The following is a 53,739-nucleotide window of genomic DNA, read 5'->3' as shown; positions in this document are numbered from 1 at the left end:
GTCTTGTCCGCCGGGTCGTCGTGGGTCTGGACCTGGGCGAGCAGAAAGGGCTCGGTCTGCACCAGCTCCGCCAGCCCGAACCGGGTCAGTCCGTGGACAATGATACTCAGCGTACCGTCGGGAAGACTGAGCACCTTGAGAATCGCGCAGGCCGTCCCAACACGGTAAAGATCGTCAATCCCCGGATCCTCGGTCTCCTTGCGGCGCTGGGCAATGACCCCGATCATCTTGTCGCCCGCACTCGCCTGCTCAATCAGGCGTTTGGATTTGTCGCGGCCGATACTCAGCGGCATGATCGTGCCGGGGTAAGCGACCGAATCGCGGATGGGGAGAATGGGCAGAACGCCCGGAATCCGCTCTTTCTGATCAGCGGTGGCGGCGGCGTCCGAGGGCTTGTCCTCCTCATGTCGCGCCGCCGGGGCAGTCTTCGGCGTCGCGGAGGGCGATGCCGGTGCGTTGCCTCTCGCCTCGGCAGGTGGGGCGGACAAGACCGGCTTCCGACGCTTCAGCTTCTGGTTGTCGTTCTCGCCCATGTCTTGGCCCGAGCGGGTTCAACGTATCTACTTCGGCTCGAGACCCTACTCTATCATTCCGCCGCAAGAGGGTCAAAACACTCCCCCTCGCAAGCCGGCTTCACGGCGGAACCTCACCCTGCGGACTTCAGCCTACCAACGGTCTTCTGGTATTCGCCGAGCAGTCGATCGAAATCCGGCGGTGCCGACAGGGCGATGGGGACATGGCGAGGGACATGCAGCCGGTCGTATTCCCGGTTAAGGGTGGCGACATCCTCGTCCACCTGGGGCAGCGACCAGCGAGAACGAGCGTAGATGTGTCGAACCGGTTGCCCTTCTCGATTCAGGGTGCAGACGAGCTCAAAGCCGCTCAGCCGACCGGCGGCCCCCAGATGCCGAGGCTCCAGGATGAGCACATCGACTCGCGGGCCCAGCGCCGCAATCAGTGGCTCGAACATGCTCGATCGCAGATCATAGCTCGCCAGTACCCCCCGGCCCAGGTAGTACTCCGCCACCGGGGCTTCCATGCCGCCGTTGTCGTGCAGGCTCATGATGACGCAGTTCCAGGGAACGTGTCTGCGAACATACGCGCCGGCAGCCTTGATTCCCGTGTCCGGCCGCACGTTTCCCCAGCCCGTCTTGACGCCCGTCAGGTGAGTGAGGTTCCCACCCAACAGACATTCGTCGGCGGTACCCACCCCGAGCCAGGCCACCACCAGACCTGCCACCAGCGGAGCCGCCACGCGAGGGGCGAGGCCGATACCCAGATGCCTGAGCACACGCCAGAGAAGCACACCTCCCAACATGCCCGCGCAGTAGATGACCTCGATGAAGTAGGACCCCAGGTAACTCGCGAGATAGCCCAAGGCACGCCAGTCCGTCAGGATGACCAGCGGGAAGGCAGCCGCGAGAGCCCAGATCGACAAGAGCCCCATTCTCCTCGAACCGGAACGTCCCAGTTGAACACATCCCCACACCAGCCCGGCGGCCGCGATCACCCCGAACACATAACCGAATTGCGCACGCCACAGGATGGGCAGATCCAACACCTGGCGGAGCTGTCCGAACAACGCGCCGTGGTTCTGCTTGTGGAGCAGACGCCCCAGTTGCCCGCCGCCGGTCCAATGCCAGCTCAGGAAAATCACCGCCAGGGCAGCCAGGCACGGCAATGCGAAGCCCGGCACGAAGGCCCCAAGGCATCTGCCGTTCCACGGTCGTCCCGACACAGACTCGTTGTTCCGCCGGTCCCAGGTCGTGCGATCGACGATTGCGGCGACCCAGATGACCAGCAACACGAGAGGTAATCCCACCGCAAAGACGTTGCTCAGACAGTGCAGAAAAAGCCCGATTCCGGCCACCGCGAGCTGAACGGGCTGATGGTCATCCAGCCAGGCGATGGTCGCCCACAGCGCAACCGTACCGGTGAACAGCCAGGTAGTCAGATAACCCCATGCGTAGTGGCCGTCCGAGACCAGCGTGGGCAACAAGGCCACACACAACATCGTGAAAGAAGCCTCCCCGCACCCGGCCCCCAGCCGCCTGAGCAGCGGATAGCTGATCAGAACCTGGGCCAGGCTCAACAGGGCCACCGGGAATCGGCATGCCGCCTCACTCGAAGGAATACCCAAGCAGTTGAACGCCGTGGAGAACACACGCTCCACAACAGGCAGCGCGGGACCGTAGTCGTGGGCAAAAACCCATCGCAGCCCGAAACAATGATGGATCATTCGCGCCATGGCACACTGGTCCGAACTCTCGAAAGCGGCCCCCAGGTTCCAGAATCGCATCATACCGGCGACCATGCCGATCGCGGCGCCGATGAGCAGATGCCCCCCCCGGATTCCGGCCGCTGGAAGAACCGGCACAGGCACGCGCCCCTCGCCGCTGAGAACGTCCAGAGAAGTGCAGGTGGTGGCGGTCATAGCCTTGTTTCTCAAGAAGAGTGCGGGCAGACATGACTCCCATCAAAGACCCGTGCAGCCGAGGCCGCGAGCCTGCCGCCCGCCTCCTTCATCCGCAGGCATACGTTGCCTCCGCCGGCGTTCCGATTTCGCCATGGCTGGGCTTCCGAAGACAAAGACAGGTCGACAGCGGAACACGACGCAGGCCCAGTTGTTCGATCGAGATCCTTCTGCCCTTCTCCAAGCTGGCATCCCCCACGACAAGAAGCCATCGCACCTGCGACCGCAAGGGTGTTTCCACTGAGGTTATCGGCTGTCGAACCTCTCATCTTCATCAACGGCCGGTCGGCCGCGAGCCCCTTTCCAGCCCGGTGCGGCGGCGATCAGATTGACCCCGTTCCCAGGAGCGACCAGGCCGGCCGGGGTGGCACGGTCCGAGCGGGGACGAGAACGGTCCGGACCCAAGGACGAGCAGACCCGGCCAGACGTCCTGGGATGAAGGCCGGGGCTAGCCGGAGATCGGGAAGATACCTACACTCTGCCTGACCTGTTTGGGGCCTGCCGAAGTCTCAGGTGGCTGAAAGGCTGCCGCCGGCCAGTGAACCCGGCTCAAGGAGCGCGTCAGGTGACGGAGAGTCGCCCGGCCTCAAGGACGCATGTTCCATGGATACGCCCGCAGAACCGATGGCTGGCTCACCCTTGGAGTCGGCTCGCCCGCCGATCCACACCAACCGGCTCATTCGGGCCACGAGTCCCTATCTGCTGCAGCACGCCCACAATCCGGTGGACTGGTATCCGTGGGGATCGGAGGCCTTCGAGAAGGCGATCCGCGAAGACAAGCCGGTCTTCCTGAGCATCGGTTATGCCGCCTGCCACTGGTGCCATGTCATGGAGCGGGAGAGCTTCGAGGACGAGAAGACCGCCGAGATCCTGAACCGGCACTTCGTGGCCGTCAAGGTCGATCGAGAGGAGCGGCCGGATCTCGATGACATCTACATGAACGCCACCGTGCTCTACAACCGCGGGCAGGGCGGCTGGCCGATGAGCGTGTTCCTCACGCCGGACAAGAGACCTTTCTTCGCCGGCACGTACTTTCCTCCGGACAACCGGTATGGACGGCCGGGTTTCGTTCAGGTTCTCCAAGCCATAGCGAGATTCTGGAAAGAAGACCGGCCGAGAGTATGGTCCTCCGCCGATGCCCTGACCGATGCGGTGGCACGGTTCAGCGCTCCATCCGCCGGAGGAGGCGAGTTGCCTTCGGATATCCTGACCAAGACCACCGATCAGCTTGCCCGGGTGTTCGATCCGGTCACGGGGGGTATCGCCAGCGAAGCCAACAAGTTCCCACCATCGATGGCCATGGGGATCATGCTCCGCGAGTACCACCGGACCCTCGAATCCGGCCGGCCTCGCCGCGAATTGCTCGACCTCGTTGAGCTGACGCTGCACCACATGGGCCACGGCGGCATTTACGACCACCTCGGCGGCGGGATCGCCCGCTACAGCACCGATCCCTACTGGTTGGTGCCCCATTTCGAGAAGATGCTGTACGACCAGGCCCTGGTCAGCGGCATCTACCTCGAGGCATTTCAGGTGACGAGGAAGGCGTGGTACGCCCAGTTGGCCGCGGACCTCCTGGACTACGTGCTGACCGATCTGCGATCACCGGAAGGCGGCTTCTACTCCAGCCGCGATGCGGACAGCGAGGGTGGCGAGGGTCGGTACTATGTCTGGACCAAGCCGGAGGTGATGGCCGTCCTCGGAAACCCGGTCGGCGAGCTGTTCTGCGCCTTCTATGATGTAACCGACCAGGGCAACTGGGAAGGACGCAGCATCCTCAACGTCCCCCGCAGCGAGGAGACGGTCGCCAGGGCGCACGGCCTCAAAGTGGAGACGCTCAAGGATATCCTCGCGGAGGCGCGGGCCCGACTGCTCGCCGCTCGCGGTCGCCGAGTGCCGCCCGCTCTCGACGACAAAATCCTGACCGGCTGGAACGGCCTCATGATCGCATCCCTGGCCCGGGGCGGCCGGATTCTCGGGGAGCGCCGTGACACCGTGGCGGCGGCTCAAGCAGCCGACTTCATCCTGACTTCGATGCGCGAGAACGGGCGGCTGATGAGGACCTATCGCAAGGGCACCGCTCACACCGGCGGGTATCTGGACGATTACGCGTTCTTCATCGAAGGGCTGATTGAACTGTACGAGAGCACCTTCGAAAAGCGCTGGCTGGACGAGTCCGTTCGCCTGGTCGACCTGATGATCGATCATTTCTGGGATGACGCCAACGGGGCCTTCTTCTACACCGCCGATGATGCCGAGAGGCTGATCGTGCGCTCCAAGGATAGCCGGGACCATGCGACCCCTTCGGGCAACTCGGTGGCCCTGATGGATCTCTTGAGGCTCGCGGCCCTGCTCGACCGCCGGGACTTGCGGGTCAAGGCGGATCGCACCATCCGGGCCTTCGCGGGCGCCGTGACCGAGTCCCCGCTGAGCTTCGCGCGCTTCCTGGCCGGCGTGGCCGCCGCCGGCTCTGCCCCCTCCGAGGTCGCTATTGTCGGAAGCCCGAATCAGACGGAAACCCGGTCGCTGATCCACGCGGTTCATGAGGTCTACGATCCCTGGCGGATCGTCGCGTTACTGGACCCTGAGGATCCGGACGCGGCCGCATGGCAAGACCGGATTCCCCTGTTGCAGGGCAAGACGCGGATCCAGGGGCGCGGGGCGGTCTACGTCTGCCGCAACCACACCTGCCGCCGGCCGGCCACGGACGTCGAAACGCTGAGGAGCGAGCTCAAGATCGGAGCCAGGTCGCCCGACGCTGCCGGGTGACCCCGGCCATGTCCTCACGGCGATCACGGCCGGACCAGATCACCCGTTCACCCTATCCCCAGTCACGGCCCCCGCGAACCAGACCCCACGCGATGACCGCGTCGCCATCGCAACAGGCCAGCCGGAGGGGTATCATATGAGCTTGTCAGGATGTACCTGCGTGGGGTGGTCATGATGCGGTCACTCGGTTCTGACAAGTCGGCCGGCTTTCGAATGCCTCAGGCAGTGAGAGCCTGGACCCAGGCGCTGCTGCAGGCCATCCCGGACATGCTGTTCCGGATCACTCGGGAGGGGGTCGCCCTGGACTTCAAACCGGCCATGGACTTCCCGCCGCTGGTTGCCGAGAAGGAGTTTCTGGGCAAGCCCCTCGGTAGTGTACTGCCGCCACCGCTTGCCGCCCTGCTGAAGGAAACGACCGAGAAGGCCTTCAGCACCAGGCAATTGCAGACCATCGAATACGAAATCGAACTCGAGGGGCGGACGCGGGCGTACGAGGCCCGGATGATGCCATCGTCGCCACTCGAGGCCCTGCTGCTCGTCCGCGACATCACCGAACGCAAACAGACCGAAGAGAGACTCCGGGCGACCGACGAACAGCAGCGTCGCCTGACAGAGCGTCTTATGACCCTCTACGAGGTCAACAACTCACTGAGCCGAGCCGAGACGCTGGAGGATCTCCTGCGACAGTCGGTCGTTCTGGGCCGGTCCCAGCTCGGCTTCGATCGAATGAGCGTCTGGCTGACCGGCCCCGATGGTTCGTATCTGGAAGGCACGTTCGGCACCGACGAGCAGGGTCGCCCGCGCGACGAACGCGGTTGCCGCATCCGCACCAACGCCCCCATCGCCGAAAGCCTCAAGCCTTCCGCACCCAGCTCCGCGATCCGGGAGGAATGTGCGAATCTCCACAACCACCACCTTGCAGTGGTCGGGCGGGGATCGAGCGCCTGGGTGCCAATCTGGGACGGACAGAACAACATCGGACTGCTCATGATCGACAATCTGATCCATGGGCAACCGATCACCGACGAGGACTGCAGACTCCTCTGTCTGTACGCCTCAATGCTCGGCCACCTGCATGCGCGCAAGAAAATGGAGCAGGAGCTTCGCAGGAGCGAGCAGCGGTATCGCCTCCTGGCGGATCACTGCTCCGATACCATCACGGTGCACACGGCGGACAACACCTTGAGTTACGTATCTCCCGCCGTCCGAGGCCTCCTCGGATACCAGCCGGAAGAAGTCTTAGGCAGCTGTGGCTTTGATTTTCTCCACCCGGACGACATCGAGAGGATCGCGACCGAGATCAGGGACTTGATCGACGGAAAGGTCGCGACCGTGTCCGTCGAGTACCGGCTTCGCCGTCGCGACGGCCGCTATGTCTGGGTGGAGAGCCAGGGCCGTCTGCTCAAAGAAACCCAGGTGCCCGGGCTGAACGGGATCCTCAATGTGACCCGGGACACGACCGCCCGCAAGTTGGCCGAGGCCCAGCGGTTGGGGCACCTGGAGCAGATCCGCCAACTGACCGCGGATACCGGCAAGACCCTGGAGCGCGAGCGCGCCCGAATCTCCCGGGAACTGCACGACGAACTCGGTGGACTGCTGACCGCCTTGAATATGAACCTGGCATGGCTGGGAGATAGGGAATTCTCTGATCAATCCGGGATCAGGAACCATCTGGCCGAGGCCCGAGAGTATGTGCGTCAGATCACCGCCAGCGTGCGGCATCTGTCCAAGAGTCTTCGGCCGCCGGTTCTAGATCACCAGGGTCTGGTGGCGGCGGTGCGATCCTATGCGGCGGATTTCCAGGAGCGGACCGGCGTGCATTGCGAGGTTTCGGCCAGCCCCGACGATCTCTCGGTGAACGATCCGGCGGCGACGGTGGTCTTTCGGGTGGTCCAGGAGGCTTTGACCAATGTGGCCCGGCATGCCGGGACACGGTGGTGTGAGGTGTCTCTAGAGGAGGCGAGCAGCGAACTGACCGTCCGCATCCAGGATTACGGGGTCGGTGCCGGCCCCGATGCGCTGGCAGGCAAGCTGTCTCTGGGTATAATAGGCATGAGAGAGCGCGTAGCTCTACTGAATGGTAGCTTGCACATCGAGAGCGAGCCTGGTTCCGGGTTCTGTGTGACCGCCCGGCTGCCCCTGCAGGATCATGTGGAAAGCGAGAGGACTTCATGATCAAGATTCTGGTTGTGGACGATCATCAGCTCGTTCGGGCAGGTTTGAAGCGCATGCTCGAGGAACAGAAGGACTTCCAGATTGTTGGCGAAGCCAGCAATGGGAAGGACGCGCTGGAGGCGATCGACCGCCTCCAGCCTGATGTCATTCTCCTGGATATCGCCATGCCCGAGATGGACGGCATGGAGACGATGAGCGCTCTCGTCAAGCAGCGGAGCAGGCCACCGAAAGTCGTCATGCTGACCATGCACGATGATGAGCACTATGCCGCCCGACTGCTTCGCATGGGCGCCGGAGGCTACGTCACCAAGGACACCGCCCCGGCCGAGCTGGTCAACGCGATCCGCACCGTCTACGCCGGGAACCGGTTCATCTCCTCCTCGCTCCGCGACTCGATGGCCATCCGCTTTGTCGAGGGCGGGGTCCGCGATCCCCTCGAAGCCTGCTCCAACCGCGAATTCCAGGTGCTCCGCCACCTGGCGTCGGGGCGGACCAATCGGGAGATCGCCGCGGAGCTCGGCGTCAGCGTCAAGACTATCGACGCCCACCGCCTCAACCTCCTGGCCAAACTGGGCATCCGAAACAACGCCGAGCTGACCCGTTTCGCCATCCAGCACAGTATCGTGAAAAGCTAGCCGGATCTTCACTCGGAGGCCGGCATTTTCTACAAGAACCAGCACCACCACGCCACTCGCACCGAGCCGTCTCCCCCAACGCCTGCATATCCGACTCGGCCCCCGTTGAGAACGTAAGAGGGCGCCACGGAATTCCAGGCTCTTGCACTTCTAGCCGGCGGTCTGCACAATACGGGCGCGACCCGATTCTCCAGCCCTCGTCGGCGCGCCGACCGCGAGAGAGCCGGGCGGTCAGGCGTGTTCGCTTCTCCATTCTGAGGTGCCCGCATGGCCACACAACACCACCATCCAACCGGCCTCGACGCCCATCAGCCAGCCATCCGCAAGCCATCGGGAAGATCGTCCCTGACCCGGCGCGAGATGCTGAAACGCACCCTGCTGACTGGCGGGGCGGTCGCGGCGCCCTGCATCGTTCCCGGCTCGGCCCTCGGCCTGAACGGCACCGTGCCACCCAGCGAGCGAATCCTCCTGGGGGGCATCGGCATCGGTGGCCGCGGCTCGTTTGTACTCCAGTGGATGCTGCCCGAGAAAGACGTTCAGTTCGTCGCAGTCTGCGACGCCCAAAGGAGCCGGCGCGAGGGCGTCAAGCAGATGGTGGACCAGCACTACGGGAACAAGGACTGCAAGGTCTACGGCGACATGCGCGAGTTCCTGGCCCGCCGCACGGATATCGACGCCGTCCTCATCGCCACCGGCGATCGCTGGCATGCGACGGCGGCGGTCATGGCCATGTGGGCCGGCAAGGACGTCTACAGCGAGAAGCCCTCGTGCATGACCATCGCCCAGGGCCAGGCGGTCGTGGATACGGCCAGGCGCTACGGTCGCGTCTACCAGACCGGGACCCAGCGCCTCAGCGAAGCCAACTTCGTGTGGTGCATCGAGGCGGCCAAGAGCGGCAAACTCGGAAAGGTCCACACCGCCCGGGCCCAGATCTCCGGCGGAGAGGCCGAACTGAGCCACGACTGGCTGCCGGCCGAACCAGAGCCGCCCAAGGACGAAGTCGACTGGGACCTCTGGCTGGGCCCGTGCCCGTGGCGGCCCTACAACTCAAACTATGTCAAGGGCGGCTGGCGCGGCCACTACGATTTCCACACCAGCTGCATCGGCGAATGGGGCGCCCACACCTTCGCCCAGGCCCAGGCCGGCCTGGACATGCTCGGTACCTCGCCCGTCGAATACGAATACGTGAATAACCGAACGGGCGACGGCATGGTCACCCGTTTCGCCAACGGCGTGAAGATGATCCTACACCAAGGAGGCTATTGGAAGGGCCCTTGTGGCATGCGGTTCGAGGGGCCGGAAGGATGGGTCTCCGCCGCCGACTGGGATCCCAAGCCGGTGGTCTCCAACCCCGCCCTGCTGGCCGACTTCGACAAGGTCGTCGCCGACTACATCGCCCGCACCGGCCGTCCCATGAACCACGTTCGCGACTTCTTCAACTGCGTGAAGTCCCGGCAGCCGACGGTCGCCAGCCCGGAGGTCATGCACCATTCGATGTCCACCGTCCATGCCGCGAACATCTGCATGTGGCTGAAGCGCAATATGAGATATGACCCCGCCAAGCAGGAATTCGCCGGCGATGCCGAGGCTAATCGACTTCGGACGCGGGCGATGCGGGCACCGTGGATGATCTGAGAGTCAGCTCCAGCAAGGAGAGAAGACGCCATGTCACGAATGCACATCTATGGACTGCTTCTGACCGCCACGGCAATGACGCCGGCCGTCCCGGCCTTCGGCCAGGCGGACCCGAATGCGGCCCAGGCCCGGGAAGTGAAGCTCATTGCGATACTGAAGTCGGATGCTCCGCACAAGGACAAGGCCGATGCCTGCCGCTCGCTCGCGGTCATCGGCACCAAGGCATGCGTGCCCGCTCTGGCCAGTCTGCTCGCCGATGAGCACCTGTCTCACATGGCCCGCTATGCGCTGGAGCCCATCACGGATCCCTCGGTGGACGAATGCCTTCGCGACGCCCTGGGCACGGTGAAAGGGCGGCAACTGGTTGGCGTGATCGGCAGCGTCGGCATACGCCGCGATGCGAAGGCGGTCGACGCCCTGGCCGAACTGTTGACCAAGGGCCGGCCAGGTCCGGTCCAGGCCGCCGCAAGGGCCCTGGGGTGCATCGGGAACGAGACCGCGGCCAAGGCCCTGCAGGGCGCCGTGGACAAGGCCCCCCCTGTTCGGCAACTGGCAATTTGCGAGGGCCTGCTGCGCTGCGCCGAGCGGCTGGCCGCCGACAACCAGGGCGACGCGGCGGTCGCCATCTACGACCAACTTCGCGGGATGAAGAGCGTCGCCCATCAGGTCCGCACCGCGGCGGTGCGCGGCGCCATTCTGACCCGCAAGCAAGCGGGCGTTGCCCTGCTTAAGGAGTATCTGGCCAACTCGGATTTCGCCCTCTTCTCCGCCACCTGCCGGGCCAGCCGGGAAATGCCCGGGGCCGAGACGACCTCCGCCTTAGCCTCCGCCCTGGCGAACCTCCCGGCCGACCACCAGATCCTGCTGATCCAGACGCTTGGTCTGCGGGCAGACCCGACCGCCGTTCCAGCCATCGCAAACGCCGCCAAGAGCGGTGACAAGGCCGTCAGGCTGGTAGCGATCAGGTCACTGGCCGAGGTCGGACACGCGTCGGCCGCCCCTGTGCTCCAGGCACTGGCCACGGACTCGGACGCCGATCTCTCCAAAGCTGCAAAGGACAGCCTTGCCAGCTTGCCCAAGCCCTAGCCCTGGTCTCAGGAGGTGTGGCGGTGGCATCTCGCCGGTGAGCAATCGGGCGCGGCACACGCGGAGAAGATCCATCGCCGAGAGGTACATGGCAGGTTGGCTCATCCTGCAAGGGGAATCTAGGGTTGCGTGTCTGCCGGAGAACCGGCCGCTCTCTGTCTGATCACGTGGTACAGTGCCACCATCGCCGCCGCGAGAAGGAACTGGATGCCCAGTCCGGGTATGGGGTTGAATACCCAGTCGCGGTAGTCCCCCGCTTCAGCGTAGCCGGCCAGCAGTATGCCGATCGGGCTGATGCGGGAGATGAACGTGGTCACCGCCGGCTCGACTTGAAGTATCCCCCGGCCGGTCTGGTAGTTGTACCGCAGGACCTGATAACGCGTCAGATCGACCAGCAGGGGCAGTAACCAGATCGTCGCGATCCATACCAGGGTGATGATCAGGGCGCTCTTGCCTTGGCGATAGCAGGCAGCCATCAGGTACCCGATGCCGATCAGCGAAGCCAGGGGTACCAGCATCACCGCGACACTGCCCACTGGGGCCGCGACGCTCCATACCCCGGAATAGACCGTCCCGCAAGGCAGGAGCAGGATCAACAGGCTCGCGACGGCCACCACGACCATGATCGCGACCGGCCGTCGAGGCAGGTCCGGATCGCCGAGAGCCCGACGGCGCTCCCATCGACTGTGCAGCCACGCAACGCTCGAGACCGGCACGATTGCCGCCAGGATGGCCACCAGAATGGACGCAATCAGCTGCATCAGCCCAGCCTCGCGCGTCCACCGCGGCAAGACGGCGAAGCCGATATTGCCCCAGTAGGAAATACCCATGATCGAAAGGACGACCCACAAGGCGACCAGTCCCAGGCCCCAGTACGGTCCGAACGCCGGAATGTCGTTCCGCCGGTACTTGCGGGCTGCACCCACCATAAAGAACATGACCAGCAGGGCCTGAGTGAAGAGCGAGACCATGTACTCGGTCCCCCAGCGGAAGCCCCCACTGCTGATCCCGAAAATCGTCTTGCCAATCATCGGACCCATCAGAACGCTGATTCCAGGCAGGAGTTGGAAGGCAACACCTTGACTGAATGTGGCCACGATCACCAGAACCAGGATCAATGCAAAAGCACTCTTGGATACCAGCGATAGGAACGCGATCACCACCCAGCTGGTGAATGCAAAGAACAGCAGGACCGCGTTGGCCATCACCCAATCGGCAATCGACAGACTCGCCGCGGCGGTCGCGATCATGCCCAGGGCGACATTGGCCAATGCGACAGTGATGCTCTGGGCCGAGCAGCCGATCACATAACCCGCCACGGCTTTGAACCCGGAAACGGGCATCAAGCGATGCGACTCGATCAACTGGCTGTCCACGTCCTTGCGGATGGCCGTCCGGACGCTCGAACCGGCCACCAGCATCAGGGTGCCGCACTGCAGGGCCATCAGACCGATGGTCCAGCCGTACATGATGTTCTTGATCTCCTTGGGCTCGATCTGCACGGTCAGGAACATGAGCATGCCGATGAGCGCAACGTAGCCGGCGCCGACGATAAGTACGTTCTTCCACCCCCCCCGCAGCCGGAATTGCACCCAGGCGATGGCGTTGTCGACTCCCAATCCAACCGGCTGTTCGGCCATGGCTTCAGTCTACCTGTTGAATCCCGGTCCGCAGATAGGCTTCCTCGAGGTCCGGCCGGTGAGGGGCAAACGCCGCCACCGGCAGAGTCCGCTTGACCAGCTGGGCGAGCAGCTCGGCGGCATCGTCCCGCTCGTTGCTGTATTCCAGCGTGATCCGGTCGCGATCGACGCTGAACTCCGTGATGCCGTCCAGGTCGCTGAGGATGGCGCGAAGCTCGGCCTCGGGAATCGGCCGGGTGAGCACAATGGTGTACCGGCAACGCCGCCCGTTGCCGCTGGCCGAGGCGATCTCGGCCACCGTGCCAAACTGCAGCAGCGTCCCGCGGGCCATGATGCCAATGTGGGTGCAGTACTCGTTGAGATCCGCGAGAATGTGGGACGACACGACGATCGCCTTACCCTGGTCGCGAAGGCTGCAGAGCAGGCGGCGAAACTGCACCCGGCCGGCGGGGTCGAGGCCGGCGGCCGGCTCGTCAAGTAAGACCACGTTGGGATTCGGCAGCAGCGTGCGGGCAATGCCGATCCGCTGACGCATGCCTCGAGAGAGGGCTTTGATTTTCTGGTCGGCTTTCTCGGTGAGCCAGACTTGTTCGAGCCAGAAGGCGATCCGGGTCTCGATGTCCTCCGGATCGAGGTTGTACCCTTGGCCAATGAACCGCAGGAAGTCGCGAACGGTCAGACCCTCGTAGACCGGAGGGTTGTCTGGTGTGAATCCGATTTCGCGGGCGGCCTCGATGGCCCAGGGGGTCAGCTTCTTGCCCATGATGTGGACCACTCCGGCGTCGAGCGGCTGAATGCCGCCGATGGCGCGCAGGAGGGTGGTCTTGCCGGCACCGTTCGGCCCGATCAGACCCATCAGCTGTCCGGGAAGCAGTTCAAACGACACATCGCGAACCGCGACCAGCGATCCGAACTGCACCCGTACCCGTTGGAGGGCAAGCAGGGCTTCGCCATCCTGAGAGTTCCCAGACAGTGGCAGTGCAGACTACCCGGCGACCGGCTGGACGGCAAGGTGACCAACCGGCGCTGCCGGGAAGTTGAGAGTCGAGAACGGAGGAAGGGATCGGGCGGGCGATGCTTGCCGAGGGCGAGGTTCGCCTGCCGGATCAAGCGCGGTCTCGCGACCCGTGGCTCTTCCTCATCACTTGCTGCCGGCCGACTTGGGAATGCGGCTTTTGTATCCGGCCAGCTTCGGCTCGAAGTCGGGGCCGCCTTCCTGCAGGTACTGAATCTCCTCCCGGCGTGCGATGCGCTCGAACTCGCCGACCACCTTCGCGTACCCATTTCCGACAAACTCAGGGCCGCGAACGCACTGTACATACAGGATCGGCAACTCCGCACGCTCGACGCGTCGCACCAGTTGCCCATTGCCCTTGGCCAGGGCTTTCGCGTTCGCCAGTATTTCGCTCGCCTTGGTCACGAATGCCCTGGTAATGAACGGCGCGTCCATCGAATAGCGAATCCCGCCCGCCGGCGACTCCATCTCCGTCGCGTGCTCCGCCATGGTCCGCCCCAGTAGAGCGTCATACTCCGCCATCGCCGCGGCGGCCGGGCCGTAGTGCCCCCAGATGAAGTCCTCCGCCAGGGCCCTCTCGTCCCGCGACGGGTCCCACAACAGCTTGCTCGCCACCCAGCACTTGAGCTCATCCTGCTCGGCCGGGCCCTGGTAGCCCCCCTGGAGCATGACCCCTTCGGCGTGATTCTTCACCCAGAAGCGGATGTTGGCCGCGATCACATCGAGATTCGGCATCGGAGCCAGATAATGGCTGAAGTTGACGTTGTAGTCCCAGATAGAAATGCGATCATGTGCCGCGCTCCACGCCCTCGCGAGCTTGGCCACATCGCAACCCTCGGCCGGCGTGAACGGATGTGCCCAAGAACCCACGGCGTCATTGCACAGCCGAATGACCACGTTCCTTCGCGGGCGGATCGTCTTGGGAACCCGGATCGTCTCCAGATAAGCCAGCGTGTCGATGACCACCCTGGGGTATTCCTTCTCGATCGCCTCGGCCACGCGATTCACCAGGAAAAGCTGGTTCGCCATGTCCGATCCCTCGGACTCGCGCAGCTTCACGCATCGTTCGCAGTGGCAGATCTCGGTACTGTCGTTTTTCGAGACGCTCAGGACCTCGGTGTGCGGTTTGTCCTTCAGCATTTGCCGCACGTACGCGATGGCGACGTCCACCGCGCCGGGCTCGGTGGCACAGAGTTGGTTCGTGGACCGGCCGCCGGCCGCCGTCTTCGCGAAATACTCCGGGTGATCCTTGAAGTACTTGTCCGGCGGGACCATCTGTGCGGCGGTATGGACGAACATGCCGCCGTAATCCACGTGACCGCCATGTTCCTCCAAAACCGCGGCGTTGGGAGCGTTTGTACGGTTGCGCAACGACCAGACCGGATTGAACGCACATGCGTAAAATGGATCCCGGATCACAAGTCGCGGAACGTAGCGGCGTGCGACTGGGGCAACCACCAGCGCGTCGCTCTTCAGCAGACGAATGGAATCGTTGGTGTAGAACCGACAGCCGAGGTCCTCCTCGAGCAGTGCGTAGACGGCGTTGATGACGCCGCGCGTCTTGCCGCCGGAGAGAACGATCCGCCCAGCATCGACCGTGATGGCGTAGCCTTCATCACCGAGCGACGAGTCCGTGCATATCACGATACCGTTGGACGTGGCGCCGCCGAAGGCGATCTCAAGCGCGGCGCCGGTCATTTCCTTGATCCACTGCTGGAGATCGGCGGCGGCTTTCCTCTCCGGGCCTGTTGGCTGCGCGGGGCACTGGATAACGCCAACCGACTTGCCCGCCTCGACCACCTTCACCTCGCCTGCCGGTTCGCCTTCCGGCTTGAGGGTGTTGCGCCATTCCGCCTGTGCCATGCCACAATACACCGCGGCCACCACCACGATACCATTCTGCGCGGATGTTCTCATGATGATAGCCTGTACCACGTCGAACAATGTGTCAATGTCCCGTGCTCTGTGCCTTGGCTTACCGAAAATCAGTTCACTCAACCGATGGACTCTGTACAATGGCCAAACTCAAGAATGAGATGCGACCGGAAAGGCGACAGGAATCCAGGCTTTCCACCCTCTTCTCAGCCAACGCCGGCCGCCGTCGACGGAGATGCATATGATATCGACACTCGCTCTGCAAACGACCGCAATCTGGACCGGGCCCGCTATTCTGCTGGCGGCCTCCGCGGCAACGGCCCAGACCATCCGCCTCAACCCGCCGTCGTTGGCACCTCTCGCGGTGCACGCCAACCTCGTGGCCAACTCAAGCTTCGAAACCATCGACGGCAAGGGCATGCCGAAGGACTGGATCTGGGACCGCCGCAACACCGACGCGACCTGCGGCATCGATACCTGGAGGGCCCACACCGGCAAACGCGCGCTCAGGTTGACCAACGGCACCACCTTCGGCGCCCATATCTACGGCCTGCTCCACTCCGAACAACCCATCGCCCTGCAGCCCGGCAAGGCCTACACGCTCAGCGCCTATGTCCGGTCCGACGATCCGGGCATCGCCTGGGTCGGCGGCGGCCGCGCCTGGCAATACCGCCTGCGCTTCCCGGCCACCAACGGTCGATGGCAGCGGGTCTGGATGACTTTCAAGCCGTCCGAGGCGGATCGCGACTTCACGCTCCTGATCTCTACTGAGAACCCCACCAAGGGCGTCTGGATCGATGACCTCAAGCTGGAAGAGGGCGAGTCGCCCACGCCGGATGCGACTCCGGACAAGCAAGCCCTGCTGGAGCCCCTGCAGGCCGAGGTCGAAGTCCCCGGCGACGGCCCTTTCGAGATACCCTTCCATCTCGTCCTGCCGACACGCTATGCCGATCTCACCGTACGAGCCAGACTCGACCGCCTGGCCGCGCAAGCAGAAGCGAAGCTGACCGTCGAAACCAGCGCGGCACGCGTGCACATCACCGGTGAAGCCGTCGCCATGCTGGTACGACTTCGTGCGCTTCAATCAGGAGTGGTTCGCCAGCTGGCATCGCATGATGGCCGACGCAATCCACGCGGTCGCACCCAACCTGCCCGTCCACGCCAAGGCGATGACTTGGACGATGATCGGCAATGCCGAGGTCCGCTACGGCGTCGATGCCGAGTTGTTTGCCGAGTTCAGCCAGATCAACGGCAACGACAGCATCAACTTCTACAACCACGAGACCGGCGAGTTTGCCCAGGAGTGGCGGCTCAATGCCATCGCCTACGACCTGCAGCGCTCGGTCAAAGACACCCCGGTCTACAACACGGAGAACCACGTCATTGTGGACCGCGAGACCCGCCCAATCCCGCCGGAACACGTCCGCACCGCCCTGTGGCAAGGTGCCATCCACGGCCAGAGCGCCACCACTATCTGGGTCTGGGAGCGGTCGTTCGATCCCAAGAGTGACACCGCCGGCAGCATCATGCACCGCCCGGCCTGCGCCGAGGCAGCTGGATACACGACCCTGGACCTCAACCGGCTGGCCGAGGAAGTCACCACCATCCAGCGCCTTAAACCGCAAGTCGCCATCCTGCACAGCGTCTCCGGACTGGTCTGGGACGGTGGCCGCCACGTCGATTGCGCCCAGAATCTCTACATCGCCCTTTCATTCACCGGCCTGAAAATCGGCTTCGTCACCGAGCGTCAGCTCGAACGCGGCGACGTGCCGGCCGCCCCGGTGCTGTTCGTACCCAACCTCATCCATCTCTCCGAGGACGCGGTGAAAACGCTACGCAACTACACCGGCCAACTGGTTCTGCTCGACGAAGGCTCGTCGCTGTCCCGCGACGAGTATGATCACGAACACAGGGCCGAACTGAAAGCCCAGCACCTGCCGTTCCACTACGGCAAGACCACCTGGAAGGACCTCACCCAGAGCCTGCGGCCAAAGCTGTCCGAATGGAAAGCTCAGCCACCGATCCAGGTCCTCGACCCACAAGGCCAACCCGTCACCGGCGTCGCCTGGCTTTGTGCCGACTCGCCCAAGGGCACGATCGTCAACCTCTGCAACTACGGCCGCAAGCAGGTCCATATCACCTTGCGCCGCAGCAGTCAATCCGTCATTGGCCAGGATCTGCTGAGCGGGGAGATGACCAGCGACGTCGTGACCATGGACTCGCTTCGGCCGCGCCTGGTGCGCATCAGGGCCAAATGAACCGAGGCCGTCGCATCATCATCTCAGAACGACAAAGCTGCGCTCCGCTCTCAGCGCGACGCTCAGCGTTCTTGCCTTCTGTTCTTCTGCGGCTGATCGCCGAACGCTTCTCCAGTTTCGACGCATTCCCCAACGTCCCCCTCCTCACCGTCCTCACCCCAAACGTTCCACCCGTCGTAGGGCCCGCCTCGGCCTGGAGTTGACCGCCCGATCCCAGTAGAACCCCCCGCGTGATCCGATTGCTCGTCGCCCCGGTGAACGGATGACGAGCGGCCATTCCGCTGATCTTGGCGAATCAGGTATTCGCATGTTCGCCAGTGAACATACCTTCGCAGTAAATGCTGAGACTGGTTCTCATCCTCAGTTGCATCATCCTCGTAGAAACCGTGCCGGCGCGCCGCTACGATGACCCGCGAGTCATTCGTCGTTTCCCGCGATGACCAGAACGCTCTCACCGAGAAGGAGTCGCCGCGTGGCCGCCGATTTCGATATCCGCAGTATCCGGGGACTCTCCAGCACCGAAGCCGAGCGACGCCTGAACCAGGAGGGCTTCAACGAACTGCCCACCGGCAAGCGGCGGAGCTCGCTGGCCATTCTTCTCGAGGTGGTCCGCGAGCCCATGTTCGTGCTCCTCGTCGCCTGCGGAGCGATCTACCTGCTCATGGGCGAACCGGCCGATGCCGCCATGCTCCTGGGTTTCGTCCTTGTCATCATCGGCATCACCGTCGTCCAGGAGCGACGAACCGAGCGGGCACTGGAGGCCCTGCGCGACCTGTCCAGCCCTCGGGCCCTGGTCGTTCGCGACGGCCGGCAAACCCGCATCGCCGGGCGCGAGGTCGCCCGCGGCGACGTCCTCATCCTGGCCGAGGGCGATCGGGTACCCGCCGATGCCGTGCTTCGCCACGGCCTCAATCTCTCGGCCGACGAGTCGCTGCTCACCGGCGAGTCCATTCCGGTTAGCAAGACGGCCTCGATCGACGCCGCCGAGATGGCCCCCCCGGGAGGTGACAATCTGCCCCACCTCTTCTCCGGCACCATGGTCACCCGCGGCCAGGGCGTGGCCGAGGTCCTGGCGACGGGCATGAACTCCGAGCTGGGCAGGATCGGCAAGGCCCTTCAGAAGGTCGAGGTGGAGGCGACCCTCCTGCAGAAGGAGACCGGTCGCATGGTCCGCCGACTGGCCATCGTGGGGCTGTCCCTCTGCGGGGTAGTCGTGGTCGTGTACGGCCTGACGCGAGGCAACACCTGGGCAATCTGGCAGGAGGGATTCCTGGCGGGCATCACGCTGGCTATGGCTACGCTGCCGGAGGAGTTCCCGGTGGTACTGACGATCTTCCTGGCCTTAGGCGCCTGGCGGATGTCACAGCACCGGGTACTCACTCGCCGAGTCCCAGCCGTTGAAACGCTCGGAGCCGCCACCGTGCTCTGCACCGACAAGACCGGAACTCTGACCCTCAATCGCATGAGCGTGAGCAAGCTCTGCGCCGACGGAGCGCTCTTCGATGCCCACGACACCTCGGTCAGGGAATTGCCCGAGGAATTCCATGAGCTGCTCGAGTTCGGCATCCTGGCCAGCAAGCGCGATCCGTTCGACCCGATGGAGAAGGCCCTCACCGAGTTGGGCGACAACTACCTGGCCAGAACGGAACACCTGCACCACGACTGGCGGTTGATCCAGGAGTACCCCCTCTCGACGGAGCTGCTGGCCCTGTCCCACGCCTGGCAGGACCCGTCCAGGAAGGAGTTTGTCATCGCCGCCAAGGGCGCCCCCGAGGCGGTCGGCGACCTGTGCCATCTGGACGCCGCACGGATGGCTGGACTGGCCGGGCAGGTCGCTCAAATGGCCAACGAAGGCCTGCGCGTCCTGGGCGTGGCCAAAGGACGGTTCCGCGAGTCGGATCTGCCCAACGGCCAGCACGACTTCGATTTCGAGTTCGTCGGCCTGGTCGGCATGGCGGACCCGGTCCGTCCCGCGGTACCCGACGCCATTCGGCAGTGCGACACGGCCGGCATTCGAGTCATCATCATCACCGGCGACTACCCCGGCACAGCCCGCAACATCGGCCGGCAGATCGGCCTCAGGAATCTCGACCAGTGCATCACCGGACCCGAACTGAACCAGATGAACGACGAGGAACTGGCCCGGCGGATCCGCACAACCAATCTGTTCGCACGAGTCGTTCCCGAGCAGAAGCTCCGGCTCGTCCAGGCCCTCAAATCCAACGGCGAGATCGTGGCCATGACCGGCGACGGGGTCAACGATGCCCCGGCCCTCAAGGCAGCCCACATCGGCATCGCCATGGGCGGCCGCGGCACGGACGTGGCCCGCGAATCGGCCGGCCTGGTCCTGCTCGACGACGATTTCTCTTCCATCGTTCAGGCCGTCCGCATGGGTCGCCGGATCTTCGACAACATCCAGAAAGCCGTGTCCTACATTTTCGCGGTGCACGTGCCCATCGCCGGCCTTTCCCTGATCCCGGTCTTCTTTCACGACTGGCGGCTGATCCTCCTGCCCGTGCATATCGTCTTCCTTGAGCTCATCATCGATCCAGCCTGCTCGATGATCTTCGAGGCCGAGGCCGCCGAACCGTACGTGATGCGCCGACCGCCGCGCAAACCCGACGAGCCGCTGTTCAGCAGCCGGTCGATCACGCTCAGCGTTCTTCAGGGCTTGGGCGTACTGGCCATGCTGCTGCTGGTGTACGGGGCCGCCCGATGGCGCGGGCTTACGGAGAACGAGACCCGGGCCCTCACGTTCACCACCCTGGTCATCGCCAATCTGGGACTCATCCTCACCAACCGTTCCTGGTCGCGAACGATCGTCACCATGCTTCACGAGCCCAATACGGCCTTGTGGATCGTCCTCTGCGGGGCCATCGGGTTCCTGACACTGGTGCTGAATCTCCCCTTCCTGCAGGACATGTTCCACTTCGAGAGGTTGGGGCTGCTGGATCTGCTGACCTGTGCGGCCGCCGGCACGGTGAGCATCCTGTGGTTCGAGGGCTTCAAGATGGTCAGTGCTCACCGCGCGGCCGCGGCCAAAGGACGAAACAGGCAGCCGCACGATTCACCCGGATAATGCCCCCCTTCCAGCTGGGGCGCTTTCGCTCGAGGGCATGGTCGCGCTCGGATGAACGCCCAGCTCAGCGGGCGTCTTCCGCGTGACTCCAAAGATAAACCGCTGTTCCCGGCGAAAACGCTCGCGCAGCTCGAAGTTCTCAAAGGCAATGCCGCCGGGGATCGGCCGCCAGGACATCCAGTAGGTGTACCGGGCATTGAGCGCTGCGTGCACATCCTCTCGCCACGTGCCCCTGGGCATTCTCCAGTATTGCGTGACCGGAGCACCGCCGTAGTACCACCGGTCGCTCCCCGGGAACGGACGGGTGTCGGCGGGACGCTGCTCGTCCGTGGTGACGGCCACCAGCAGATCACCACCCTCGCCACTTGCGAGACTGCGGAGCGGATAGATCGAGTGAGGAGCGAAGTGCAACCCCTTATAGTCCGGATAGAGGGTCTGGCTGCTGACGATCTCGTCCTTGAGCCACAGCAGCCGCGTCCTCGCCTTGTTGCCCATGGTGGCGGTCAGGATGCCGTACTCGATCGCGGCACTGTCCGGCTCGGGCTGAAGCATCAGGGCAATTTCATCCGGCCGATCGCTGCGCTGCTCGATGACGAGCCGCACCGAAGCCCCGTTGTCGAACCGCTCTACGCGAACAACCACCTTGAGACGCTCCACGCCTCCATCGATCGGCGTGATCTCGCCGGCCATCCCGTCCGGCTCAACCCAAAAACGCTTGCCCACCAGACGATCCAGCCGGCTGTGCTCCAACTCACTGAAGCCCCGCTGTCCCTTCACGATCGGCTCGACGGCAATAAAGTTGACAAGATCGTATTCCCCCCCTGGCAGGGTCGGCGACAGGACGCGCACCAGCCCGCGCGGACCCTTGGAGCCCGGGGGAATCGCGAACTGCAAACCACCACGGACGCCCCAGGAACCCTGGCGCCCGTCCAGTCCGCCACGCACCCACTCGGTCGCGGGGGCCGCGGCCGCAGCCAGGACGAAAACCACAGCCCATTGGGATAGAAGAACCATCATCGCGATTCTCCCCGGCCACGACCTGCGGGAGCGAAAACCGCCTCACCCCTGGATCACGGGCCCCGGCACCCCCCCGGTCGCCCCGGAGAGCATCTCCACCATCTCCTTAATCCGCTGGGCGTCCTCGCGGCGGCAAATCAGGGTTGCATCATCGGCGTGAATGACCATCAGGTCCCGCACGCCGATGGCCGCGATGAGATGGCCGCCCTCGCTGACGAAAATGCTGTCTCGAGCATCAAGGGTACGCACATTCGGGGCAGCAACCGTATTGCCGGTCGCATCCGGCTCGAACACCTCAGCCAAGGCGGTCCACGAGCCGACATCCAGCCAGCGGCAGTTCATCTCCACGGTCAGCACGACCTCGGCCTTCTCCAGGATCGCGTAATCCACGGAGATCCGGGGCAGGGCGCCAAACCGCTCGCGGATCGCGGCAGACATGCCCGGCTCGTGAAACTGGGCAACCACATCGCGCAAACCCTCGTGGGTCGCCGGCTGCCATCTGCGGATCTGCTCGATCACCGTCGCGATTCGCCAGGCGAACATGCCGCTGTTCCAGTAGTACTCGCCGCTCGCCAGGTAGGCCTCGGCCGTCGCCCGGTCGGGCTTCTCCTTGAACTGCAGAACCTCGTGAACCCCCGCGGCGATCCTGCGCCCCCGGCGCACGTAACCGTACCCGGTATGAGCCGAGCGCGGCACAACGCCGAACGTGACCAAGGCGTCGGGATGGTGATCGGCGGTTTCAAACCCGCGCCGAACGGTTTCGCGAAACAGGTCCACCGGCTCGATGATGTGATCCGCAGTGAAGATGCCCATCGTGCCGGCCGGGTCCTTGGCGGCCAACAGATGAGCGGCCAGACCGACCGCGTTGGCCGTGTCCCGGGCACACGGCTCGGCCATGAAGTTCTCCGCAGGCAGCTCCGGTAGCTCGGCTCGCATCACCGCAGCGTAGTCGCCGTTCGCGATGACGTGGATCCGCTCGGGTGGCAACAGGCCCGCCAGCCGATCGAACGAGCGGCGAAGCAGCGATTCTCCCTTGAACAACCGGAGCAACTGCTTGGGCCGCGCCGGGCGGCTCAGCGGCCACAACCGCGTGCCCGAACCTCCCGCCATGATCACCGCGTGCCACATGGGTCACTTCCCCGCCTCCACCAGCTCCAGGTAGATCTTCCCGCCGGTGATCTGGAGCGGCGTTTCCAGGTCCATGCCCCTCTGGGCACCAGCCCCCTGCAACTGGAGCTCTCCGCCCCACGTACCTAACTGCTCATGCCTCAGCTCACAGGGCACGCGATCGTTCAGGACAACTTGGTTGACCTGGGCCGCGAAGGATGACTTCTGATCCTGAGCCTTCTTCAAGGCCTCGAGCAGAATGGGGGCGGCGTCGATTCGAAGCGTCACCGGTCCGGTCGAAGAAGGCGCTGCTGACCGGCTGGGCCCGCCGGCGTCACCCTCGCCCCCGACAAGGGTCAGATCACGCCCGTCAAAGATGACCCGGAAGCCCTGGGCACCCTCCGGCTGCAGGGTCAACCGCAGATCGGGACAGGGCAGACTGGTACCCTCGGTCAGAGGCACAACCCCTTCGGCCAGGTCTGCCTCCATGCCGCCCGCATTGCCGTCTTGCGGGTTGGCCGTGGCCGCCGATTTCACATCCAGATAGACCACGCACTGGTAGGTGCCGGACGGCTTGGCCCCGCGCTGATCGTTGAAGGCCGCGTACTTCTGATCGCGGGTGCCCGGTTCGCTCGACTGAATCTGGTCGGACTCGGCCGCGCTCATCTTGCCAAGCTGGCGAATGAGACTCATGGCCGCCCGGGCGACCTTGGTATCCTTGGATTGCACCAACCGAAGAATCTCCTTGGCGTCCACGCCGGACTTGACCGCCAGATCCAGCCGCCAGCGCTGGTTGGCGTCGGCGTTCTTGTAGATCTCTGCGAGGGCATTGAGGGCCATCACCGATACTTTCTCCTCCGGATCGGCCAGACGACGGGCGAGGAACACCGGAAGCGCTTCCCGCTTGGCCAACTCCTTGCTCACGCCGACATTCTGGACCACCTGAACGCGCTGGTCCACGCTCGTCGCCTGCTTGAGCTGCTCTTCCAGCACCCCGAGGCGACCCGCTTCGATCAGAAGACCCGCCGCTTCGCGCGCCGCCTTCGGATCGCCCTTGGGCACCGTCGCGAGCGTGGCCAGGAGCAACTCGGGAGCCGAACTCTTGCCCGGAACACCACCACCGGCGGCCGGAAGACCCTGCCCCCGATGGATCGGAGCCTCATAGGTCACCTGGAATTGGCCTCGAGCCAGCTTGAGCAGCGCCGCTTGCAGGCCGGCATCCTTGGTCGCATCGCTGGCCAGCATCTTCAGCACGTCGGCGAAGGCGGTCTCGCCTGCCACTCTGCTCAGGTCGGACCGTCCCAGCAGCTCGACGAGCTTGATCTGGACCTGGGGCGGCTGGCCCCGCTTGAAGGCTCTCAGGATGGGATCATCCGCGCCGGTCAGAGCGGTCTTGGTCCCTTCGCAGGCTTCAAGTAGCTTGACCGTGGTGCTCTCGTCCGGCATGCTCAGCAGGATCCGCATCGCGGCCGTCTTTGTGGCGTTTTCGGTTACCTTGGTCAGCCGTTCGATCAGCGCGGCTCTCACGTCTGACGCCGTTCTCGGCATGTCCGCCACGGTGACTAGACTCTGCTGCGAAGGATAGGCAACGATCAGGTCCAGCGACCGCTGGTAGATTGCAGGTATCCCGCTGCCCAGGCAGGCGGCCAGAATCGAGAAGACGTTCTGGGGCGCCGGAGACGGGGGTAACTCCGCAACCATGGCCATCAGGCGCTGGGTGCGATCGTCACTCGCCGTGGCCACGGGCGCGACCGGCGTCCTGTCCTCCGTCGCCGGCACGGCCTGCAGAATGCTCTCAACCTGATCGAGCAGGTACATCGCCGGAGCAGTCTTCTTCTCACCCCAGAGTGTGGACAGCGTCGCCAGGGCCAGGGGTGCCGGCGAATACACGAAAGCGGAGAAAGTCTCACGACGAACCTGCGGGCTGGCGCTCTCCAGTCCGGTCAACATGGCCTTTTCCAGCTTCTGCGTGGTCGGGGAGCGACGGTCCCCTCCACTTCTGGCCAAACCCGAATCAGGGGCGGCCGCCGCCTTCTCGCGGATGGATGCCAGACCGGCGATGGCCGCCGAGGCCAGGCAAGGAGTCTGGGAGGAAGCATGAACGATCAGGGCATCGATCAGCTTGGTGCGCTCGGAAGGCTGCAGCTCCCCGTTCACCTTGCTGAGCTGCTCCAGAAACTCGAAGCCCAGCGTCGCGGGCGGGTCGTTCCGGCAGATGACCTGCACGGATTGGGCACTCTCGGGAACCTCGATCAGAAAGACCGCGTAGCCACTGCCTGGCACGGTCTGTTTCCCTTCCCCGGGAGCCGGACGAGGGGTCGGCTCCCGCGGCGTTCTGCCGGCCGGGGCACCCGGCTCCCGCTTGGGCCGGGGATGAACCCGGTTGTAGAGCGTCAGGTCCATCGAGCCGTCCTTGGCCCGCTGGGCCTCGATCTGTTCGAGAATCGGGTCATTGGGTTGCTGCAGCTGCAGGCCGGAGACCCGACTCGACGACCCGGACGCCATGGCCGGGATCGAGCCCGAAGCCAGCAGCAGCATGATGCCCACGACGCGACAGGGCTTGTCGCTATCCGACTTGGCCTTTAAGGCGCTGGGCATGATCTGCAGCTTCGCGTCGCCGGGATCATAGGCGACGGGCACAAGCATGAAACGCTGATCCCGCCGCGGCTCGAGTTCCTGACCCTCGTCGCTGATCGATTCCGGCAGCAGCGACTGGCTCAGCCCGAAGGCCAGATCGATGTGGAAACCCGATTCGGTGCTCAGGTTCCATTCCTCCAGGCGCTTGAGGGCTTCCGGATCATCTTTGCTGATCTTCAGAGCGCTCTTGAGTAGGTCGCGGGCGGCGCCGTCCTCGCCTACCTTGTGAAGCCATTCGGCGATCTTGACTCGGCCAGCGGCGTCCTTGGCATCGAGCTGTTTCTCCTGCTGCTTGGCCTTGTAGACATACCAGAAGCTGGCCCACTCCTTGGAGGCCTGCGCCCCAGGCGCTTTCTCCAAAGTCAGCAGGGCCGGCTTGGCCTTGACGGCCCGGTCCAGGCACAACCGGGCACCACTTTCCTTGTTTGCCGTGAGCAACTCCTGGGCCATGGCCACCAGCTTGTCGGGGTCCTGCTCCGCGACGATCTTCCTCTGCTCCTCGCTGGTCAGCGTAGTCTCGGATCCCTTCCTGGTCGTATCCCCCGGCCTGGCCGACGGTGAAGCCGTCCCCCGACCGCGGTCCAGGTTCCGCTGGACACCCCCGCGGATGCCGCCGTATTGGGCAACCACCGGCACGGTCGTGATGACCGCCAGGCTCACCATCAGAGCAAGACGACATCGCAGCCTCGGGCGAAACGGGTGATGGCGAGTGTGCATCGTGGACCTCCACAACCGTATGTCGCAGGTTACTTGGAGATGCGACCTCACGAACCGCGATCCTCCAAGCCCACCTATTCTAACCCAAGGAGCAGCGACTGGCACTAGGACTCCGCCGGGCGCTCCCCACCACGGCCGGGATGACCGGAGATGCGACGCGCTCCGTGCCGGTGCAGGGCACCAGCCGCTTGCCCGCCGGCAACCGGACCGACTGCCCGGCCGGCGAAGCGCTTGGCAGGACGCATGCGATGCCCATGTCCCAAGGGTTCACAGGCCTGGCGCGCTCATCGTGGCGGGGGCAACGGACGGCCGTTCATCCCGAGGGACTTCCCGGCTTCATAGCCCTCTCGCGACCGGGCCCACCATCTCCAACAACCAGTCGCCGACATCCTCGCGTCTCTTGTCTTGACGAGGAGTCGAGGGTACAAATGCGAGTCGGCACAGGCATCTTGCCCGACCGGTGCGTTCGAGCCACGGACCCGTGCTTTCCGCCGGGTCGCGCGAGGCACGGATCAGAGAGGGTGATGGCAATCGCCGCCTCCGGCGCGCCGGGGGGCTGCGGAGAACATAGGGAGATTCACTCACCGGCCTTGATGCGTGGGTGACGGGGTTGTCATGGTCTGGTCAGGTCGCACGGCACAAGGAACCGTCGAGGTGCCCGCCCAGCGGACCTGGATGAGCACGGCTTGACGGATGGAGGCATCTGCACGATGAGGCAAATGGCAAGGCTTATGGCGGTGATCATGGCGGGCATGGCCATCGGCGCAGGCGGCACGCATGCCGCGGAGAAGGAGAAGAAGAACGCCAGGCCCAAGGTCCCGGCTGCCGCAGCCTCCAATCCGAACAAGGAGGCCTTCGCAAAGGACACGGTCGTCCCGGTCGTGTACATCGACAAGAAGCACGCCCCGGATGTCGGCAAGGGCTGGCAGCCACTGTTCAACGGCAAGGACCTCGAGGGCTGGAAACCGCTGGCCAAGAATCAGAAGCTGACCTGGAAGGCGGTGGACGGCGTTCTGGCCACCTCCTTCAAGGAACCCGAACACGGGTGCAACATTCGCTCCACCAAGGAGTTCACCGACTTCGAGTTCTACTGCGAGTTCAAGGTGCCCAAGAACGGCAACAGCGGCGTCTTCGTGCGCGGCCTGTTCGAAGTCCAGGTCCGCGGCGACTACGGCATGAACCTGGACGACCCCGCGATCGACTGGGGCACCGGCGCCTTCTACGGGCAGAAACGGCCGGCGAAGAACGCCAGCCGCCCGGCCGACGAGTGGCAGAGCATGTACATCAAGGTCGTCGGCGACAAGGCCACCGTGTTCGTCAACAGCGAGCAGGTCCAGAGGGATTTTGTCCTGGCCAAGCCGACCCACCGCTATGACGAGATGAAAGACGTCAAGGAGAGCGGCCCGGGGCCGATTATCCTTCAGGGCGACCATAAGCCCATCGAGTACCGCCACCTGATGATCAGGCCGCTCGGGCTCAAGAAGTCCGACAAGTAACCGGCGGGTTCAACCGCCGGGCCCTCCGACCCGAACAACGGCCGATCACGACCTTCGCCGGCGATGGCACGCCGATCGCGGAGCTCTCGCCGCCCTGCGCCCGAGCTTTTCACGAGATTGCTCTGCCCGTTCCGTCGGGTACAATACAGGGTTTCCCGTTTCGCCGGGTGCGCCGGGTCGCAGGCCGGAGAAACGGGCCATGGAGCAGGAGATGACGAGTCAGGAGATCTTTGACCTCTACGGGCGATGTGTCATTCCCAACTACGCCCGTTTCCAGGTGGCCATCGTGCGGGCCGAGGGCTCGCGAATGTGGGACGCCGACGGCAAGTGCTACCTTGACCTTTTCCCCGGCTGGGGCTGCAGCCTGCTGGGCTACTGCCATCCCCGCGTGGTCGAGGCCATCCGCCAACAGGCCGGCAAGCTCATTCATATCGACAACCTGTTCTACACCGAGGAAGGCGCCCGGCTGGGTGAACTCATCCACCGCCACGGCTTCGGCGGGCAGAGCTTCTTCTGCAACAGCGGAGCGGAGGCCAACGAGGCCGCCATCAAACTCGCCCGGCGCCACGCCGGCCGCGGGCGCTACAAGATCATTACCATGGAGCGGAGCTTCCATGGCCGCACCTACGGGGCCATGTCCGCCACCGCCCAATCCAAGACCCACGCGGGGCACGAGCCGCTCGTCCCCGGGTTCGTCTACGTCCCGTTCAACGACCTCGACGCGGTCGAAAAGGCGATCGGCGACGAAACCGCCGCCATCATGCTCGAGCCTATCCAGGGCGAGGGCGGCGTACGCATCCCCGACGAGGGATACTTGCCCGCCCTGCGCGAGATGTGCGACGAAAACCACCTCCTGCTCATTCTGGACGAGGTCCAGACCGGCTGCGGGCGGACGGGAACGTGGTTCGGCTATCAACATTATCCGATCGAGCCGGACATCATGACCCTGGCCAAGGCCCTGGGCGGCGGAGCCCCGATCGGAGCCATGGTCGCCCAGCCCGAGGTCGCCGCCTCGCTCAAACCCGGCGCCCACGCCTCGACCTACGGAGCCAACCCCCTGGTCGTTGCCGCCGCAATCGCCATGTTCGAGGCCGTCGAGCAAGAGAGCCTGCTCGAGGCGGCCAAGCGTAAGAGCGCCTATATCCTCGAGAAAACCGGCGAACTCCAGCGGCAGTTCGGAATCGTCGAGGCGGTCCGCGGGCGCGGCTTGATGATCGCCATCGAGCTGTCCGTGCCGGGCAAGCCTATCGTCAACGCGGCCATGCAGCGCGGCCTGCGCATCAACTGCACCCAGGACACCGTGCTGCGGCTGCTGCCCGCCCTGACCATCACGACCGCGGAGATCGACGAGGCGTTCGAGGTTCTGACCGAGGCCATGAAAGAAGCGGAAGGCAAACTGGTGACCACATGAACAGCGACATCCCGCAAACCCTGCGGTCCTTGAAACACTTCCTGGCCATCCGCGACGTGGACGCCGACGTCCTCAAGACGCTGATCGACTTCAGCATCCGCCGGAAGAGCGAGTTCAAGCAGGGCAAGTTCAAGCCCGTGTGGCAGGGTAAGGTCCTGGCGATGATCTTCCAGAAGGCGTCACTGCGGACCCGGCTTGGCTTCGAGGCCGCCATGGTCCAGCTCGGTGGACATGCCGTCAACCTCGACGACCAGCATGTCGGAATCACCCGGCGCGAAGACGTCCGAGACGTCGCCCGGGTAATCTCCTCCATGTGCGACGTGATCATGGCCAGAGTCTTCGGACACCAGCTGGTGGTGGAGCTGTCCGCGTTCAGCTCGGTGCCGGTGGTGAACGGCCTGAGCGATTGGGCCCATCCCTGCCAGGCGCTGGCCGACCTCATGACCATCAAGGAACGTTTCAGCGAACTGCACGGCCGCAAGCTGGCCTACATCGGCGACGCCAACAACGTCGCCCGCTCGCTGCTGAACGGCTGCCTGAAAACCGGGATGCGATTCGTGATCGCGGCCCCGGAAGGCTACCGCCTGGACCGCGGGCAGGTCGAGTCCGCCCAGATGATGGCCGCCAAGAGCGGAGCCTCCTTCGCCGAAACCAATCAGCCGGCCGAAGCGGTCAAGGACGCCGACGTGGTCTACACCGACGTGTGGACCAGCATGGGTCAGGAGGGGGAGGCCGAGCAGCGGGCCAGGGATTTCACCGGCTTCCAGATCAACGCCGAACTGATGAAGGCGGCTCAGCCGACGGCCGTGGTCATGCACTGCCTGCCGGCCCACCGTGGCGACGAAATCACCAGCGAAGTGCTGGATGGATCGCAGTCCATCGTCTTCCAGCAGGCCGAGAACCGGCTGCATTCCCAGCGGGCGCTGCTCGAAGTCCTGCTGACCAACGCGGCCGACGCGAAGAAATGAGCCGCCCGGCCGCCGAGAAGCGAGAATGACCCTATGCCCAGACGAACCGATGGCCGCCGAGCCGATGAGTTGCGTCCCCTCCAGATCACTCGCGGCTACACGCGGGCTGCGCCCGGCTCCGTGCTCATCCGGACCGGCCAGACCGTCGTGCTGTGCACCGCCACGATCGAAGAGTCCGTCCCCAAGTGGCGCGAGGGCAAGGGCTTGGGCTGGGTCACGGCCGAATACGATATGCTGCCCGGTTCGACCGGGGCGCGACGGCCGCGGCACCGCATTCAAGCCGACGGGCGGGCCACCGAAATCCAGCGCCTCATCGGACGCGTGATCCGCAGCGTGGTGGACTTCACCGCCCTGGGCGAGCGAAGCATCTGGCTGGACTGCGATGTGATCCAGGCCGACGGCGGCACGCGGACGGCCGCGATCACCGGAGCGTATGTCGCCCTGACCGATGCCGTCCGCCGGCTGATGGCCGAGAGCAAGATCGACCGATCGCCGATCGCCGAGCCGGTGGCGGCGATCAGCGTGGGCAAGGTCGACGGGCGGTTGCTGCTGGACCTGGACTACGCCGAAGACTCGCGGGCCGAGGTCGATTTCAACGTGGCTATGACCGCGTCGGGCAAACTGGTCGAGGTCCAGGGCAGCGGCGAAGGCGCGACCTTCACCCGCTCCGAGTTGGACCGCATGATGACGCTGGCCGGTCGCGGGATCAGGCAACTGATCGCCGCCCAAGGCAACGCCCTGGCCAGGAGGAAGTGATTGAGTTGGCAACCCACAGCCCAGAATGAGAGCATCCCATGTTCATCCGAGTCGTTCTGGCAAGTTCGTTGACCCTGGCCCTGCTTTCCGGCTGCGGGGGTCCGGGCGGGGGCGGCCTCTTCGGCGGCTCCCAGAAGGTCGAGAAGTGGCGGATTCGCTGCTACCACCGAGAAGGTCCCAACCATGAAGAGACCTGCAAGCAGGTGGCGAGCCTCCTCGGGCAGGTCAAAGATCTCCAGGCCCGCAAGATCCAGGTGGTCACCACACCCAAGAGCAGCACCGTCTACTACGGCGAGTACGTCAAGGTGCCCTCGGCAAGCGGCGAACGGCTCGTCTTTCCGCCGGACTACCTGCGCGATATGGACCTCCTTCAGCGAGTCGTCATCAACCAGACTCCGCTCTTCCGCATGGCCAAGCCCGAGCTGGTGACTACCGGCACGGCGATCGGCGGCGGCGAGTGGGAAGTCGTACGCTGCCAGGGAACGCACACCCTCCAGATCGGCGTGTTCTACAGTACGCCGACCTTCCAGGAGCGGCGCGAGGCGGCCGAGGAGTACGTCAGACTGCTTCGCGAAGAGGGCTTCAACGCATACTACTGGCACGAGGATGCTAAGAGCTTCGTGTTCGTCGGCGATTTCGACGAGTCGGACCTGATTCACACCGCCCAGGGAATACGGTTCGGGCCGCGGGTCGAACAGCTCATCGCCCGCCGACCGGAGGAGTTCCGCTACACCCTCGAGAACCTGCATCGGGTCAAGAGGACCGGCCTCAGCGGCGAGATGGCCGTGCCGCCTTCGATTCTCGTGCCCGTGCCGCGAAACCGACCGGCGGACCGCGACGCCATGCCCGCGGCGCCCCCGTGAGGACGGACCGGGGCACGCCCCCACGGCCTCTCGAACCGGGTCTCTCCGCCCGGCGATTCGACCCGATCGTGCACTGCGGCCGAAGAGACGATCACAAGAACGGATGAACTCCAATGCGCGAGATCTTGCTGGCAACAGGGAACCAGGACAAGGCCCGAGAGATGGAAGAGATCCTCTCCATCGTCGAGGCCGGCATGGAACCGCTCATCCGCTGGCGGCGGCTGTCGGAGTACCCGGGTATCGCCGAGCCGGTTGAGGACGGCCGCACCTTGCGGGCCAACGCCGAGCTCAAAGCCCATTACTACGCCCGCAGGACCGGACTCTGGACGATCGCCGACGACTCCGGGCTCGAGGTCGACGCCCTGGCCGGCGAACCCGGCGTCCGCTCCGCCCGCTATGCCGGCGAGAAGGCTGGAGCGAAGGCGAACAACCTGCTGCTGATCCAGAAACTGGCCGGTGTTCCGCACGCAAGGCGGTCGGCTCGATTCCGGTGTGTCGTGGTCTTGTCCGACGGCCTGCGCTGCCTCGCGTCAGCCGAAGGTACGATCGAAGGCCGGATCATTGACCAAGCCCGGGGCTCCAACGGCTTCGGCTATGATCCTCATTTCTGGTACGACCCGGACGGAATGACCACTGCCGAGATGACCTCCGCCCGAAAGCACGAGGTCAGCCATCGCGGCCAAGCCCTCAAGGGCCTGCGGGAACAGCTTGGCGCCCTGCTCGGATCGGCGGAGGTGGCGTGAGTTCCGTTTGACGCTTTCCGCCGCCCGCGCTATTATCCTCTTGACGCTGACGTCACGGCGTTGACACACCTGGTCGAGGAGTACCTCGCATGGCCCGGCTCTACGATGACATCACTCAGACGATCGGCAGCACGCCGCTGGTGCGGATCAACCGGATCATCAAGGCGCCGGCCACGGTCTACGCCAAGCTCGAGTACTTCAACCCGTTGTCGAGCGTGAAGGATCGCATTGGGGTGGCCATGATCGAGACCGGCGAGCGGGCGGGGAAGATCACCAAGGATACCCTGCTGGTTGAACCCACCTCGGGCAACACCGGCATCGCCCTGGCCTTCGTGTGCGCGGCCAAGGGCTACAGGCTCGTCCTGACCATGCCCGAGAGCATGTCGATCGAACGGCGGAGTCTGCTGCGGGCTTTGGGCGCCGAGGTCGTGCTCACGCCCGCCCAGGAAGGCATGCGTGGAGCCATCGCCCGGGCGGAGCAGATCGTCCGCGACACGCCCGGCGCGATCATGCCCCAGCAGTTCCAGAACCCGGCCAACCCGGCCATGCACCGCAGGACCACCGCCCAGGAGATCTGGAACGACACCGACGGGAAGGCGGACATTCTCGTCGCCGGCGTTGGCACGGGCGGCACCATCACCGGCATCGGCGAGGAGCTCAAGAAGCGCAAGCCTTCGTTCCAATGCATCGCCGTGGAGCCAGCGGCCTCGCCGGTCATCACCCAGAAGCGAGCGGGCAAGGAACTTGCCGCCGGACCCCACAAGATCCAAGGCATCGGCGCCGGGTTCATTCCCGACGTGCTGAACATCGGCATCATCGACGACGTCGTGCAGGTGACCAACGAGGACGCCTTCGCCTGGGCCCGCCGGGCGGCCAAGGAAGAGGGCATTCTCTGCGGCATCTCATCCGGCGCCGCCCTGTGCGCCGCCGCCCAGGTCGCCGGCCGGGTCGAGAACGCCGGCAAGATGATCATCGCCATCCTGGCCAGCGCCGGCGAGCGCTACCTGTCCACGCCTCTCTTCCAGGAGGGCTAGGACGATCGCCCGGGCCGCCACCCAGATCCACGTCCTGCCCGGCACCGAGCGTCCCTGCTCCTACCTGCCCAACCGGTTGTCTTGCGCGGTGTCGTTCATGACCGCCTCGCTTTCGCCAGGCTTGTACCACGACCTCATGGACCAGAACTTCCGACGCAGCGGCAGGCTGTTCTACCGACCCACCTGCCGCCAATGCGACCAGTGCCAAGCGATCCGCGTCCCGGTCGCGGAGTTCAGACCGGACCGCGCTCAGAACCGCTGCCTGCGCCGCAACCGCGACCTGAGCGTCGAGATTGGCGATCCGGATCCGTCCGCCGAGAAATACGAGTTGTTCCGCCGGTACCTGGATGCCCGGCACGACGGCAAGATGGCCGCCAGTCGTGAGGAGTTCACCGAGTTCCTGTATGACTCGCCCGTCGTGACTCGGGAAGTCGTCTTCCGGCTGGGCGCGGACCTGGTTGGCGCGGCCATCATCGACGTGGAACCCAAAGCCGTCAGCACGGTCTACTGCTTCTTCGAACCCGACCTGTCCCAGCGTTCGCTGGGCACATTCAACATCCTGTGGAGCATCGCGTACTGCCGACAACTCGGCGTTCCGTATCTGTACCTGGGCTACTATGTACGGGATTGCCGCAAGATGAACTACAAGAGCCGGTTCCGCCCCTGCGAGGTGCTCGACTTTGCGGCTGGCTGGCATCGGATGACTTGACAGGCGGCCTACGGAGCGGCCGGCAGGGCGGGGCGGCGTACCCAAGACCCGACCGAAACGCGAACGCAGAAACGACCGTCTCTCGTTGATTCGGCCTGGATATCCCCCTTCAGCAGGGCGACGAGCCTCTGAGCGAGCGATAGGCCCAGGCCGCAGTGAACTCCGGTATCCCCCCGCGTGCTATCGCCGCGCCAGAAACGATCGAAAACCCTTTCGCTGTCCTTGGGGGCAAGCCGGCATCCCGTATTGGTGATTTCGATCAGAGCCCGTGAATCGCTCGCCTTGGCCTTGATCTCGATTGAACCACCCCCATCAGTGTAAGTGACCGCATTGTCGAGCAGGTTCTGGAACACCTGGCGGAGCTTGTGGCTATCGGTCTCGACGAGGCAGGGGTCCGCCAAATCCCACGTGATTCGCAGTCCTCGTTCCATCGCCTCTCGATTCACCATTCCCCAGCATTCCCGTAGCAGTGTGGTCACTTCCACGCATTCGCGGGCAGCATGAACCTGGTCTGTCTCCAGGCGGGCAAGGCAGAGGAGGTTCTGGACCATGGTCTGCATCTGGCGGGTGATGGCCAGGCTTTCCTGAATGGCGGTTTGATAAGCGTCGGCTTCGCGTGGCTTCGACGCTGAAACCTCGAGCGTGCTCCGCAGGCCAGCCAGTGGGGTCCGCAGTTCGTGGGCGACGTCGGACGTGAACGCTTTCTCGCGACGAAACGACGCCTCCAACCGGGCCAGGAGATCGTTCAGGCGATCAACGATCGGAGCCAGCTCGGTGGGGGCGCGTGGGAGCTCGACGCGAGCGGAGAGGTTTTCACCATCCAAATCCTCTAGCCGCTCGGCCAGGCGTCGCAACGGTCCCAGGCCGCCGTGGACCACGGACACCAGGGCGATGCTGGTTACGAGGACCGCCACCCCTCCCACAATGACCAGTAGATACCTCAATCGGGCAAGCACCGCGTCGACCTCGCCGGTGCGCCGAGCGAGAGCCAACGCAAGTCGCGGACTGTCCTGCGAAGGCGGAGGGCGTAGCACTCCCTTTTCGCTTTCTGGGCGGGGCTGGAAGGTCACGCTGATCACCCGGCCAGCCTCGCCATCCGGCAGAATGGCCGGATGGAATCGCGGGGCATCGAGCGATCCTTGGCGCTGACCGAGGTCCCCGCGCCCCAGCGAAGGCGAGCGATACATGACCCCGCCGTCGGCTTTCCAGACCTGCAGATACTCCGGCCGGTCGGATCGCCGGAACTCAGGCATATCCAGATCCTTGATGTCCAACTCCACCCGGCCGTTCTCGATTTCCGCCATGGCCGCCAGGGTTCGAGCCTTGTCTGCCAGAGCCTTGTCAAACTCCGCCGTCAGCGATGCCCGAACCACCAAGTAGAGGGTCACACCTGTCGTCGACAGAATCAGCGCCGCCCCGGCCACTGTGCCCAGCAGCAGTCGTGACCGCATGGACCTCATCCCGACTCCTCCTCCAGAACATATCCCTGCCCGCGGCGCGTGTGGATGAGGCGAGTTGTGCCTTCGCGTTCGGTTTTGTGCCGCAGGTAGCCGATGTAAACGTCCACCACGTTGCTTTGTGCAGACGAGTGGAAATCGTACACGTGTTCCCAGATCTCTGTTCGACTCACGAGTTGGCCGGCGCGCAAGGCCAGATACTCCAGCAAAGCGTATTCGCGGGCGGTCAATTCGATCGTTTCCCCGGCACGGCGGACCACCCGGCCGGCGGTGTCGATCTCCAGATCACCGATCCGAATCACCGGGTTCTTGGTCTCATATCGTCGCCGCACCAGGGCCCGCACGCGGGCCAGCAGTTCCTCGAACGCGAACGGCTTGATCAGGTAGTCATCCGCTCCGATGTTCAGACCCTTCACCCTGTCCTCCAGCGTGTCGCGAGCGGTAAGAATCAGGACATGAACCGCGCTGCCGGCCTCGCGCAAGCGTTTCAGAATGGTCAGGCCATCGATACCCGGAAGCATCAAGTCCAGAATGATGACGTCGTAGTCGTTCGACTTGGCGTACCACAGCCCCTCTTCCCCGTCGGCCGCGGCATCGACCGCGAACCCGGCCTCCTCGAGGCCCTGGGCCGTCGATTTCCGCAACGGAGCATAATCTTCAACCAGCAGGATCCGCATGCGAGCACGACGCTTTTCAGGTCATCCGGCGAATCGAAGGCGACGAAGACCTGCCGCGGTCCGTGCCCCGCTGGGCCAGGCCCTCGCCCTCCCCGCCATGATCGGTCCTCGGTCGGGCTACAGAGCTTGCCCGCCAGGGCTCACCTTGAACTCGTGGATTATACCCCACGGCCGATCCTTCGCTTCGCAGAAGACCTCAGGCTTTTCCCTCGCGAGGGTCTTTCCGGAGCGGAGGACGGTCTTCACCTCCACCGGTTCGACCTTCACCAGCGGGAAGCTCTTGCCCTTGGGCAACCCTACGCCCGGAGCCTACCCCTTGTGACTCATGCCCCGCTCCAGCAGCGTGGTTTCCTTGACATGCAGGCATTTCTCGAGGTTGCCCGCGGGTGTCTTCTGGGCTTCGTTCAGGCTGACGCCCTCGGCCCGACCCATCACTTTTTCCGGCGCGGCCTCCTGATAGTACTTTTCGCCAACTAGGGTGACCGGGCATCCCCAACCTGAAGGCCGGGCCATCCTCGCCGGACAGCGAGGACCCGCTTATCGCCGGCCCCTCGCAAGCACTTCGTGAACGGGCCTCACTCACTCGCCGAAAGCTGAGACCCTGGCTCACTTGTCATCGTCATCCTCCTCATCATCCTCATCGTCATCCTCATCCTCTTCGTCATCATCTCCTTCGTCGTCATCGTCGATCTGGCCGCTTGGTGAGATCTCGATCTCCTTCTCCTTGCCGTCGATCGTACAGCTCACCTCATAGGTCACCTCAATCTCCTTCGAGAACGTCAGCTTGGCCCCGGCAGGGAAGCGCTTGGCCGCAGCCTTCCGAACCGCCTCGGGTACCGCGTTCATGTCCACAGTCTCCTCGGTGGAGACCAGTGCGCCTTCTTCAGTGACCTCGGCCTCGTGGCTTTGGCCCTTGGCCGTCCATTCAGCTTCATACGACACCACGCCGTCTTCAATCTCCTTGACGACTTCAGTCACCGTGCCGTCCCCGACCAGCTTCATGAGGGCGTCGCGAGCCTTGGCCGGCACCTGGTCCATGGCGATCTTTTCCTCCTTCTCCTCGTCACCCTCCTTCTCGTCCTCGTCGCCTTCATCCTCTTTGACCACCTTGCCCTCGGCCGTCACTTTGACTTCTTTCTCCTTGCCGTCCACGAAGAACGTCGCCTCGTAGGTTACCACCCCGTTTTCGGTTTCCTTCTCGATCTCGGCAATCTTGGCGTTGCCCGCCGCCTTGGTGAGCGCCTCGCGAACAGCGGCCGGTACCTGATCCAGAGTCACCTTCACCTCTTTGGCCTTGCCCTCGGCCCAGACTGCGAAGGCGGCCACTCCAATCATCAAAGCGCCAAACGAAGCCAATTGAATCCATTTCTTTTCCATGACAGAGTCTCCTATTGATATCACGTCGGCCGACCCGCATTCGCTGCCTGTCAGCGGACCCGATGCGCCCAGCCTGGGATCGTAGGGTAGTGACGTCGAATGAGAGAAACGTGAGAAAGCGCAGCTCAAATCGCACCCCACCGCGCTGGAGAGCAACCACATGACGAATCGCTGGCGGCAGGTGGCATGGCCATGGTGTTGCTGCGGTGTACAATGTGCGGTCGAGTTGCCCGCCGCCGTGTCTCAGAATGGAGGCGCCTCATGATCCGCAGGCTTGTGTCTCTCCTGGTCGTGGTTCTCGGTGTTCCGGTCTCGGCCCCGGCTGGGTTACGCAATGTCGTGTTGATGATCGGTGATGACCATGGGCGGCAGGTCTGCTGCTATGGCGACCCCGTGGTCAAGACGCCTGGCCTGGATCGCCTGGCGACCCAGGGCACGCGTTTCACCAACGGGTTTGCCGCCGTCTCCAGTTGCAGCCCTTCGCGTTCGGTCATCCTGACCGGTTGGTTCAATCATGCGAACGGCCAATATGGTCTGGCCCACGCGGTACACAACTTTCACTCGCTTGCCCGGGTCCAGTCGCTGCCGGCCCTGCTCAAGGCCGCCGGCTACCGCACGGCCATTGTCGGCAAGTACCATGTCGAACCGCCCGAGGTGTACCCATTCGACGAGCAGTTACCCTGCCTCGGGGGCCCGCGTCAGGTGGCAGCCATGGCGGACTCGGCGAGGGCATTCATGGCCCGTGGATCCAACCAGCCCTTCTTTCTCCTGGTGGGGTTCGCCGACCCGCACCGGGCCAACAAGGGCTTCGACAACCAGACCAAGCACCGCGGGGTACAACCGGTGAAGTACCGCCCGGAGGACATCCGGGTGCCCGCCTGGCTGCCCGACAACGCCGACAGCCGCTCGGAACTGGCCGAATACTACGAGTCCGTGAGCAGGATGGATCGGGGCGTTGGCATGATTCTGGACGCCGTGGAGACCACGGGGCATCGCCAGGACACGCTGGTGATCTACATCAGTGACAATGGTCCGCCTTTTCCGGGAGCCAAGACCACACTGTACGACCCCGGCATCCACCTGCCGCTGATCATCTCCTCGCCGGACCAGGAGGGCCAGGCGGTGAGCAATCATGCCATGGTGAGCTGGGTGGACATCGCCCCGACCATCCTGGACTGGGGCAAGGCCAAGGTTCCCAAGGAGATCTCGGGGCGATCGTTGCTGCCGATTCTCGGTCAGAGCGATCCGGCCGGCTGGGATGTCGTCTATGGCTCGCACACTTTCCACGAGGTCACCATGTACTACCCCATGCGAATGATTCGCACACGGCAGTACAAGTACATTCTGAACCTGGCCCACGAACTCGAATACCCCTTTGCCTCGGACCTCTGGGGTTCGGTCACTTGGCAAGGTGTCCTGAGCCGCGCAGACAAGCAGTACGGTCAGCGAAGCGTGCAAGCCCTGATTCATCGACCGCAAGAGGAACTGTACGACCTGGCCAAAGATCCGGACGAGATTCACAATCTGGCTGCCGATCCCGTCCACGCCGACGCGCTCAAGGAGCTCCGGGCCAGATTGCGGGCCTGGCAGGAAGAGACCAAAGATCCCTGGATCATCAAGTACCGGCACGAATGACCGTTGCCCGCCGACGTCCTATTCGATTGTGGCCAGGGCCACCGGGGACGGAAGCTCGCGCCGGATCTCATCCAGCCGGTAGCCAAAGCCCGTGCCTCGAACCGAACTCAGCGACAGCTGCCCCTGGCGACGGCGATACAGCCCCGGGTGGACCGCTTCTTCCGGCCGGGACGCATCCGGGTAGAACTGCATGGCGTTGGTTTCGACGCCCGCGATCGTACCCACGTGCCCGGCCAGAAGGACGTGAGGGATCTGGGCCAGCATGGGGTTGGTCAGGTCCTGCACCATGAGGGCCATGCCATGGGCCTTCGCCCAGCAGGCGCTGAGGACGGCCCCGGTCTGCGTCTTGCATGTCTTGAGGGCCACGCCGGTCCAGCCGAGCTCGCGGCCCAGCTTGACCAGTCGCCAGTCGTGGGCGCTCTCGTCCATAAACAGCGGCTTGCGGGCCGAGACGCTGTGAACGTCGATCTGGTGAGCTTCGAGGTCGTACGGGAATGGTTGCTCGACATACAGGATCATGTCCAAGATCCGGCGGTGCTCGGCCTTGAGTCGGTCGAGAATCTCGCTCACGTAGGCCGGGTCGGTCACCGTACAGTTGAAGTCTGCGCTCAGGGATTCGACACCGTGCTCGACTGCAAGCCGGCCGACGCGCACCAGGCGTTCATAGTCCCACCCCGCGTCATTGCCGCGGAGTTTAACCTTCAAGAACCTGAGACCATCGCGATGGATCCAGTCGGGCAGGAGAACGGGGTAGCCGTCCTTCGGTTCGGCGCCGGTCAACTCGGACTCATCGAGCGGATCGAGTCCGCCGACCAGATGCCAGGCAAAGATTCTATCGGGGGCCTCGGCCGCCAGGTAGTCGCACGGATAGCGGCCTTCGAAGTTGACCGCCGAGCCTTTGGCCGGGGAGAGGAAAGCGGCCAGGTCCTTGCTCATGAAATCCCGGGTGTAGGTGCGGTAGATCGGCCGTTGAACGCACCGACCGAAAGCGTCGTGCAAGGCAAGGTCGAATGCGGAGCAGCACACCAGGGCCGCCAGCCAGGGCATCGGCTCGACGTCCGGCCCGCGCTCTCGGTTTACTTGCCCAAGCAGCTCGGGCAGCCTACGTTCCATGAAGGCATGCCCGATGAGGATGGGGTGGCCGGAGTAGTAGGATTGAGCCCACGCCTCGGTCAGCCGGACGCAGAAACGCTTGAGCGTCTCGTGGCGGTGTTCGTAAGAGAGGCGACTGGGCCAGACCCACTGCACACTCAGTGGCGTCTCACCCCAGCCCTCGGCGATGTGGCCGCGGCCATCCTTCACCTTCAGGCAGACGCGGGCGCAAGTGACATGCGTGAGCGTCTCCGGTCCAAACTTCAGCGGTACGCGGGTCTGAACCGGGAGGAGGTACAGCGTCGCGGCGACGCATCGGGCATCGGTCGCCCTCGTGCTCATCTTGGTCACCTCCGATCCGCCCCTGACGATTCGCTGGCTGCCATTTGGGTCTCGAAGGCCAGCCCAGGCGAGGGACTCTGGGGATTCTCCACCAGCATCTTTCCGCCGGTATCAGGGGCGAAGGCGATCACGATGAGACCCAGCAGATACACGGTTGCGATGGTCATGGCCCCCCAGCGGTAGTCGCCGCCAAAGGCACTGACCAGGCTGCCGGCCCCGAGGACGCCGAAGCCGGTCAACACGCGTCCGATGTTGAAGCTGAAGCCCTGTCCGGAGGCCCGGATCCGGGTGGGGTAAAGCTCCGGCAGGTACTTGGGCAGCCAGCCGAAGAAGCCGGTCACAAACAGCCCGGCCAGAGCCCCCATCAGGGCCATCTGCAGGCCGTAATGGCGGTTCAGGCCGAACAGGGCCACCACCGACACCCAGGCCGCAAGGCACAGGAAGCACCACGAACGCCTGTTGCCCATCCAGCCGGCCAGCAGGCCGCCCAGGAAACCACCCAGCATCTGGCCGTAGGACTGCCACTGAGCGATAGCCGCCTTGGCCCGGCCCTGGTCGGGCGTGCCCTCGGTGATCTGGTCCACGTAGGTTGCCACCCACAGGAATGCCCCCCAGGTTCCGAGCAATGCCACGGTGGACAGCAGGCTGCCCACGATGGTCGATCGCCGGTATTCGCGGGTGAACAGGTCGCCGATCCGAGACCGCTCCTTCTTCTCCCGGGATCGCTTCCATTGCGTCGGCTCGGGCACGAGAAAGATGACCGGCAAGCTGATGATCGCGATGAAGAACCCCATGCCGATGACCCAGCGCCAGTCGTAGTCGTGCTTGAGCATGAATTTCGAGTACGTTGCGGCGATGAAGAAACCCACGTTGGCGGCCGCGCCGATCAACCCGGCCAGCATCGCTCGGCGCTTCTCCGGCCAGGTCTCGACGATCAGGGCCACGCACAAGGGCCACGTTCCGCCGAGCCCCATGGCTCCGATGAACCGGCAGGTGATGAAATGAGACCAGTGGGTGGAGAGCGCCGACAGGCCGGTAAACGCAGCGTAAAGCGACACCGAGACAAGCATGGATCGGACTCGGCCCCAACGGTCGCCCATCCGTCCGAAGAGCACCCCGCCGGCCGCCGCCCCCCACATCCACATCGCCAGGGAGAGGCTGAAGAACGGACCCACCGTACTGTCGATCTTGCGCGTGGTGGTCTTGAGCTGCTCCACGAGAGCGCCGTGAGCGTCCGGGCTGGCACCATTCATTTGGACCTTCATCTCACTGGCCTGTTGGACCAGCGGCGAGACGCTGGGAACCAGGTCCTTCAAGGCGTCGCGGGTCATGATGGTGTAGACCCCTTGCTCGACGCCGTCGAACCCCCAGGCCATCAGCGCGGCCAGCAAAGCCAGCCACCGATACAACGGCTTGGTCTGGTAGATGTCCTCCTGGACGCCGAGCTGACATGGTTCGGACATGAATCGTGTCCTCCTTCAACGGGTCCCCTGTGAGCCGCCTGCCCGCCGCCATGGTATAACCGAAAACGGTTCGAGGCGGAAACCGATGTCTTGAACGTTCCATCGGCCGGCGGAGACTCCTCTGCTCAGACAGGTCCGTGATGGTCTGGGCGGCTGGTTCGCCGTTGCTGTTGAGCGGGGGCTCGTTGCCAGCAGGCCGCCTTGGCGGCCGTTCCCCCCAAGTCGAGCTCATCGACCAGTCGCTGACGACGGGCTGGACACACTATAAAGACCTATATACCCCTAATACACTCTAGCCACGCATCAGGCGGGCCAGTCCCGTCCTGGCGCGTCCGGCTCGAGCCACTTCTTGATTGGATTCCTGGTGGGAACCTGGTCCGTTGCCGCCGCGGCCCGAGTGGGCCGCATCAGCAACCGGTTAAGGCCGCCTCGGGGTGCACGGGGGCCAACAATCGCCATCACGAGTGGCGAGCCTGGCCGGGAACGGTGAAGGGCGTCCGACCGGAGACGGGATCGATGAAGCTGTCCGCGGACGTCTGCTTCCCGGACAGGAGCCAACCTGCGCACGTCGCATGCTCCGCTCACTTCGGCGTTTCGGCTCCTGCCCGCGTCTCTTTCTCCTTCTCGGCCAGGACTTTGAGCTCCGCGTAAATCTTTCGCGCTGCCGCCACGCGCTTGAGCAGATCGTCGCCCTGGACGGCCAGCTGCTTGACCGCACGGTCGGTCTCGACCTTGCCCGCGCGGTCGGCGGCCTTCGCCTCGGCCACGATCTTCTCGATCTCGTCCAGCCACCCGTTGGTCTTGTCGGTCAACCTCGACACCGCTTCTGGCCGCCAGAAACGCAATCCCTCACGAACGACGTAGACCGGTGTGGTGTGGGCGCTGAGGCCCTCGGCGGCGCTGACCCGGGCGGCAATCCAGAAGCCGCAGCCTGCGTCGAGTTCAAAATCAAGCTTGACCTCGGCCTGGCCGTTTCCGCCCGTCTGGGCGCGAATGACCTCGCTGTGGCGGACGATCTCCAGCTTGATCGGCGTCATTCGGGCGGGATCGCCCCACGCCCGGGCCTGAACACGCAGCTTGCGATTGCCGCTCACCCTGACCTCATCGCCGGGCAGAGCCTCATCGACCTTGAACTCGATCATCGGCCCGTTGGTCACAAAGGTGCGTCCTTTCTTCATCCCCTCGAACCAGCGATCCGCGTTGAACTCCCCATCGCCGACGAAGCTATAGACGCGGACCTCGCCCACCGTGCCGCCCCAGGGCACATCCGAGCCGGCGCTGGCCGTGACTTTGAAGCCCAGATCGAGGAAGTCGTAGAACAGGTCCGTGCCCAGGTGCGCGAATTGCAGCAACTCGACGAAGTCCACCTTGCTCTGAGGAATGCTCACACTCATGTCGCGGTGGACGTGGAACGCCGGACCGCAGACGTGGGCATAGCCCCACAGCCCGCCCTGTTGATGGACCGTGTCCGCCACCCAGTCGTAGGAGTAGTACTTATCCGTGTCGCGGACCATGCTGGTGATATTCATCGAAATCGTGTGCCCGATCTGCTGGTGGGTGCGCGGGCATTCCTGGCCCGGCGACAGAATGTAGTCGCCGTCGATGACGCGATACTCCTTGCCGAATCCGCGCTGCTCGAACCAGGTGCGGTAGATATCACCCATCTTCACGATATTGGCCAGATGAATGTCTTCGGCCTTCACGTAGGTCATCAACCGGCGGGCATCGTCATCGCTGAGGATGCGGTTGTGCACGTGATCGTCGCCAGAGTACCAGCCGAGCTTGCGCAGGTCGGCCCAGCGATTGACCGTGTAGGCCTTCTCCGTTGTCTGGTTGGACGTGGTCGTGAAGCTGTCCTGCACGGGTACGTGCTCTGCCCCGCGCCGAACGATGATGCGCCATTCACCCGCCGGCACGACCATGTCGAAGGGGCCGGGCACCACCCAGTAGTAACCCCACAGGCCGCCGGGGGTGTTCATGATCCGGTGCGAGGTGGCCGCACCCTGGCTGTCGAATTGAGCGCTAAAGTCAACGACGTTGCTCGGGCGCACGTCCACGTCCCCGCCGGTCACCCAGGTCAGCCGAACCATGGCCGGGGTCGGTTTGCCATCCTCATCGAGAATGCGGATCTTGAGCCGGGCCTTGTCCTGGCTGATTAGATCGACGGGCCAGGAGACCGCCTGGCCTTGATTCGCTTCGAAAGCAAACGCGAGCGTGGTTCGAAGCGCCGGGACGCCGGTGAGACTGATGAGAATCCAATTCGAGCCCGGGCCAATGCCGCGTACGGCCACGACCGCGCGTTCGCCGCGGATCTCGGTCAAATCCTGCTGGGCGGTGACGAACTGGGTGCTGCCGGGTCCGTTCTCCAGGCAGATGAGCACCGCTCCCCTGTCGCCGGGCAGAGTGACGAAGCCTGCCTGGGGCGGAGTGAGCTTGCCTCCTGCCAGGGTCACGCGCATCAACCCCGGGCATTTTGCCAGAAGAGCGATGAGGTCCGTCTTACCCTTTTCCAGCCGGTCCTGGGCGGCCTTCTTGTCCTCTTCCACGGCGGCTTTGCGCAGCTGCTCCTCGGCCTCGCGGAGCCCGCGGTTCAAGTCGTTCAGTACCTGCCGGCCCGCCGGGTCGAACAGGTGAGCATGCTGGCGACTCAGCAGTCCAGCCAAGCCGGCGGCGTTGACCGCCTCCGCCAGAGCCGGGGAGGCGCCCAAACCCGCACACAACAAGCCCGATAGGATCGCCATTGTCGTTCTCAATGCTGTCCTCCTTGTCGAGACAGGCCGGTCGGCCGAAGGATCACGACCACGCCGAGCGCTGCCATGATCATCACCAGGAGCACCGCCCCCGCGGGGCTTCCACCGCCGGTTTCCGCCCCGCGGTGTGAAGAGGCCGAAAGAAGATGAGGTTCCAGGCTAGCTGCCGGGGCAAGGCCCGCAACGGCGGCCGCCGCGAGCCGCGGAGCCACGGCACCGCCCGCCAGGGTGCAGCGCGCCTGCATGAGGCGAGGACCGCCCGTCGCCCATGGGGATACCGCCGAATCGACGCTTTCGACCACCAGTCGAAAGCCATCCCCCCCGGTCACGTTCAGGAAGCTGAGGGCCGGCTGCCTGGTCCAGAGGCCGTCGGAAAGGGTGATTTGGCTGCCCACAGCCAACCAGGAAGGCGTCCGGGCGAAGTACGACAGCCGGACCTGATGCCCACTGAGACTGGTCTTGTGGCTGCCGCCCAGGTCGACCGAGGGTTCGTAGAGGGGAATCAGATCCAGCCGACGACCGTCGATGAGCAGGCTCAGCGGTTCGATCAGCGTCCCGGCGAGATATCGCTCGTACGCGGCCCGCTCTTCGGAGGAGACCGTATCGTCGCCGTCGCGGTCCATCTGTCGCCGCTGCAGAAGGGATTGCCACTCGCCGAAGATCAGCTCGACGTCCACGTCGATGTTGGCCCGGTCCACGGCGAGGGCGACACGATGTTGAACACAATCCATGAGGACGGTGTGAGCGGTCAACCGCGAGTCGATCAGGAGAGCTGCCGCCGCCGACAAGACGATCGTCGTGCACACGGCTCCTGCATCGGAATGTGCCTTACGATAGAACATGCCGGGGCTCCCGGAATGACGCCGCAAGCGTAATCCGAGAACCTCACGGTGTCCACAACTCGAAGTGGCAGAATCGCGGCGGACATCCGAGCGGACCGCCACCCCTTCTCGCTTGCTCGTTGCTCACCGCTGCCTTAGGGCAGGGCCGAACCGGGAGCAATGAAGTCCGCGTGGAGCTTAGTGGGATCCTTCACCACGCTGCCGCTGGGATAGAAGTACTTGGGATGGATGCCCTTACCGGTGAAAGGACGCGCTGCGGTATCTTCGGAGCTCACGTCCGCGCTCAACGCCTCGGCATGCCCGTCGAAGAAAGCGGCATTGATTGTGTCCTGGTTCTTGTGACGCCAGGAGTACTTCTTGGCGAAGACATACTCGCGGTTGTTGGCGGCGGATCGGGTCGAAGGCGGCGTGGCGGTCAGGATGCCCTTGGTGTCCGCCGGCGCACAGGTGTAGCTGATGGGCATGCCCGAATCCTCGCCGGCGAAGAAGCGAAGCCCGTCGGCCGCAAAGACCTTCATCGACTCCCGGCCGAGACGCCCGTGCTTGGGCACGTAGCTGGTGGGCGGCACCACATCCCAGGCGTCGCTTTGACCGATGTCGCTGCCGGAAGCCCGGTACTTGGAGCTGCCGCCCTCGTAGTAAACGCTGGGGCCACCACGGACGATGGTGGACATGGTCATGTAGCTGACCGCCTGGATGAATGGCCCCCCGGAGCCGCCGCTGCCGGTGTAGGGGCCGGCCATGTGCGGGTTCATCGGACAGTTGAAGACGCCGGAGGTGAGCTGGGTCAAGAGCAGGTTGCGCGTCTTGTTCGGGTCGGTACCGAGAGCCGCCTTGGGGATCGACTTGGGGCCCTGCATCAGGGCCCGCAACGGCGTCGCGTAGTCGTACCACTCGACCACGAGGGGATTGAAACCTGGCTTGAAGGGATTCCACGGCGGGCTGTTGGCGTTGACGTAGTTGGCCGCCCAGTAGTAACCGGTGGTGAGCGGAGAACCCGGAATCCACTCGCGGTCAGTGCTCTGGTAAGTACCTTCCGCCTTCGCAATGCTCGACAGGTTGGCCAGGCAGACGGCGGACTTGGCCTGATCGCGGGCTTTCTTGAGCGAAGGCAGGAGAATACTGATCAGCAGGGCGATGATGGCCACAACGACCAGGATCTCAATGAGGGTAAAGCCGCGCAATCGCCGAGCCGGTCCGGGTCCGCTCCCTCTACTGGCCATACCTCGCCTCCCGTCCGCATTTCGAGCACTTGTCCGGCGTATCCAGCTTGCGGTACGTGTTCCACACGTTGACGGTCCCGCACGCCCGGCATCGATACGCCGGGGCCACGGAGGTCTTCCCGCACTTCGGACAAACGCCGGGTACCAACTCGCCCACCTGGGGCACGTCGCTCCTCATGTAACCACAACCCGGCGTCCAGCAGGCCATGTTCACCACCATCGGCTCGCTGCCGGCGTGCAACCCTCGGTACGCCAAATACACCCCTCCCAGAACGAGCACCGCGATCAGACCATACCGCAGTCCTGGCTTGAGCCCGCCGTCCTCGGTGGTGAGCAGACCTTTGCTCATGGTTCGCACTTATCGTAAAGAGAACGCCCCCGGATGGCAAGCATTTCTGAGGTCTTGGGGTGTTCGGCCCCTCCCTTCTCAAGCCAGATCGCTCAGCCACCCTGTGAATTCTCGCCAGCAGCTCCCGTGGCCTCGAGTGAGCCACAAAGCCGCGCGCGTGGAATGGGAAAGTTCCCTGCCATTCTCAATCAGGATCGCGATCGGCGCGGGTGATGGGCCACCCACCCCTTTCCGGCGCGATCGCGTCCACCGTGATCGAGGCGAGACCAAAGCGAGCCACCCGTGCTATGATAGCCGCCGGTGTCCCGGTTCGAGGTGAATGAGCCATGATCCGCGTACAGTGCCCCCACTGCCACCGCCGCTACCGCACGATGACCGAGGCCATGGGCAAAACTGCCGTCTGCACCGGCTGCAACGAGAGCTTCCGCATCGGCGAACAGCGCGTGCCCTTCCAGTGGAAAGAGACCGATCTGGGCGAGGATTCCTGGATCGGCGTGCCCGCCCCGAAAGAGAAGAAGGAGTATCGGCAGTGCTTCATGTGCGATGCCCCCATGGAGCCGGGCATGGTCCGCTGCCCAGAGTGTGGGGCCAACCAGGTCACCGGAGTCGTCCAGAAAACCCGAACGCAGGAGGAGGTGGAAGCCCGCCCTTCGCTGTGGAGCAAGCTGCCTACCCGATGGCTGGTGGTCAGCCTCACCCTGTTGGCCCTCGGAGGTGGAGTCTACGCGGTCTTCTCCTGGACACGCTCCTCCGCCAACCGAATGGCCGACCAGATGGCGGATGAACGTCTGGTGGCCCGGGTGGCTGCATTGCTTAGCAGGGGTGCCGACGATCTCGATCTGGCCGCGCAGTTCGCCGGCCAGGTCACCGACGAAAACCTCGATCGCTACCTGGTCATGCTGACTGCCCGTGAGGAACATCGCAGACGAGCGGTCACCGCCCTCATCGGCTGCGGACGAATCCGCCAAATCGGACCCATCCTCAAAGCAGCTGAAGCAGAGACGATGGGCACCTCGGGACGCCGGATCCTGGAACTCATGGGACCCCGACGGCTGGTCGAACTGGCATGTGACCCTGCCGAATCGATCCGCGAGACCGCCGCCGCGGCCCTCTGCAGGATATCCGACATCCAACCGAGCGAGGACACCCTCCGTAAGCTGGCCGCCCCGGCCACAACGACCGAGAAGACCCATACCCTCAATCTTCTGTGCCGACCCTGGCCCCAAGCGACCGGCACCTTCCAGGCGGTCGTAGGCGAAGAGCGATCGCCGTTCCTCGTCCAGGTGAACCAAGTCGGGCGAACATTCTACTTGCGTACCGATTGGGCGGAGTTCGCCACCGTCCCCGGCCGCCAGCGTCTCTTCGAGATTCCAATCGAGCGATGGTGTGCGGCCACCGGCCCGGCGGTCGACGTGACGGCTCTTCGCCAGATGCTAGCCGGCTCAGTCACGTTGTCGTCCCCGGTCGGAGTCGGCTGGGAAGGTACCATCCTGTTGCGCGTCAAGCAGGCGCAACTGGACAGACTGCCGGGCTTCCTGCCCTTCCAGCCACCACGCAGGGAACGAGATACCGAAGTCCCCATCAGGCTGGAACGGGGACGATAAACCTCACAGCGGGAAACCTCACAACGGGGCTGCGCAGATGGTGACGATGAGGAGCGTCGTCGGCCAACCGGCGTCCCAGGCCACGGTCAGGATATCGTTGGCGATGAGGTTGGCTTCCAGCTGCTTCTCGCGGTCCGACGTGAACGTGGCCTGCACGTTGACCACGGCCGCATGCTGAGGCTGAGCTTGAATCTGGCGCAGTTGATCGAACTGCTTGGCCGTGACCGGCAAGGGTTTCGCTGGCGGCGCGGCGACGGAAACCAGGGGCGCCGCGAAGACCACTGCCGCAAGGACCGTCATCATGAGGCTTGACCGCATGGCAAAGACTCCTTCGTTCACTGCGCGCTACCGGTGCCCGGCTCCTGCGGCGGAGCGATGACCATCATCATCGCGTGCTCGCCTCGCGCCCACAGGGTCTCGAACGTCTTCCGGTCTTCCGAATGTAACACCTTGGCCGAAGCAGGGTCAAGGTAGTGGATTCTATCGGCGGTTTCGTCGCCGGCGGTTTTGGTAAAACCGATCACCACCACCGCATGGTTGAACTTCACGTCGTTCTCGTGGCGGTTAATCACACAGATGACCGGATAGCCCCGCTGACAAAGCCAGTAGCCCAGACTGGCTGGCGGTTTTCCGTCTAGGGTGCCCGAGAGGGTCAGCAAATACAGTCCCTGCGTCTCTAGCCACGCTTTAACGTCAGCGACCCGGGTTTCGTCCAGGTTGGCCATTTTGAGTGACTCCCGGATCCCCTTCTCACTGAGCTTCCGCTGGTCCGTCAGGTAATTGGCGGCCATGGCGGTGCAGGCCACCAGGCAACCGGAGTAGCTGCTCGACTCTTCGTAGGCCACCCGAAGCGAGCCTTGCGGGTACTTGGCGAACTGCTTGGGCGCACAGCCGGTGAGGAGTCCAAGGGTGACGAGGGCGACGCTGATCCTGACCAGGCTCATCGGACCCATGATACCGCTGGAGCGGGACGGGGAAAGAGGCGCGGTCTCTGGCAGTCTGTTGCCCGGGCGGGTATCGTCGTGCGGTCGGCGATGCCGCGTGGCGGCACGGACTGAGCTGAGTTGTGGCAGTCATGAGCTGCCTTGAGGTACGATGATGAAGGACCAGGAACTCTACCAGGCGATCTCCTCGGCCGCCCTTCTGCGAGGCGAGTTCACTCTCCGCTCAGGACGCAAGAGCAAGTACTACCTCGACAAGTACCTGTTTGAAGCTCAACCGGTCATCTTGCGTGAGCTGGGGGAGCGGTTTGCCAAGTACGTCGGCCGTTCGACCACGCGCATCGCCGGGGCCGAGCTTGGCGGCGTGGCCCTGGCCGCCTCGACGTCGATGGCCAGCGGCCTGCCCTTCGTCATCGTACGAAACGCCAAGAAGGGCTATGGCACGCAGAAGATGTACGAAGGCAAGATCGACGCGGGCGATCGCGTTCTGCTGGTCGAAGACATCGCCACGACCGGCGGTCAGGTTCTCGAGGCTGCCAAGACGCTCAAGGAAGCAGGCGCGATCGTCGAGCGGATTGTTGCGGTGATCGACCGCCAGGAAGGTGCCCGCGAGAACATCGAAGGTGGCGGCTTCGCGTTTGCCGCCCTCATGACCAAGACGGACCTGGGCATTGACGAGTAGGCTCCAACCCGCATTTCTTACCGCACCAGTTCGACCCGGACGGTCACCGCCCCCCCTACTTGGGCGTCATCGTAGATGATCAGGGTGTAGCCGCCGGTCTGGGCGAGGGTGATCTGCACCGAGTTGATCCCGTTTTCCGCGGTGCTGGCATCCGGCACGGTGCTCGAACCGCCGTTGGGGGCAATGAGCTGGGCATAGGGGACCATCCCGTCGATCCTGCCGGTAAGGGTGATGATGATCTCCTCGCCGGCGATACCGGCGAACATGAGCTCCGCAGATCCACCGTCACGAGCGATGTTGACCGTCATGTTGTTGATGAGGACGTTGGACGGGATTTCAAGAAGGCTGCAGGCGCAAGCCAGGGCCGCCAGACTCGCCACGCCCAACGCTGCCCGCCGACTCAAACGCGATCGTGACATGTATCGTTCTCCCGAAGCGGAACCCCGGCCGTACCTCCGGCAAGTCCGTCGTTCATCTTCGTGTCTGGTATTATACCCGCCTCGGCCCTCGTGGGTCATTGGCGAATTCTGCAGGCATGCGGCGGTTTCTGGGCGCCGACCCAGGATGGCCTGTATCGTGGAGCAACGCCCGCCCGGGGTGATTGCGGGCAGCGAAGCTGGAAAGGAGATCTCATGAAGCGGTCGATTCTGGCAATGACTCTCGGCGTCCTTGGATGGGGGCTGCTCGCCGTGGCGGCGGAGCCGCGTTTTGCCGATCAGGTCCAGGCCCGAGGAGACGCGCGAGCCCGGCTGGAACGAGCGGTGAGCCGGCTGTGCTCGGCCCCGCTGAACGATGCCAGGTTCGCCCTCTCCGATGTCAGTTTCGAGTTGACCCGGCGGTTCACCGAGTACAGCGGAGACATCTCCGGACGGCTACTCGGGGCCCTCAATGCCGCCGAGCCGGTCCTGGGGCGAGACATCGCGGCCATCAACGAGTTGACCGGCGGGTTCCAGCGCTACCAGCGGCCCGGTGGCCACTTCGGCGCCGACCAAGACCTGGATAAGGAAATCAACCAGCAGCGCGACATGCCCATCCTGTGGGGCAACGGCCGGCTGCTCTGGGCCCTGACCCAGCGCTACCAGCAGAAGCCGAGGTCCGAGGTCCTGGTCATGGCCAAGAAGCTCGGCGATTACGCCCTTGTCACACACAAGTATTACGCCAAGGAGGAGAACTTCCGCTGCGTCGGCGGCGTGTTTGCCTCCGGCTTCACTACCTGCTATCCATCGCTCATTGAAGGCCTGGCCACCCTTGGCGAACTCACCCGGGATTCCAAGTACACCCAGGAAGCTCGATCGATCGGCCGGCTGGCGCTGCTGGATGGGGAGTTCGACATGCACCACAGCCATGGCCGCATGACCAGCTTCCGAGGCATGCTCGAGGTGGACCGGGTTCTGGGATCGTCGGAGTTCCTGGCCGCCGTTCGCAAGGGCTACGACCGGATCAGCTCCGAGTATCAGTTGCCCACCGGTGGCATCCTCGAACTGTTCGACATGAATTACGGGCGCGACGAGGGCTGTTCCGAGGCCGATTGGCTGTGGCTCAGTCTCATGCTCTGGCGGGTTACGGGCGAGAGCCGCTACCTCGACGCCGCCGAGCACACGTTGCGGAATCACCTGCTGGCCGTGCAGTTCCGCAACGGCGGATTTGGGCATCATACCTTCCGGCCCGCCAAGGCGGAGCATGGGAACGTGCCCGGAGCGGGCATTGAGCACTACGGATCGGAAGCCTATTGGTGCTGCTCGATGCACGGTGCCCAGGTGCTGGCCGATCTGCCGCACTACGGCGTTCTGCACGACGGCCGGCGGGCGCTCGTGACCTGGCTGGCGGAAGTGGACGCGAAGTTCCGGGTGGGAGATCGCGAGGTCACCGTGACCACCCGCCGACGAGACCCCACGGAATGGCAAATTGAGGTCAAAGCCTCTTCGCGGGGCGAGATCATCCTGGCCCTCCGCGTGCCCGCATGGGCGGGTCACACCGGGCTCCGAATCAACGGCGAGGACAGGCCCGACCAGGACGGCTGGGTCGAGCTGACCGTGAAGGATGCGGACCAGCTCGCGGCCAGGGTGGCGTTTCCCCACACTGTCCGGCTGGCGGGCCCGAGCACCCACGAGCCCGCGACGAAGGGCCTGGTGCGGGTCTTCGCCGGAGCGGACATGTACTGCCTGCCGGATGTCTCCGTCGTCGATGGCCTGACGGACTCCGCCTCGGCTCCCACCGTGGTCATGGCAACCGGCGACGCAGCTCAGGGTCGAATCCCGGTCGTCATCGAAGGGCTCGGCGGCAAGACACAACGTGCGGAGCTGGTACCCTTGTCCGCCCGCCCCCTGGGCGGTTGCCGATGCTTGTTTCACGTGCGAAGCGTGGACGCCCCGGCATTCCAGCGACTCTCCCAGAGGGCAGCCGCGCCGCCGGTGTCCGGTCGGCCGATTGAGCTGGTTTTCGCCTCTAGCAGTCGCCGCATCATCTACCTCAACGGACAGGAGATCCTGCAGTACCAGGGCTGGGAAGAGTCGCCGCACATCGAGTGCTACGCCAAGCCGGGTAAGAACGTGATCGCCGTCAAAGCCCAGACCAAGGGCGCCCCCTCCGCCATCATCGGAGTGGTCCGAGTTCAGGCCGACAGCGTGAACCTCGCCACCGGCCTGAAGACGTTCACGGCCATCCCCTGCCCGCCCGCCTTGCCGGCCGACCTGCTCACCGACGTCGGCACCAAGACTGGCGAGGCCGTCCCCCTCAGCGACTTGGGCGAATGGGGCGCCGAGCCGTGGAAGCACATACCCGCCGAGTACGCCGCCACCGGAGCTCGCTGGATCTGGCCCAGTCAGCCCGGCGGGGATGGCACCTGGTGGCTGTTCCGCGGGGAGTTCAACGCAGAATAGGAACCAGGCGACGGCGATGGCTTTTGGATGAGCACGAGGGGATCGGCACCCGAACAATCCGGAGGCCGTCCACCGCCGCCGACCACCGCGACACACGATTTGACAACCCGCCCCGTCGTCCGCATAGTGAGGCTAGCCGGGAGAACTCACGTATCCGGCGATCTCATGCTCAACGGGGTCTCTGCCCTCAGGAGAATCATCCATGCGGCTCTCGACTGGCTTCACCCTCGCCGTCCTGATCGGAACAACGGCCGCCCATGCGGCCGACGAACAGATCCCCACCGCTCGGCTGACAGTCCATACCGACCGACCGGGCATCCAAGTCAGC

General features: G+C 64.3%; 42 protein-coding genes (1 of these 42 cut by a window edge). 20 read left to right on the top strand and 22 right to left on the bottom strand.

Annotated features, from left to right (window positions below):
- Both KA354_10015 and KA354_10010 read right to left on the bottom strand, forming a co-directional pair.
- Positions 1-533 (bottom strand): LON peptidase substrate-binding domain-containing protein (locus KA354_10015; GenBank protein MBP7934968.1); only part of this gene is annotated, 533 nt, incomplete at its 3' end.
- A 113-nt stretch (positions 534-646) separates the two neighbouring features.
- Positions 647-2,434 carry a hypothetical protein gene (locus tag KA354_10010; protein MBP7934967.1) on the bottom strand — a complete coding sequence of 596 codons (1,788 nt, stop codon included), beginning with the start codon at positions 2,432-2,434 and terminating at the stop codon, positions 647-649.
- A gap of 663 nt (positions 2,435-3,097) precedes the next feature.
- On the opposite strand from KA354_10010, the gene KA354_10005 reads away from it, so the two are divergent.
- From KA354_10005 to KA354_09985, 5 genes are all read left to right on the top strand, one after another.
- On the top strand, positions 3,098-5,242 hold the full coding sequence (locus tag KA354_10005; GenBank protein MBP7934966.1) for a thioredoxin domain-containing protein: 2,145 nt from the start codon (positions 3,098-3,100) through the stop codon (positions 5,240-5,242).
- 150 nt (positions 5,243-5,392) lie between these two features.
- Positions 5,393-7,417 (top strand): PAS domain S-box protein, encoded by a 2,025-nt coding sequence (locus KA354_10000; GenBank protein ID MBP7934965.1) that lies wholly within the window; start codon positions 5,393-5,395, stop codon positions 7,415-7,417.
- Positions 7,414-8,052 (top strand): response regulator transcription factor, encoded by a 639-nt coding sequence (locus tag KA354_09995; protein MBP7934964.1) that lies wholly within the window; start codon positions 7,414-7,416, stop codon positions 8,050-8,052. Before KA354_10000 ends, KA354_09995 begins: the two co-directional genes overlap by 4 nt.
- 267 nt (positions 8,053-8,319) lie before the next feature.
- Positions 8,320-9,687, top strand: a complete 1,368-nt coding sequence (locus KA354_09990) for a Gfo/Idh/MocA family oxidoreductase (GenBank protein MBP7934963.1) — start codon at positions 8,320-8,322, stop codon at positions 9,685-9,687.
- Positions 9,688-9,717: 30 nt separating this feature from the next.
- Positions 9,718-10,773, top strand: a complete 1,056-nt coding sequence (locus KA354_09985; GenBank protein ID MBP7934962.1) for a HEAT repeat domain-containing protein — start codon at positions 9,718-9,720, stop codon at positions 10,771-10,773.
- A gap of 119 nt (positions 10,774-10,892) precedes the next feature.
- On the opposite strand, the gene KA354_09980 is transcribed toward KA354_09985, so the two are convergent.
- The 3 genes from KA354_09980 to KA354_09970 form a co-directional block, all read right to left on the bottom strand.
- The gene (locus KA354_09980; protein MBP7934961.1) at positions 10,893-12,413 is read right to left on the bottom strand and encodes a hypothetical protein; all 1,521 of its coding nucleotides are present in this window, start codon (positions 12,411-12,413) and stop codon (positions 10,893-10,895) included.
- A gap of 4 nt (positions 12,414-12,417) precedes the next feature.
- Positions 12,418-13,332, bottom strand: coding sequence for an ABC transporter ATP-binding protein (locus KA354_09975; GenBank protein ID MBP7934960.1), 915 nt, complete (start codon positions 13,330-13,332; stop codon positions 12,418-12,420).
- A 222-nt stretch (positions 13,333-13,554) separates the two neighbouring features.
- On the bottom strand, positions 13,555-15,345 hold the full coding sequence (locus KA354_09970; protein MBP7934959.1) for a DUF4838 domain-containing protein: 1,791 nt from the start codon (positions 15,343-15,345) through the stop codon (positions 13,555-13,557).
- A gap of 337 nt (positions 15,346-15,682) precedes the next feature.
- Between KA354_09970 and KA354_09965 the strand changes: the two genes are divergently transcribed.
- Both KA354_09965 and KA354_09960 read left to right on the top strand, forming a co-directional pair.
- Entirely contained in the window at positions 15,683-16,813 is a 1,131-nt protein-coding gene (locus KA354_09965) for a carbohydrate binding domain-containing protein (protein MBP7934958.1), read from the top strand.
- Between the two features lie 1,184 nt (positions 16,814-17,997).
- Positions 17,998-20,640, top strand: coding sequence for a cation-translocating P-type ATPase (locus KA354_09960; GenBank protein MBP7934957.1), 2,643 nt, complete (start codon positions 17,998-18,000; stop codon positions 20,638-20,640).
- Here KA354_09960 and KA354_09955 read toward each other — a convergent pair.
- Genes KA354_09955 through KA354_09945 form a run of 3 tightly spaced genes read right to left on the bottom strand, consistent with a single transcriptional unit; the run spans position 20,629 to position 26,118 of the window.
- On the bottom strand, positions 20,629-21,657 hold the full coding sequence (locus KA354_09955; GenBank protein ID MBP7934956.1) for a hypothetical protein: 1,029 nt from the start codon (positions 21,655-21,657) through the stop codon (positions 20,629-20,631). The two genes, KA354_09960 and KA354_09955, sit on opposite strands and share 12 nt — an antisense overlap.
- Positions 21,658-21,699: 42 nt before the next feature.
- Positions 21,700-22,785, bottom strand: a complete 1,086-nt coding sequence (locus KA354_09950; GenBank protein ID MBP7934955.1) for an NTP transferase domain-containing protein — start codon at positions 22,783-22,785, stop codon at positions 21,700-21,702.
- 3 nt (positions 22,786-22,788) lie between these two features.
- Positions 22,789-26,118: a hypothetical protein gene (locus KA354_09945; protein ID MBP7934954.1), complete on the bottom strand. Its 3,330-nt coding sequence runs from the start codon at positions 26,116-26,118 to the stop codon at positions 22,789-22,791.
- Between the two features lie 719 nt (positions 26,119-26,837).
- On the opposite strand from KA354_09945, the gene KA354_09940 reads away from it, so the two are divergent.
- The 8 genes from KA354_09940 (at position 26,838) to KA354_09905 (ending at position 34,098) form a co-directional block, all read left to right on the top strand.
- Entirely contained in the window at positions 26,838-27,614 is a 777-nt protein-coding gene (locus KA354_09940) for a DUF1080 domain-containing protein (GenBank protein ID MBP7934953.1), read from the top strand.
- A gap of 211 nt (positions 27,615-27,825) precedes the next feature.
- Entirely contained in the window at positions 27,826-29,025 is a 1,200-nt protein-coding gene (locus KA354_09935) for an aspartate aminotransferase family protein (protein MBP7934952.1), read from the top strand.
- The gene (argF, locus tag KA354_09930; protein ID MBP7934951.1) at positions 29,022-29,993 is read left to right on the top strand and encodes an ornithine carbamoyltransferase; all 972 of its coding nucleotides are present in this window, start codon (positions 29,022-29,024) and stop codon (positions 29,991-29,993) included. Before KA354_09935 ends, argF begins: the two co-directional genes overlap by 4 nt.
- Before the next feature lie 33 nt (positions 29,994-30,026).
- Positions 30,027-30,749, top strand: a complete 723-nt coding sequence (gene rph, locus KA354_09925) for a ribonuclease PH (protein MBP7934950.1) — start codon at positions 30,027-30,029, stop codon at positions 30,747-30,749.
- A 38-nt stretch (positions 30,750-30,787) separates the two neighbouring features.
- Positions 30,788-31,612, top strand: coding sequence for a hypothetical protein (locus KA354_09920; GenBank protein MBP7934949.1), 825 nt, complete (start codon positions 30,788-30,790; stop codon positions 31,610-31,612).
- Positions 31,613-31,725: 113 nt separating this feature from the next.
- Positions 31,726-32,355 (top strand): RdgB/HAM1 family non-canonical purine NTP pyrophosphatase, encoded by a 630-nt coding sequence (rdgB, locus tag KA354_09915; GenBank protein MBP7934948.1) that lies wholly within the window; start codon positions 31,726-31,728, stop codon positions 32,353-32,355.
- 89 nt (positions 32,356-32,444) lie between these two features.
- Complete coding sequence (cysK, locus tag KA354_09910; protein ID MBP7934947.1) at positions 32,445-33,389, top strand: cysteine synthase A; 945 nt, start codon at positions 32,445-32,447, stop codon at positions 33,387-33,389.
- Positions 33,390-33,393: 4 nt separating this feature from the next.
- Complete coding sequence (locus tag KA354_09905; protein MBP7934946.1) at positions 33,394-34,098, top strand: arginyltransferase; 705 nt, start codon at positions 33,394-33,396, stop codon at positions 34,096-34,098.
- An 8-nt stretch (positions 34,099-34,106) separates the two neighbouring features.
- On the opposite strand, the gene KA354_09900 is transcribed toward KA354_09905, so the two are convergent.
- The 5 genes from KA354_09900 to KA354_09880 all read right to left on the bottom strand — a co-directional run bounded on the left by KA354_09900 (position 34,107) and on the right by KA354_09880 (position 37,609).
- Entirely contained in the window at positions 34,107-35,558 is a 1,452-nt protein-coding gene (locus tag KA354_09900; GenBank protein ID MBP7934945.1) for a sensor histidine kinase N-terminal domain-containing protein, read from the bottom strand.
- Entirely contained in the window at positions 35,555-36,232 is a 678-nt protein-coding gene (locus tag KA354_09895) for a response regulator transcription factor (GenBank protein MBP7934944.1), read from the bottom strand. Before KA354_09895 ends, KA354_09900 begins: the two co-directional genes overlap by 4 nt.
- A 117-nt stretch (positions 36,233-36,349) precedes the next feature.
- The gene (locus KA354_09890; GenBank protein MBP7934943.1) at positions 36,350-36,526 is read right to left on the bottom strand and encodes a hypothetical protein; all 177 of its coding nucleotides are present in this window, start codon (positions 36,524-36,526) and stop codon (positions 36,350-36,352) included.
- A 15-nt stretch (positions 36,527-36,541) separates the two neighbouring features.
- Complete coding sequence (locus tag KA354_09885) at positions 36,542-36,745, bottom strand: hypothetical protein (protein MBP7934942.1); 204 nt, start codon at positions 36,743-36,745, stop codon at positions 36,542-36,544.
- A 93-nt stretch (positions 36,746-36,838) separates the two neighbouring features.
- On the bottom strand, positions 36,839-37,609 hold the full coding sequence (locus KA354_09880) for a PepSY-like domain-containing protein (GenBank protein ID MBP7934941.1): 771 nt from the start codon (positions 37,607-37,609) through the stop codon (positions 36,839-36,841).
- Positions 37,610-37,870: 261 nt separating this feature from the next.
- Here KA354_09880 and KA354_09875 point away from each other — a divergent pair, with 261 nt between their 5' ends.
- Complete coding sequence (locus KA354_09875) at positions 37,871-39,244, top strand: sulfatase (protein ID MBP7934940.1); 1,374 nt, start codon at positions 37,871-37,873, stop codon at positions 39,242-39,244.
- A gap of 18 nt (positions 39,245-39,262) precedes the next feature.
- Here the strand turns inward: KA354_09875 and KA354_09870 are convergent, their stop codons facing one another.
- From KA354_09870 to KA354_09845, 6 genes are all read right to left on the bottom strand, one after another.
- Positions 39,263-40,678: a mandelate racemase/muconate lactonizing enzyme family protein gene (locus KA354_09870; protein MBP7934939.1), complete on the bottom strand. Its 1,416-nt coding sequence runs from the start codon at positions 40,676-40,678 to the stop codon at positions 39,263-39,265.
- A 5-nt stretch (positions 40,679-40,683) separates the two neighbouring features.
- The gene (locus tag KA354_09865) at positions 40,684-42,141 is read right to left on the bottom strand and encodes an MFS transporter (GenBank protein MBP7934938.1); all 1,458 of its coding nucleotides are present in this window, start codon (positions 42,139-42,141) and stop codon (positions 40,684-40,686) included.
- A 581-nt stretch (positions 42,142-42,722) separates the two neighbouring features.
- Positions 42,723-44,894, bottom strand: a complete 2,172-nt coding sequence (locus tag KA354_09860; GenBank protein ID MBP7934937.1) for a CehA/McbA family metallohydrolase — start codon at positions 44,892-44,894, stop codon at positions 42,723-42,725.
- The gene (locus tag KA354_09855; protein MBP7934936.1) at positions 44,891-45,733 is read right to left on the bottom strand and encodes a hypothetical protein; all 843 of its coding nucleotides are present in this window, start codon (positions 45,731-45,733) and stop codon (positions 44,891-44,893) included. Before KA354_09855 ends, KA354_09860 begins: the two co-directional genes overlap by 4 nt.
- Positions 45,734-45,867: 134 nt before the next feature.
- Positions 45,868-46,956 (bottom strand): prepilin-type N-terminal cleavage/methylation domain-containing protein, encoded by a 1,089-nt coding sequence (locus tag KA354_09850; protein ID MBP7934935.1) that lies wholly within the window; start codon positions 46,954-46,956, stop codon positions 45,868-45,870.
- Entirely contained in the window at positions 46,946-47,305 is a 360-nt protein-coding gene (locus KA354_09845) for a hypothetical protein (GenBank protein ID MBP7934934.1), read from the bottom strand. Before KA354_09845 ends, KA354_09850 begins: the two co-directional genes overlap by 11 nt.
- A 326-nt stretch (positions 47,306-47,631) precedes the next feature.
- Between KA354_09845 and KA354_09840 the strand changes: the two genes are divergently transcribed.
- Positions 47,632-48,909: a hypothetical protein gene (locus KA354_09840; GenBank protein ID MBP7934933.1), complete on the top strand. Its 1,278-nt coding sequence runs from the start codon at positions 47,632-47,634 to the stop codon at positions 48,907-48,909.
- Between the two features lie 18 nt (positions 48,910-48,927).
- Here KA354_09840 and KA354_09835 read toward each other — a convergent pair whose 3' ends face one another.
- Together KA354_09835 and KA354_09830 are read right to left on the bottom strand one after the other, a co-directional pair.
- Complete coding sequence (locus KA354_09835; protein MBP7934932.1) at positions 48,928-49,227, bottom strand: hypothetical protein; 300 nt, start codon at positions 49,225-49,227, stop codon at positions 48,928-48,930.
- A 17-nt stretch (positions 49,228-49,244) separates the two neighbouring features.
- Positions 49,245-49,862, bottom strand: a complete 618-nt coding sequence (locus tag KA354_09830; protein MBP7934931.1) for a hypothetical protein — start codon at positions 49,860-49,862, stop codon at positions 49,245-49,247.
- Between the two features lie 145 nt (positions 49,863-50,007).
- Here KA354_09830 and pyrE point away from each other — a divergent pair, with 145 nt between their 5' ends.
- A complete protein-coding gene (gene pyrE / locus KA354_09825) occupies positions 50,008-50,532 on the top strand; it encodes an orotate phosphoribosyltransferase (GenBank protein ID MBP7934930.1) in 525 nt (174 codons plus the stop codon).
- Between the two features lie 17 nt (positions 50,533-50,549).
- On the opposite strand, the gene KA354_09820 is transcribed toward pyrE, so the two are convergent.
- The gene (locus KA354_09820) at positions 50,550-50,951 is read right to left on the bottom strand and encodes a hypothetical protein (GenBank protein MBP7934929.1); all 402 of its coding nucleotides are present in this window, start codon (positions 50,949-50,951) and stop codon (positions 50,550-50,552) included.
- A gap of 213 nt (positions 50,952-51,164) precedes the next feature.
- Between KA354_09820 and KA354_09815 the strand changes: the two genes are divergently transcribed.
- Positions 51,165-53,411: a glycoside hydrolase family 127 protein gene (locus KA354_09815; GenBank protein MBP7934928.1), complete on the top strand. Its 2,247-nt coding sequence runs from the start codon at positions 51,165-51,167 to the stop codon at positions 53,409-53,411.
- Positions 53,412-53,613: 202 nt separating this feature from the next.
- A protein-coding gene (locus KA354_09810; GenBank protein ID MBP7934927.1) for an alpha-L-arabinofuranosidase crosses the window boundary here: on the top strand, positions 53,614-53,739 show its 5' end (the start). Its footprint extends 2,280 nt past the window's final position; only the first 126 of its 2,406 coding nucleotides appear in the window; the start codon lies at positions 53,614-53,616; its stop codon lies off the right edge, out of view.

The sequence above is a fragment of the Phycisphaerae bacterium genome, assembly GCA_018003015.1.
In the GTDB taxonomy this organism is placed as follows: domain Bacteria; phylum Planctomycetota; class Phycisphaerae; order UBA1845; family PWPN01; genus JAGNEZ01.
This window is presented reverse-complemented; position numbering and strand designations above follow the sequence as displayed.

Bases quoted from the DNA above. Each gene is read 5' to 3' on its own strand.
- KA354_09920 (MBP7934949.1), top strand. From the start codon at position 30,788: ATGTTCATCCGAGTCGTTCTGGCAAGTTCGTTGACCCTGGCCCTGCTT.
- KA354_10000 (MBP7934965.1), top strand. From the start codon at position 5,393: ATGTACCTGCGTGGGGTGGTCATGATGCGGTCACTCGGTTCTGACAAG.
- KA354_09990 (MBP7934963.1), top strand. From the start codon at position 8,320: ATGGCCACACAACACCACCATCCAACCGGCCTCGACGCCCATCAGCCA.
- KA354_09845 (MBP7934934.1), bottom strand. From the start codon at position 47,305: ATGAGCAAAGGTCTGCTCACCACCGAGGACGGCGGGCTCAAGCCAGGA.
- KA354_09940 (MBP7934953.1), top strand. From the start codon at position 26,838: ATGGCAAGGCTTATGGCGGTGATCATGGCGGGCATGGCCATCGGCGCA.
- KA354_09985 (MBP7934962.1), top strand. From the start codon at position 9,718: ATGTCACGAATGCACATCTATGGACTGCTTCTGACCGCCACGGCAATG.
- KA354_10005 (MBP7934966.1), top strand. From the start codon at position 3,098: ATGGCTGGCTCACCCTTGGAGTCGGCTCGCCCGCCGATCCACACCAAC.
- KA354_09855 (MBP7934936.1), bottom strand. From the start codon at position 45,733: ATGTTCTATCGTAAGGCACATTCCGATGCAGGAGCCGTGTGCACGACG.
- KA354_09820 (MBP7934929.1), bottom strand. From the start codon at position 50,951: ATGTCACGATCGCGTTTGAGTCGGCGGGCAGCGTTGGGCGTGGCGAGT.
- KA354_09945 (MBP7934954.1), bottom strand. From the start codon at position 26,118: ATGCACACTCGCCATCACCCGTTTCGCCCGAGGCTGCGATGTCGTCTT.
- KA354_09995 (MBP7934964.1), top strand. From the start codon at position 7,414: ATGATCAAGATTCTGGTTGTGGACGATCATCAGCTCGTTCGGGCAGGT.
- KA354_09870 (MBP7934939.1), bottom strand. From the start codon at position 40,678: ATGAGCACGAGGGCGACCGATGCCCGATGCGTCGCCGCGACGCTGTAC.
- KA354_09935 (MBP7934952.1), top strand. From the start codon at position 27,826: ATGACGAGTCAGGAGATCTTTGACCTCTACGGGCGATGTGTCATTCCC.
- KA354_09960 (MBP7934957.1), top strand. From the start codon at position 17,998: ATGACCAGAACGCTCTCACCGAGAAGGAGTCGCCGCGTGGCCGCCGAT.
- KA354_09830 (MBP7934931.1), bottom strand. From the start codon at position 49,862: ATGGGTCCGATGAGCCTGGTCAGGATCAGCGTCGCCCTCGTCACCCTT.
- KA354_09955 (MBP7934956.1), bottom strand. From the start codon at position 21,657: ATGATGGTTCTTCTATCCCAATGGGCTGTGGTTTTCGTCCTGGCTGCG.
- cysK (MBP7934947.1), top strand. From the start codon at position 32,445: ATGGCCCGGCTCTACGATGACATCACTCAGACGATCGGCAGCACGCCG.
- rph (MBP7934950.1), top strand. From the start codon at position 30,027: ATGCCCAGACGAACCGATGGCCGCCGAGCCGATGAGTTGCGTCCCCTC.
- KA354_09850 (MBP7934935.1), bottom strand. From the start codon at position 46,956: ATGGCCAGTAGAGGGAGCGGACCCGGACCGGCTCGGCGATTGCGCGGC.
- KA354_10010 (MBP7934967.1), bottom strand. From the start codon at position 2,434: ATGACCGCCACCACCTGCACTTCTCTGGACGTTCTCAGCGGCGAGGGG.
- KA354_09865 (MBP7934938.1), bottom strand. From the start codon at position 42,141: ATGTCCGAACCATGTCAGCTCGGCGTCCAGGAGGACATCTACCAGACC.
- KA354_09875 (MBP7934940.1), top strand. From the start codon at position 37,871: ATGATCCGCAGGCTTGTGTCTCTCCTGGTCGTGGTTCTCGGTGTTCCG.
- KA354_09970 (MBP7934959.1), bottom strand. From the start codon at position 15,345: ATGAGAACATCCGCGCAGAATGGTATCGTGGTGGTGGCCGCGGTGTAT.
- KA354_09880 (MBP7934941.1), bottom strand. From the start codon at position 37,609: ATGGAAAAGAAATGGATTCAATTGGCTTCGTTTGGCGCTTTGATGATT.
- KA354_09815 (MBP7934928.1), top strand. From the start codon at position 51,165: ATGAAGCGGTCGATTCTGGCAATGACTCTCGGCGTCCTTGGATGGGGG.
- KA354_09840 (MBP7934933.1), top strand. From the start codon at position 47,632: ATGATCCGCGTACAGTGCCCCCACTGCCACCGCCGCTACCGCACGATG.
- pyrE (MBP7934930.1), top strand. From the start codon at position 50,008: ATGAAGGACCAGGAACTCTACCAGGCGATCTCCTCGGCCGCCCTTCTG.
- KA354_09950 (MBP7934955.1), bottom strand. From the start codon at position 22,785: ATGTGGCACGCGGTGATCATGGCGGGAGGTTCGGGCACGCGGTTGTGG.
- KA354_09980 (MBP7934961.1), bottom strand. From the start codon at position 12,413: ATGGCCGAACAGCCGGTTGGATTGGGAGTCGACAACGCCATCGCCTGG.
- KA354_09835 (MBP7934932.1), bottom strand. From the start codon at position 49,227: ATGCGGTCAAGCCTCATGATGACGGTCCTTGCGGCAGTGGTCTTCGCG.
- argF (MBP7934951.1), top strand. From the start codon at position 29,022: ATGAACAGCGACATCCCGCAAACCCTGCGGTCCTTGAAACACTTCCTG.
- KA354_09900 (MBP7934945.1), bottom strand. From the start codon at position 35,558: ATGAGGTCCATGCGGTCACGACTGCTGCTGGGCACAGTGGCCGGGGCG.
- KA354_09885 (MBP7934942.1), bottom strand. From the start codon at position 36,745: ATGGCCCGGCCTTCAGGTTGGGGATGCCCGGTCACCCTAGTTGGCGAA.
- rdgB (MBP7934948.1), top strand. From the start codon at position 31,726: ATGCGCGAGATCTTGCTGGCAACAGGGAACCAGGACAAGGCCCGAGAG.
- KA354_09895 (MBP7934944.1), bottom strand. From the start codon at position 36,232: ATGCGGATCCTGCTGGTTGAAGATTATGCTCCGTTGCGGAAATCGACG.